Source organism: Plantibacter sp. ME-Dv--P-095 (assembly GCF_030209365.1).
Lineage (GTDB): Bacteria > Actinomycetota > Actinomycetes > Actinomycetales > Microbacteriaceae > Plantibacter.
This window is the reverse complement of the sequence record NZ_JARVSB010000011.1, coordinates 224,218-265,615: the sequence shown is the minus strand read 5'-3', so window position 1 is coordinate 265,615 and position 41,398 is coordinate 224,218. Positions and strand designations below refer to the sequence as shown.

The window sequence follows — 41,398 nt, the reverse complement described above, 5'->3', positions numbered from 1 at the left end:
ACGAGATCCAGGTCGGCATGATCGGCATCAACGTGCCCATCCCCGTCCCGGTCGCCACGTTCTCCTTCGGCGGCTGGAAGGACTCCCTGTTCGGCGACACCAAGGCTCACGGCGCCGAGGGTGTGCGGTTCTTCACCCAGCAGAAGGCCATCACCGCCCGCTGGCTCGACCCCTCCCACGGCGGCATCAACCTCGGCTTCCCCCAGAACTGAGGCACCCCGGCCCGCCCGCCCTTCGACAACGGTTCCTGAGCCTGTCGACGGGCAGGGACCGGTGGTCGGGCCGAGGTGCACCTCAGCCGTCGGCTGAGCTGACACCAGGAGATCCGCGGGACAGCAGGAGATCCTGAGGGAGGACATCCTGCTGCCGCGCGGATCTCCGGTGATCAGTTGCCGGTGACCCGCCCGATGAGGTCCTGGATGAAGGGGACGATGTCGGACGCCTGATCGACGCCGGCGATCGCGACCGCGAGCAGCGGCCACAGCGACACGAGCAGCGCCGAGATGACCGCGGCGACCGCCAGCACCCACGACAGTGCACCGTTGCGACTGCGGACAGAGCCGAGGAGCAGCAGCAGCGCGAGGAGGTAGCCGACGAGGAGCGCGGCGATGATGCTCCCGACAGGGACGTTGAGCGCCCCGACCGTCGCACCGTCGGCAGCGCCGATGAGGCCGAGGATCGGGATGAGCACCCCGACGACCACGAGCACGACGAGGACGACGCCGGTGATCGCGGCAGCCCAGACGGCACGCGGTCGCGGACGGCTGGCCCCGTAGGACCGGGTTCGACTGAAGAGGGGCATGACGGTTCTCCGTTCGCTGGTACCGGTCAGTGCTTGGGGGAACGGGAGGGCTGCTCCGGATCCGTCGTCGACGCGGCTCCAGGGACGGCGGCGGGAGCCGTCGCGCCCGCGTCGGTTCCTGAGTCGGCGTCCGCATCGGCGGGGCTCGGGTCGACGCCGCGCGTCACCTCCTCGGCCACCTCCGCGAGCGCGTCGGCGGCCTCCGCGAGCTTCTGGGCTGCCTCGGAGAGGTCCTCCGGCAGATCGCCGTCGGTCGCCGGTTCCACCTGGTCGGTGGCAGCCGGCGCTTCCGCGATGGTCGCGTCGTCGTCTGCTGCGGGTGCGTCCGCGACCGGAACGGCGACCACGGTGGTGTCGGTCGGTGCATCGGCGACTGGAACCTCGCCGTCCGACACGGAGACCGCGGCATCGTCAGCGGACTCCTGCCGCTGCTTCGACAGCCCTTCGAGCGCGTCGCCAGCTGCATCGGCCACGTTCGCGGCACCGGCGCGGGCGGCGTCGGCAGCATCGGAGGCCGTGGCCTTCGCCGAGTCGAGCGCCTTCCCGGCGGCGTCACCCGCGGCACCGATCGCCTCGCCCGTCTTCGCCTTCGCGTCGTCGATGGCGGCGGTCGCGCCGTCGATCAACTCGCCCGGGTCCGGGTCGGCCGGATCGAACGGGCCGTGCACGTCGGTGACGGTGATGTCGATGTCGACCGGCCCGGAGTGACGCGCTTCCAGCACCGAGGTGATGTCGGCGCGAACGGTATCCGCGACCTCCTCGACGCTCGCCGGGTACTCGGCGACCAACGAGACCTCGACGTTCAGCACGTCGTCGTCGGCGAGCACGTTGACCCCCGGGACGGAGGTGCGTCCGAGCAGCCGGGTCCTGGCGCTGTCGACGGCACGAGCCGACGGGGAGCCGAGAGCGTGGACACCGGGGACCGTCTCAGCGGTGGCGGCGATGACCTGCGCGAGCTCGTCCTGCTCCTGCTCACGTCGGCGACCGGAGTCGATCTCGACGACCGGTGCACTCGGCTCGGCCGGCTCGGCCACCTCGACCGGAGCGACCGGCTCGGCCGTGGGCTCCACCGCCGAGGTCGATGCGGGCTCCGCCGCCGCCGGATGCTCACCGTCGTGCGACTCGATGCGGCGCACCTCGTCGTCACCGTGGGCGGGCACGAGCACCGTCGGGTGCTCGGCACGGACCTCGGCCGGCGTGGGGATGTGCTGCTGATCCGGGTGCTTCGTGTCGTCGCTCATGCGATCCTCCTCGCGCCGCGTCGGCGGCGCATCGGTCCTGCGGTCATGCTGCTGTCGGTTCGGGCTGCCACGGCGGTGCCGCGGAGCGGTGGGTCAGACGACCCGGTTGGTGCTCGCGAGGCGGGTGCGGAGTCCGCTGACGATCTGGACGACCACCGGAGTGGACGTCCCGAGGGCACCGTCCCACTCGTGGATGGTGGCCTCGATGTCGCGGCGCAGCTCCATCGGCGAGGCACCACGGCGGGCGTGGGCGGTGAGCCGCAGGGCCGTCTGCTTGCGGATCCGGAAGCCGGTCACGTCCACCGCGACGACGTCGGGGTTGCGCCCGATGGCCTCCTCGAGGACCTGCTCGGCGAGCTTCACGTCGAGGATGACGCGACCGCCCGTCGGGGTGCCCTTCGTGGGCTGCTCGTCGACCTGCAGCAGCGTCCCGGTGTGGCCACGACCCTGACGGAGCACGAACCACAGCAGGATGACGATGAGGAGCACGGCGGCTGCAGCGGCGACCCAGAGGATCCACGGCTGGGCGTCCATCGTGTCGGTGGTCGGGCCGACGGCGCGCTCGGCGTTCTCGCTGATCGTGCGCTGCACGTCCGGCAGGAGCGCGCCCACGGAGAGCGCTGCACCGGCCGCCAGGACGACGAGTCCGACGACGAGGATGAAGAAGCGGTTGAGGAATCGGTTCGTCGAGTTCATCAGGCCACCGTTCCCTGTTCGTTGAGCTTGACCTTCACCCGGAGTGCGGGCCGGAAGTCGTAGGACACGACCTCCGCGTCCACCGCCTGCTGGATCTCGCGCTGATCGACACGGCGACCGCTCGTCGGGGTCACGTCGACACGGGCGCTGCGGGCACCGACGCTGACGTTGACCTGCGAGGGGTCGACGTCGCCGGCGTACGAGGCGACGCGGGCGAGCGACTGGGCGATCACCCGGTCGTCCACGACGGTCGCGGTGCGGTCGGCGATCGATCCACGGCGACCCTGGCGGGCGGGTGCCAGCGACAGGACGATCAGGATGAACCCGACGATCGCCCCGACGACACCGATGGCGACGAGCAGCGGGGCCGGAGCCGTCGCCGCCGTCAGCACCGCGGTGACGATGTCCTTCGGTGCGACGAGGAGCGGCGGCTGCCCGATCGCGGCCAGCACCGACTCGGTGCCGAGCCAGGCGAGGACGAGCGCGAGCACGATGGCGATCGTGATCGCGAGGGCGGACCGCGGCGAGTGCGTCTCACGACGCACCGCACGGCGGTACAGGGCTTGGGTGCTCACAACACCCTCCTTCGTTCTTCGAGCTTCGCGCCCGTGATGTGGAGATCGACGCGTCCGATGGTCGATCCGGTCAGACTCAGGCACCGCTCACGGATGCTGGTCTGTGCGCGTGCCAGGCGTTCGAGCACCGTTCCCGAGGTGCGGGCGTCGGTGCCGAGCGGCGACACGTGGATGGGCGTGCTCGCGGTGACCGTGAGGGCCCCGTGGGCGTCGGAGAGCTCGACCGAGACCTCCGACGCCCGCACACCGAGTTCCTCCGCGGTGACGGCAGACACGACGCGACGCACGGCGCGGGAGCTGATCGTGTTGCGACCATGCACGGCCTGTTCGGCCGCCACCGCCGCGGTCACGACGACCGCCGCCCGCGGAGCGCGTCGGCGACGCCGCGCAGGTCCAGCTTGCCCTCGAGCACGCGTCCGATGCCGAACCCGATCAGCATGAACAGGGCGACGAGGATCATCGCCCAGAAGCCGAAGGCGACGGCTGCGAGCGCGAGGACGGCACCGACGAGGATGCCACGGTCGGTCGTGCTCACTGGACGCGGCTCTCGTCAGCGTCGTTGTCGTCGTCGGACGGGATGTGGACGTCGGAGACGGTCACGTTGACCTCGGTGACGTCCATGCCCACGACGTTGGCGATCGCGTCGGTGACGCTGCGACGGACGTCGTCGGCGACACGCTGGAGGTCGACGGGGTACTCGGCGACGATCACGATGTCGGCAGCGACCTGCTTCTCGCCGACCTCGACGTTGACGCCCTGGCCGCGGTCCTGCGCGTTGATCGCGTTGCGGATCGCACCGATGGCACGGGCCGCTCCGCCACCGAGGTCGTGCACACCGGGGACCTCACGGGCGGCGATGCCGGCGACCTTCTGGACGACGCCGTCGGCGATGACGTTCTTGCCGGTGGAGGTGGTGGCGGCGTGGGTGGCGGTGTCGGTGGTGTTCGACATGGTGTTGCTCCTTCGAGGATGGTGGTGCGGTTTCGCGGTCCGGGGGTCCGGCCGCGGTGCCCGTGTGCCGGGCGACATCAATGAGACAGTCCGTCACGCCCGAACCTCACGGTCGCGGACGATTTCCGAGCGAAGCACTCATTTTCTGGATATTCGGGCGGCGAGGCCCTCGCTCAGCCGCGGAGGGTCTGGCTCGGGCTCTCGCCGAAGCGCGTCCGGTAGGCCGAAGAGAAGCGTCCGAGGTGGGAGAAACCCCACTTCCGGGCCACCTCGCCGACGGTCGTCTCCTGCGGGGCGCTCGCGGCCAGCTCGCTCCTCGTCCGGCCGAGCCGGATGTCCCGCAGGTAGGCGGTCGGCGACATCCCGAGTTCGCGACGGCAGTGCAGCTGCAGGGTGCGGGTGTGGAGGCCGGCGGCCGTCGCGGCGTCGGCAGGCGTGATCGGTTCCGCCGCGTGGTGGTGCAGGTACTCGACCGCGAGGCGGGTGCGGGCCATGGAGGGTTCACGGAGGGTCTCGGGCAGGTCGAACACCGCCCACGGGGCGAGCTGCAGGAGGGCCAGCGCGAGGGGTCGCTGCGCGTTCATCCGCAGTAGCGGCGGGGCGGCCTCGTCCGTGAGCACGGGCGTGGAGGCGTTCAGCGCCGTCCGCCAACGTTCGATCGCCGCGGACGTCGGCGTCGCCTCGAGGTCGAAGGACAGCTGCTGACTCGGTCCGGCGTGGATCTCGGTCGCGAGGTCCTCCAGGTAGTCGGCGGCGAACAACACGGAGTTCTGCCGGTGCGGGGTGAGATGCACCGTGTACGGCCGGTGGAACGGCAGGACGAACGGGGATCGTGGGATTTCCATCCGCTGCCCGTCACGTCGCACGATCCAGCCGCCGCCGGTCTGCACCCAGGAGACCACGTAGTCCGTCAACCCAGGGGTCTCCCCCGTGACGTGGCCCGTCATCGTCGCGGTGCGGAGCGAGACGCGGTCGTCGCCGATCGACACCCACTGGAACGAGAACGGCTCGGTGCCGCGGGTGACGGTGAAGCGGCTGCCGTCGTAGGCGCGCTCGTAGTTCTGACGTGCGGTCGTGGGGTCGTCGCCGCTGACCGTGACCTTGCGGATCGGAACCGTCGACACCGAGCTGCTCGTGCTGCCGAGCATGGTGCCGGTGATGTCGGGTTCGCGCTCCGGATCTGCTTCTGGTGCGAGGAAGGAGTGCTGCATGGTCGTCCTTGTGCGTGTTGGGGGTCTCTTCGCCGCGGGACGGGCCCCAAGGCCCCGCCGGTGTTCCGCGTCATTGGAGAGACGGACCGTGAGGAGGGAATCTCACGGTTCACACAGCTGTTCGTCAGACAACGCTGTTGCGGATGCCCTGCAGGACGTGTTCTGGCGAAAAATCAGTAGTCGAGACCTCCCGGTGACAACGCGAATCCGCCCTCCGGCGCGGTGGCCGGAGGGCGGATCGGGTGTGCAGGCGGCGGACCGCTCAGGAGCGGTCGGAGCCTGGGCGCCTACGCGGCGTCGAGGTAGCCGTTCGGGTTGAGCACGTACTTCTGGGCCGCTCCCGCATCGAACTCCGCGTACCCGCGCGGCGCGTCCTCGAGGGTGATCGCGGTGGCATTCACGTTCTTCGCGATGTGCACCTTGTCGTGGAGGATCGCCATCATCAGGCCGTGGTTGTACTTCATGACCGGGCACTGACCGGTGGTGAACGACAGCGACTTCGCCCAACCCGTGCCGAGGCTCAGGGAGAGCGCACCCTTCTTCGCGGCCTCGTCGATGCCGCCCGGGTCGCCCGTCACGTAGAGCCCGGGGATACCGAGGGCTCCACCGGCCGCCGTGATGTCCATGAGCGAGTTGAGCACGGTCGCCGGGGCTTCGTGGCCGGCGTCACCGCCGTGGCCGCGGGCCTCGAAGCCGACGGCGTCGACCGCGCAGTCGACCTCGGGGACACCGAGGATCTGTTCGATCTGCTCCGCGGGTTCGCCCTTGGTGAGGTCGACGGTCTCGCAGCCGAAGCTGCGGGCCTGGGCCAAGCGGTCGGCGTTCATGTCGCCGACGATGACGGCTGCGGCACCGAGCAGCATGGCCCCGGTCGCCGCTGCGAGACCGACGGGGCCGGCACCCGCGACGTAGACGGTCGATCCGACACCGACGCCCGCGGTGACGGCACCGTGGAAGCCGGTCGGGAAGATGTCGGACAGCATGGTGAGGTCCATGATCTTCTCGAGCGCCTGGTCGCGATCGGGGAACTTCAGGAGGTTCCAGTCGGCGTAGGGAACGAGGACGAACTCGGCCTGGCCGCCGACCCAACCACCCATGTCGACGTAGCCGTAGGCGCTGCCGGGGCGGTCGGGGTTCACGTTGAGGCAGATGCCGGTCTTGCGTTCCTTGCAGTTGCGACAACGGCCGCAGGCGATGTTGAACGGGACGGAGACGATGTCGCCGACCTTGATGAACTCGACGTCGGGTCCGACCTCGACCACCTCACCGGTGATCTCGTGTCCGAGGACGAGGTTCGGCGGTGCGGTGGTGCGACCGCGGACCATGTGTTGGTCGGAGCCGCAGATGTTCGTCGCGACCGTTCGCAGGATCGCACCGTGAGGGACCTTCCGACCGACGTTGGCCGGGTTCACCCCCGGTCCGTCCTTCAGTTCGAAGGTGGGGTAGTCGATGTCGATGACCTCGACGACTCCGGCTGCTTTGTAGGCGACGGCTCTGTTACCTGACACGTGATCCTCCTTGATCGTGGGCGCCCGGTGTGGGGCACCCTGTGTCTGCATGACCCTATCCCGCTCTCGTCCGCAGCGGCAGGCCCCGTGGCCCCCGAGCTTGTCGGGGCCCTGGTCCCTGAGCTTGTCGAAGGGCGCGACCCCGGTCCCTGAGCCTGTCGAAGGGCCTGGTCCCGAATCCCGACCCCCGGTCCCTGAGCTTGCCGAAGGGCGCCCACCATCTCCGTGTCAGCACCCACCTCTACGCTGAGAAGGCGCAACCCCGAGGAGAACACCCAGCATGAAGAAGACTCCTGTGGCGTTGCTCGTCGCCCTGCTGGCGGCAGTCGTGGTCCTCGTCGCCACGCAGCTCGGCGGCGGGACGGTGTTCGGCGGTGTCGCGTCCCCGTCGCCCTCGTCCGAGGCGCCCACCCCTGCGCCGGTCAGTCCCAGCGCCCGCGCCTCCCTCGAGGCGGCCGGGTTCGCGGTCGTCGACGCGTCCGGGCAGCTGGTGGTCTCGGGTTCGGCGGTCGAGGATGCGCTCGCCGACGTCGACCCAGCCTCCCGGGTGGCGACCGGTTACGACCGGGAGCTGTTCGGTCAGCGCTGGGCCGACGTCGACCGCAACGGCTGCGACACCCGAAACGACGTCCTCGCGCGCGACCTCGTCGGGGTCACGTTCAAGCCGGGCACGCGCGACTGCGTCGTCCTCACGGGTGTCCTGCACGACCTGTATACGGGGACGACGATCGACTTCCAGCGTGGTGAGCGGTCGAGCCAGCTGGTGCAGATCGATCACGTCGTGCCGTTGGCGTGGGGCTGGCGGCATGGCGGGAACGCGTGGACGCCGGAGCAGCGGGAACAGTTCGCGAACGATCCGATCAACCTGCAGGCCGTCGACGGTGCCACGAACTCGTCGAAGTCGGACTCCGGTCCCGGCGACTGGATGCCGCCGGCCGCCGCCTCGCACTGCGAATACGCGGCCAGGTTCGTGCTCGTGCTGACGGCCTACGACCTCACGCTCGACGACGCCGACCGCCAGGAGCTGACCAGCACGCTGGGCACCTGCGGCGCGTAGCCGCGCCCGCCGCGGCACGAGAACAGGACGAACGCACGAGAGCCGGACGTTTCGCGCGAGCCGTCCAGGAACCGAAATCTGGGTGTCATCTGAGCGACCACCGGGTGGACGGGTTCCGCTCTGTAAGAAAAGCACCACTCTCGGAAGCTCTGAAGATAGGGCGCACGGCGTCCAGTGCGCGCTTTTGATGGCTGCTTCGAGGCCGAGAGTCGGACGCATTTTTACCCGGTCGCGGAACTCTCAGTCAACGACAAGGTCGTCTCTAGCCTCCCGAGACTGAAGCAGTCGCGCAGCGGGAACCCGGCGGGTGAAGGTGAATCAACCTCGGCAACGATCAAGACAGGACGGTCGTGCGACTCGCCGATCCATCCCACCGCGCCTCGAAGTTGCCCTCTACCAACATCCCCCACCACCTTCTATCCTCTGGCCTCGCCAGGTAGAACATGACCCCGCGGAGTCGCCAAATCGCATGCTCAAGATCCGTACAGTGCTGCACGAGATCTGCCACACTCAAGATTTCCGGCTCGTCGTCGGGCGCGATACTGTGATCGCGTTCGAATCGGAACCGCTCGATAGGGGTGCCCGCGTAAGTGCCGAGCATGTCGTGTGCGTTGGTATTTCGACGGTTGTATCCATCCAGTGCCTCGGAGGCGATCTCCGCACAAGCCTTCCGCAGTTCCTTCGAGAATTGCGGACTCGTCGAGCTCTGGCGTCGAAATACCGTGATGAGCTCAGAGAATTTCCAACGCCGCGACGGGTCGAACTCCGAGTCAATCGTCATCAGCACCGAGCGCACTGCCGCTTCCAACTCCACTGCGTGGCGGACTGACACACCAACGAGCATCGTCACCTGGTCGTCCAGTGGCAGTCGGAGGAGTTCCTCGAGGTCCATCACAACAGGCTACGGGGAGTCCATGATTTGACGTCACTTGCGGCGCTACGCACCGTAAGCGTCTAATCGGTCACCACAGAAACTGAGCAGAAGAACAAATTCAGGGGCCCACGGGTGTGACCGCACAGCACTCTCGGTCGCGAGGAGGCGCTAAAGTCCGGCTATGACGCTTCCCGAAAGCCAAGTGGTGCAGGCCGACACACGCACGACAGCCCACAACCCCTTCGAGATAGCAACACTGCTTGCCCGAAAAATCTCCACACGAGAGCGCCACGTATGTTTCGTCCTCGGTGCCGGCGGCAGTCACAAACCCCTTCAGCACATTGCCCAGCCTCGCTCTCTTTCCTTTTGTCTTTAGATCCTTGCCTCTCTAAGATCTGGATCAGGATGAAAGCGGGCCCATAGGGGAAGAGTCTGGTCGGGACACATCCTCCCTGGGGGAGAGACTGAAGTTGAAAGAGGGAGAGGACTTCGGGGTGATTGGATTCCTCCCCGTTAGGCTTCCCGAATGAGCACCTCCCCTCCCCCTTCGCCAGGTTGGTATCCGGACCCTCAGGATGACCTCCAGCGGCGATGGTGGGATGGCGCGTCATGGGGGCCCAGCAAGTCGGTCTCACGCCTGGAAGCGATTCGGATTCAGGCCCGCATGGACGAGGAGATTCAGGCTGAGCTGGACGCCGAGGATGAGCGGGGCCGTGCTGACCTGAAGCACGCGAAGAAGCGGCTCGTCGGGCCGGCCGTCTTCGTGGTGGCTGCTGCTGTCGTCGCGGTGGTGGCGTTCACCATCAACGCCAAGCCTGCGGCGTCGATGGCTGACGCTTGCGTTTATGCGAGCGAAGTCGGAACCCGATATGGGGCCGATGTGGGAGCGCTTGATCCAGCGAATCTAGGCTCCCGAGCGGCGAACGCTGCCTTCTATGCCGAGCATGGCGCACAGCTCGTGGGGTGGGCGGGTGTGTTGAGTTCAGAGAAGGCTGGGGCTGGTCGAGTGTTCGAGGACGCGGGTCGTGACATGGGGAGTGCGGGTGAGTCCTTGACGGCCCTCGATACGACGAACGCCAGGAGCATGCAGGCGACGAGTGATGCTCTGGTCGATATGAACCTCAGCTTGAAGAAGCTCACGGAGGCTTGCGCGGAATAGGCTGCCTCAGCTCTCGGTCACGAACTCCCCCAAGGCGTCCGCGCGCACTCCTCGCTGCCGTATCGACTCCACGACCTGCCCGAAGCCCCACCCATCGACAAAGCTCTGTATGGCCGGGCTCATCGGGAGCAAGAGCTTCAGCAGGGCGAGCCTCACCAACACGAGCGTCAGCATCCCGGACACGTGAGAGTGAACGCCCTCAGGGAAGTCGCCGCGGTCGGCATGCTTCACTCGGTTGTACGTATTCGCCATCGCCCATGCGAGATGACTGCGGTGCCCAGCGATAGCTGAGACATCTACACCCAAGTAGTCCATCGCTCGGTAGAAGTCTGTCGCGGTTGTCTTCCGCTTCGAGTGTTTGCTGAAGGTGGCGGCCTCTCCCGGCGCGGGAGGAAGGAGCCGTCCGAGTGCTTCAACGCTCATGGCACCGTTGAGCACTTTGTCCTCGGCAAAGAGCCCGGAACGTCGCAACACACCACTGGTCGGGTAGATGACCCGTTTGAGTGCGTCGTACTTGTGCGCCCACAGCGTGAGGGTGTCAGCGGTGACGTCGTCTATGCGGACAATTGGAAAACTCAGGGCGTTTGACCCGAGCGGCTCCCGGAAGTGCTCCGGGACGGTAATGCTGCAGAAGACGTCCTGACTCTCGACCGCGACAACATCACCCACCGCGGAGAGCGTCGGGAAACGGCTGTCCCGCACCTGGTGACCGCGGAACGATGCCGGAATTCCGTAACTGAACTGGAGAAGGTCACGGAACTTTCGATGCTCGGCCAGATGGTCCGCGATGGGTCGAGGACTGGAGAACTTCGACCGGAGAACCACATCGTCCTCCATATGCACGCCGTTCCTTGGCGCGTTCTCCTTTGGTCGCCAGGTCGTGTTCAAGGACATGCGGGCCTCACCTTGCGCCCATGACAGCCCCTGAGCTTGTTCGATGACGTAAGTGACCCGCCGTCGTCGCGACCCTCGCTCGTCCGCGACTTGCTCCCCCGACCAGCTCACCGACGAGAGCCTCGTCCACTCAGTCAGACCATCAATTCGCGAACTGAAGGTCGAGACCGTCAGCGGGTCTTCAACCGGCCCGGTCCTTTCCGTCAGCACTGTCTCGCGAACCCGGAGACCGCCGACATCGATGTGCATCGGGGACGAAACCCGAGAGCGGGTACAGCCGAACATTCCGACTTGAAGGTGCTCGCTTCGGAAGTGAATGTTCTCGGGCGGCCCGTCCGCGAACCATCTGGCGGGAGTCGTGAATTGGGGCTGGATGTTCGGGAAGAAAGGAATTTCGGCCGTCACACCGCGGTCAGGGTCGAGCCACAGTGTCCCGACAGCGAACGGCTCGTTGTCATCTGAAGAATGCAGAAAGATGCCGACACGGCGGTCGTCGGGGCGCATGCTCTTGTCCATCAGCTACAGGCTCTCCCTCGGTCGTCGCGTCCATCGTAGGTACTGACGGAGGATCAGCAGTTCCGCGGCCCGTCGGAAGTACTAGCCGCTACTGGATCGGCAACACCGCGTCTGCGACGAGCCAGTACTACCTTCCCAAGGGCCAGCCTCGCACAGGTATCGGGCTCGCCGGTTGCACGGATGATGCGGTGCGAAAGGTGGCTCCCGACCGGTACGAATCAGCAGGGTAGAGCTCCGTGGAGTTGGCCACAAACGTGGGGTGAATCCGCGCTAGGCCCGAAACAGCAATCCCGCCTGACCAATGATTACCTGGTCAAGCGGGATTTTTACTGTGCGCCCGAAGGGATTCGAACCCCCAACCTTCTGATCCGTAGTCAGATGCTCTATCCGTTGAGCTACGGGCGCATTGCTTGCTGAGAGAAGAGAACTTCGGCTCGGCAGGCCGAAGTAGAGCCTACAACACGGAGGCCTCAGACGCCAATCGAGCCTGGACGGGGGCAGGGATCTGGGTGGGTCGCCCTTCGACAGGCTCAGGGACCGGAGTGGCCGGGTCCGCGGAACGGGTTGCGGACCAGAGCGGCGCGGCCCTTCGACAAGCTCAGGGACCGGGGACAAGCGCGGGGCCAGGGCGTCGCGCTCGACAGGAACGACACCGGCATGGAACAGTCGATGCGACCACCCGCTGGAGGAGACACGTGCACGCAGCATCAGGACCGACCGTCGACAGCCACACGATGATCGGCCGTCCTCCGGTCCGGTCGAACCTCGTCCTCATCCTGGTCCTGTCCGGCATCCTCGCCGCCGTCCTCGGCTGGATCACCGGGAGCGTCGTCGACAGCATCTTCGACATCGCGCCCACAGCACTCGTCACCATTCCGGTCTTCTTCCTCATCACCGCCGGCATCTGCCTGCTCCATCTCGCGACCGCCTTCCGCCCCGTCGGCGTCGACGCCGTCCGCGGCACCGCGCTCCTCGGCGGCCAGGCGGTCCCGCTCCGCTCCATCGTGAGCGGCGAACTCCTCACCCGCAATCCCGCCGCGACCACCCCGGTCCTCAGCCTCCGCATCACGACCGACACCGGCGCGCGGGCACGCATCATCATGAACGGCGGTTGGCTCCGCAGCCTCCCCACCTCCGACCTCGTGCCACTCGTCGCACTCATCGCCGGCAGCGGCATCCCCGACGCCACCGGCCAGGACCCGCTCGACGTCGGCCGAGAACGCATCTCCCGCTCGCTCGCCGGGAAGGGCTCGAACGTCACGATCGGTCGACGCGGGTTCATCGCCGACTGCATCACGGCAGCGGAGGCCTCGGGCGACGTGAAGCTGCTGGACGCCGTGGTGCAGGCCGCCGGGCCGCTCGGCCGGAGCATCCGGGAGGAAGCGACGCGGATCGCGCAGGGCACGGCGCCCGACCCAACGCACCGTGCCGCGGATGCACCGCCGGTGACGACCGACGCCCCGGACTCGGACCCGGCCCCGTTCGTCCCGCCCGCACCGCAATACGGGTCGGTCGTCGAAGACGAGTCCGACCCGCTGGAGGCTGAGGACGACACCAGCGACGACGACCGGTTCCGACGACCGGACGACCCCGCCCGACTGGCCGCGGAACAGGTCGTCGACCGGGTGCACCTCGACAAGCTCGGGGACCGGAACGGATCGCTCGGCAACCGGGACGCGGAACGGGTCGACCCGGACGACCAGCGCGAGCTCCCGTCGTGGGTCCCGCCGCAGGACCGAGGGCGAATGCGGTCGTGGCTCGCCGACGATGACGACGTCGTCCACCTCCAGCCCATCCCAGCGACGATCGGCGCGCGCACCCTCCGGAAGATCTGCGACCGGATCCTCTTCGGCCTCGCCGGTGTCGCCCTGCTCGCGATCTTCGGGGCGGCCATCGCCGAAGGCGTCCTCGACCGCCTGCCGAGCGACGCCAACGCCTTCGTCGCGGTCGCGGTGGTCGGGTCGGCGCTGCTCGCGTTCGTCGCGTGGATCGTCGGCGGTATCGCTCGCGCCCGCGAGATCAGCATCGCCCAGCGTTTCTCCCTCGACTGGCTCGACAGCCGCGGACCGGAACAACGCCGCAGAGGCCTCCCACCCGTCCTCCTGCAGCACTTCCTCGGACCGATCCCCGCGTCACGCCTGTTCGCGGCCGGAGCCTACGCCGGCACCTGCCTCGGCGGCGTCGGGATCCTCGCAGGCGCGCTGCTGTCCGTCGACCCGGAGGAGCTCGGGGCCACCGGGCCGATCATGCTCGGCGTCAGCCTCGCGCTCACGGCCGTCGGAACGGTCCTGTTCATCGTGCGATGGCGGCGCGTGAAGCGGCAGCGGGCGCTCGCGATCGAGCTCGGCGGCGAGCGCCTGGCGTACCTCGGGAACCTGTAGCGAGCCGGAACGAGCCCTTCGACAGGCTCAGGGACCGGAGGTGGCTGACCCTTCGACAGGCTCAGGGACCGGAGGTGGCTGACCCTTCGACAGGCTCGGGGACCGGGGTCAGGCTCAGCGACCGGAGGCTACCGCGCGACGACCTTCTCGAGCACCCAGTGCGCGCGGTCGAGGCTGTTCGCGGGCGCCGGCTGGTAGCGGAAGGCACGGGCACCACGCTGGACGGAGACGCCCTGCGCGGTCGCGGCGGCCTCCAGCTGAGCGGCGAACTTCTGCCAGCCGTCGAGGCCCTGCGGGAACCCGAAGTTCTCCTCGAGCGAGGTGACGAGCACCTCGGATCCGGAGCCCGCCGGCCACACCTCGATGACGGCGTCCTCCTTCGAGATCTGGTTCAGTCCCCACACCCCCGGACGCAGCGACTTCAACCGGCTCTTCGGCAGGCCCTCGACGAGTGCGACGGCCCTCGCAGCGTCGGTGCCGAGGATGACGGAGCGGCCGAACTCCTGCAGGGTCGCGGGGATTCTGGCCTGCTTGCTCTCGCCGGCCTCGCGGATCTTCCGACGCCCGAGCCCCTTCAACACCCCCAACCCGACGATGGCGAGCAGGACGAGGATGGCGATGATCGCGAGCGTGTTGCTGTCCACAGGAGCCCCCCAAGGCTGTCGGTTGCGGGCTGTTCCACCCACGACGAGGATGGCGCAGACCGGCCACCGACTCAATGGGGAGCGGTCCCCACCCCGCCCGACCGCGCTCAGGCAGGCCGCACGACGTCCCGCCACATCGCGGCCGGCGCCACGCCCGGGATGCCCGCGATCGACGCGATACTCCGGAACCCGCTCCGCCGATACAGGGCGCGGTTGCGCTCGTTCGACGACTCCAGGTACGCGGGGAGCGCATCGGCGTCGATGGCACGCAGCCGCGATTCGAGCAGCGCACCCCCGACACCGGCTCCGCGAGCGCCGTCGCCCACACCGATCTGTGCGAGGTACCAGTGCGGTTCGGCCGGGCGGTGCTGTGCGAGCGTCCGCTGCAGGCGCATGGCTCGGGGAAGTCCGCGCAGGCCGAGTGCACGGACGAACATCGGCAACTGCCGCGCCTGGTCGAGCAGGGAGTGACGTGCGTCCGGCGTCTCCCAGACGGCGACACCGAGGACGACGCCGTCCGTGTCACGTCGGGCCAGGTCGACGCGACTGCTCGACGCCGCACTCGAACGCAGCATCGCTTCGAACAGGAGGGCGAGCCGGCGGCCACGGTCGGCACCGGAGACGAGCGTCGAGGTGACCGTGTCCTCTCGGAAGGCGGTCGCGAGCACGGCCGCGGCGTCCTCCAGGTCGGCGGGCGAGGCGGGGGCGATGGTGAACATGGGACTCCGTTCGGGTGGGCGGGGTGTGGTGACGAGCGGTGCGGGTCAGTGCGCCTGCGAGCCGAGTTCGATCACGAGCACGCCGACGGCGATCAAGCCGATGCCGACGATCATGCGCGGGGTGAGCTTTTCCTTGAACAGCACGCGCGCACCGATCGCCGTGAGCGCGACACCGCAGGCGGCCCAGATGCCGTACGCGATGCCGACGGGCATCCCGTTCGCGAGGGCGATCGTGAGGAGCCCGAAGGCCGTGAGATAGGAGACGACGACGGGCGCGATCCAGCGCTTCTTCCGCAAGCCCTCGGAGGCGCGGAGGGAGAGCGTCGCGGTGACCTCGGTGACGATGGCACCGGCCAGGAGCAACCAGATCATGCGCCGACCTCCTCGGTCGATGCGGCGGGTTTCGCCGCGTCGGGCCCGTGACCGGTCTCGACGAGCACCACCCCGGCGATCACGATCGCGATGCCGATCCCGATCGGGAGGGTGAACTGCTCACCGAACACGACGGACGCGAGCACCGCGGTGAGCGCGACCCCGGCGGCCGCCCAGATGCCGTACACGACACCGATCGGCACGCCCATCCGGAGCAGCAGGGAGAGCGCGACGAAGGAACCCGAGTAGCCGACCACCGCGAGGATCACCCACCGTGGATCCTCGATCGCGCCACGGAGCGAGAGCGTCGCCGTGACCTCCAGCAGGATGGCCGCGGAGAGGATGAGCCACTTCCTCATCGGGAACCACCTCCGGCGAGTGCAAGCAGCCGTGCGACGAGCTCGGCACGCTGCTCGCGGCCGACGTCGATGATGCCGGTCGCCTCGGCGATCCAGAGGCCGTTCGCCGCCAGCCAGACGAGGAGCAGGGTGGTGGCGTCGGCGTCCTCGCCGAAGCCGAACCAGGTGCGCAGGTATTCGAGCCAGGGAGCCGCGAGCTCGGGGCGGCGGACCGCCTCCGCGAACACGACGAACTCGCCCTGGCTCGCGCCACCGTCACCGGCGAAGGTGACGAAGGCCCGCACCCGCTCCTCGAGGGTGGACTCCTCGAGCGGCCCACCCAGTTCCTCGACGAGCTCACGCTGCCAGCGGCCGACGACGTGCTCGATGACCGCGATCATCATCGCGTCGCGCGAGGGGAAGTGATACCGCAGCCCGGCCTTCGTCAGGCCGACCTCCTGCGCGACCGCCTCGTAGGTGATGTTCGCCTCGCCTGAGGCGTCGACGACGCGGACGGCCGCGTCGAGGATCTCGTTCCGTGCACTGGGTCTCATGCGAGTTACTTTAGCTTACGTAAGGTAAAGTAATGCTGGGAAGCAACCGAGCGCCGAGGCGGCTCCGTCGCACCATGTGACGCTCTGTTTCGGGGCCCTCGCGAGCTTCGGAGCCCGCGAGTACCGTCGTGCTGGACGGCGCCGTGACCGGCCGCCGGACCCAGCCTCGACGAGACGACCCGGTGGTATCCCTGTGAGCAAGCGCATCATCCTCAACGCGTTCGACATGAGCTGCGTCACCCATCAGGCTCCCGGCCTGTGGAAGCACCCGGCCAACGAGGCCCACCGGTACAACGACATCGACTACTGGATCGACCTCGCCAAGCTCCTCGAGCGCGGCACCTTCGACGCCCTGTTCATCGCCGACGTCGTGGGCATCTACGACGTCTACCGGCACTCCTCGGCACCCGCGCTCATCGACTCCGCCCAGCTCCCCGTCGGCGACCCGGTCATCCAGGTGTCCGCCATGGCGAAGGCGACCGAGCACCTCGGCTTCGGCGTCACCGTCGCGTCCACCTACGAACTGCCCTACGCGCTCGCCCGCCGGTTCTCGACGCTCGACCACTTCACGAAGGGGCGCATCGGCTGGAACGTCGTCACCTCCTACCTCGACTCGGCGGCCCGCAACCTCGGACTGACCCAGCAGATCGGGCACGACGACCGCTACGGCATCGGCGAGGAGTTCCTCGACGTCACCTACAAGCTGTGGGAGGGGTCGTGGGAGGACGGCGCCGTCGTCATCGACCGCGAGAACGGCGTCTACACCGACCCGACGAAGGTCCACCCGATCGATCACCACGGCGAGCACTTCCAGGTGCCCGGCATCCACCTCTCGGAGCCGTCGCCGCAGCGTACGCCCGTCATCTTCCAGGCCGGCGCCTCCGCCCGCGGCCGCCAGTTCGCCGCGACCCACGGCGAGGCCGTCTTCATCAACGGACTCGTCCCCGAGCTGACCCGCAAGACGACCGACGACATCCGCGACCGCGCCGAAGCCCTCGGGCGCCCTCGCGACAGCGTCAAGATCCTCACGCTCGCCACCGCGATCGTCGCCGAGACCGACGAGGAGGCGCAGGCGCAGTACGCGGAGTACCAGCAGTACGTCTCGCTCGACGGCGCCCTCACCCTCTACGGCGGCTGGTCAGGCCTCGACCTGTCCTCCTTCGACCCGGACAAGCCACTCAAGTACGTCGACACCGACGCCGCCCGGTCCGCGCTCGCGATCTTCACGCTCGCCGACCCGGACCGCGAGTGGACGCCGCGCGACATCGCCCACTACATCGGCATCGGCGGGATCGGCCCGGTGTTCGTCGGCAGCGCGGCGACGGTCGCCGACGAGATCGAACGCTGGATCGACGTGGCCGGCACCGACGGGTTCAACCTCGCCTACGTCATCACGCCGGGCACGTTCGAGGCCGTCGTCGACCTCCTCGTGCCGGAACTCCGCCGCCGCGGCCGGGTGTGGGACGAGTACCCGGCGGGCACCCTCCGTGGGCGCCTCAACGGCACGGGTTCGCCCGTGATCCCCGAGTGGCACCCCGCCCACCGGTACCGCGGCGCCTACCCCGGGCGGCCGAGTGCCGCCGACGACACCGCGCCGTCCCTGTTCGACACCGACACCGCCGACGACAACGCCTACGCCACCGAAGGAGCTTCAGCATGAGCATCGACACGATCAGCACTTCGACAGGCTCAGTGACCGGGCGGCAGGTCCCCGAAGGGCGCACGTACTGGTCGGGCAACGCCGACGAGGCCGAGCTCGCGCGCTGGGACGCCGTCGCCACCGAGGTCGCGACCCGGCTCGCCGTCGACGTCCTCGAGCGCGACCGCGCCAACCTCGACCCCACGAACGAACTCGACCTCCTCCGCGACGCCGGGCTCGTCAACCTGCTCGACCCGGCCGAGTTCGGCGGCGGAGGCGGGCACTGGGAGAGCGCCTTCCGGGTCATCCGCATCCTGTCGCGCGTTGACGCCTCCATCGGCCAGCTGCTCGCGTACCACTACATCAACGCGGGCAACATCGGCTTCACCGCGGAACCGGCCACCCAGGCCGAGTGGCACCGGAAGACGGTCGCCGGCCGGTGGATCTGGGGCGACTCCGTCAACCCGACCGACCCCGACCTCTCGCTCACGCAGGACGGCGACGCCTTCCGCCTCAACGGCCTGAAGCGCTTCTCCACGGGCGCCTCGGCGGGCGACGTCATCCTCGTCAACGCCGTGGTCCGCGGTGGCGACCACGACGGCACGATCTACCAGTTCGTCCTCGACCACGACCGCGACGGCATCGCCTACCTCGGCGACTGGGACGCGCTCGGGCAGCGACTGTCGGCGTCCGGATCGGTGCGCTTCGAGGACGTCCTCGTCGAGCAGGCCGACGTCCTCGGCACCGTCGGCGACGAACCGTTCTCCTCGCTCGTGACGCCCGGCATCCAGCTCGCCTTCGGCAACCTCTACCTGGGCATCGCGGAGGGGGCGCTGGCGCAGGGCACCGAGCTCGTCCGCGCCCGCAAGAACGCCTGGTTCCTGAGCCACGCCGAGACCTACCGCGACGACCCGTTCGTGCAGCGCGTCGTCGGCGAGTTCGTCTCCTCGATCGCCGCCGTCGAAGCCCTCGCGGACCGCACCAACGCCCGGTTCGACCGCGTCATCGCCCGCGGTGCCGAGGTGACGGCGGCGGACCGCGGTGCGATCGCCATCGAGATCGCGAAGCTGAAGGTCGTGTCGACCGAGCTCGGCATCGAGGTCTCGAACCGCATTTTCGAGGTCACCGGTTCGAGCTCGGCGAAGGCGTCCGTGGGCCTCGACCTGTTCTGGCGCAACGTGCGCACGCACTCCCTCCACGACCCGGTCGACTACAAGAAGCTCGAGGTCGGGGCCAACCACCTGAACGGCGAGCTGCAGCCCATCTCGCTGTACACCTAGGCCACCCGCCCCTGCCCCGCCCTTCGACAGGCTCAGGGACCGGACGACCGCCGGTCCCTGAGCACCCCATCACCGGTCCCTGAGCACCCATCACCGGTCCCTGAGCTTGTCGAAGGGCCCCAGCCGCCAACGGAACGGAACCAGATGTCCTCCGCACCCACCTCCACCGCCCGTCCGGTCGGCTTCGCGGCCGCCCGCGAGCACCTCCTCCCGCTGTTCGCGGAGATCCAGGCGGGTGCCGTCGAGCGCGAGCTCGAGCACCGGCTCCCGCGCGAGGAGGTGCGGCAGCTCGCCGCCGCCGGCTTCGGCGCCCTCCGCGTCCCCACCGAGTTCGGTGGCTCCGGCCTCACCTTCCCCGAGTTCACCGAGCTGCTCATCGAACTCGCCGCCGCGGACTCGAACCTGCCGCAGATCTTCCGCGGCCACATCGCCCTCGTCGAGGACCAGCTCGTCGCGGCGCCGAGCGACCGCCGCACGGCGTGGCTCGAACGCTTCGTCGCCGGTGAGATCGTCGGGAACGCCTGGAGCGAGGTCGGTTCCGGCGCGCTGGGCGTGTCCGGCACGGTCGTCACCGAGCGCGACGGCCGTTACGTCGTGAACGGCCGCAAGTTCTACACGACGGGCAGCATCTACGCCGACTGGACCGACGCGACCGCGCGCCTCGTCGTCGAGGGGCAGCCCGACACCGAGGTCACCGTCCTGGTGCGCACCGACCAGCCGGGCGTCTCGATCGCCGACGACTGGGACGGCTTCGGCCAGCAGCTCACCGGCACCGGCACGATCGTGTTCGAGGACGCCGTCGTCGACGCCGACCAGGTGCACGCGTTCAGCGACCGCTTCCGGTACCAGACGGCGCTCTACCAGCACGTGCTCATCGCGGTGCACGCGGGCATCGCTGCCGCGGTGGAGCGCGAGGCCGGCGAGCAGATCCGCGCCCGCACCCGCGTCTACAGCCACGGGCTCGCGCCGCTCGTGAAGGACGACGGCCAGATCCAGGCGGTCGTCGGCGAGATCTCCTCGATCGCGTTCGTCGCGAAGCAGACGGTCCTCGGCGTCGCCGTGGCCATCGAGCGGGCATCGATCACCGCCGCCGACCGTGACTCCGCGGACGACCTGCACGCGAACATCGAGGCCGAGATCCGTTCGGCTCAGGCGCAGGTGGTGCTGTCGGAGCTCGTTCCGCGCTCGGCGACGCTGCTCTTCAACACCCTGGGCGCTTCTGCGGTCAGTCGGACGAACGCGCTCGACCGGCACTGGCGGAACGCGCGCACGGTCGCTTCCCACAACCCGGTGATCTACAAGACGCGGATCGTCGGCGACTGGTCGATCAACGGCACCCCGCCGCCCTTCGTCTGGGCCGTCGGTACGGCGAAGCCGGAGTAGCCCACCCCGGCCTCAGCGACCGGCGAACGCCCCGCGGTACGCGCGCAGCGGGTGCGTCTCCGGCAGCGTCGGCTCGGCGCCGAACAGCTTCTCCCGGAGCGTCCCCGGGGCGTACTCGCGCTGCGCGAGCCCACGCTCCTGCAGCACCGGCATGACCTCGTCGACGAAGACCTCGTAGCTCGACGGGATCATCCAGTTGGCGACGTTGATGCCGTCGATCCCCGCGGCCCGCCACTCGGCGAGGTGGTCGGCGATCTGCTCGGGCGTCCCCACGACGCGGCCGCGGAGCTTCGCCGTGAGCTTCGCGAGGTCGCGCACCGTCGGTTCGCGATCCGGCGACAGGGCCTTGAGCGCCTCGAGCATGCTGTGGCCGCCCTGCGTCTCGACGTCCTTCAGCGGCGTCTCGGGGTCGATCGGCTTCCCCGTCGCCTGGTCCGTCCCGAGGTTGGAGTGTGCGAGGAACGCGTCGGCGGAGAGGTACTCGTCGTACTCGGCCTCGATGCGCTTCGCCTCCTCCTCGGTGCTGCCGACGATGAACGACATCGCCTGCCAGAACTTCACGTCGCGTGGGTCGCGACCGGTCGATGCGACGAGGGCGCGTGTGGACTCCGCCGACGCCCGGGCGGCCTCGATGCTCGGCGCCATCATGAACTGCACCTCGGCCACCTTCGCGGCGAACGCCTTGCCGGCACCCGATGAACCCGCCTGGAACAGCAACGGCGAGCGCTGCGGCGACGGCGACGACAGGTGCGGACCCTCGACGCGGTACCGCTCGCCGACGTGGTCGATGCGGTGCACCTTCGTCGGGTCGGCGAAGACGCCGCTGGGCTTGTCGGCGAGGAGTGCGCCGTCGTCCCAGGAGCCCTCCCACAGCTTGCCGACGACCTCGACGTACTCCTCCGCCCACGCGTACCGCTCGTCGTGGTCGACGAGACGGTCGAGGCCGTAGTTGCGTGCCGCGTTCTCGAGGAAGCTCGTGACGATGTTCCAGCCGACCCGGCCGCCGGACGCGTGGTCGATCGTCGAGATCTTCCGCGCGAAGGTGAACGGGTGCTCCTGCAGGATCGACGAGGTGAAGGCGAGTCCGAGGTGCTCGGTGCTGATGGCGAGCGCCGACAGCAGCATCGAGGGATCGTTGCTCGGCAGCTGCATGCCCTCGCGGGCGTTGACGTCGAACGACGCACCGGCGCCGCCGTAGACCCCGACGACGTCGGCGAAGAAGATCGTGTCGAAGCGTCCGCGCTCGAGCGTCTTCGCGAGGTCGACCCAGAGCTGCACGTCGTCGAAGGTGTGCTGCCGGGCGTCCGGGTGCCGCCAGAGTCCGTGCTGCATGTGCGAACCCGTGTCCATCACGAAGGCGCCGAACTGGAGACGGGAGGGCTGCTCGGAGGTCATCCCCACACGTTACCGGCAGGGCGTCAGCCGAAGGTGCCCTCGAGGTACACGTCGCCGTCGGGGCCGATCGTGTGGATCTGGTACTCGGCGGGATACCCGGAGGGGCTCGTCCCGGCGAGCGCCGGGTCCCGGAGGATCGCGTCGATCGCGGCGGCGGCCTCAGGGGTCACGTGGTTCACGTAGAGCTTCGGCTGAGCGGTGAGCTCGAACTCCGCGTTCGGGTTCGCGACGACGACACCGACGATCGCGTCGACCATCGCCGGGCTCAGGTCGAGCGGGTCGAAGACCATCGAGAACCGTTCGGGGACCGAGACGTAGGCTCCGTCGGGGGCGATCTCGGCCAAGGCCGCGACGACGCCCGGCAACGCGGCGATCGAGGGGACGGTGATCGCCGGCCGATCGCCCGTGATGACCATCTGGATGCCGAGCGCCTCCGCCCGCAGCAACCGATCCACCTGGGTGGGCAGGGTGTCCGCCGGGAACTCGGAGGGGACGAGCTGCAGCCGCCAGGGCGCCGATTGCGGGTCGTCGGCGGCCTGATCGGTGCCGCTCGACTCGCGGGCCAGGACGACCATGACGATGGCGGGTTGGACCCTGGCGTCCTGAGCTGCGGCGGCCTGCTCCTCCGAGACCTGACGCGCGGCCAGGGCGGCGGCGAGCACCTCGTCGGCGCCGGCGTCGGCGTCCATGAGGACCGTGGCCCCCGCACCGAGGACGTCGACGGACGCCACGCCGTCGAGCGGTTCCAGGGCCTGCGTGAACGCCGCGGCCTCCCCACCGAGGGGCGGACCGGCCACCGGCTCGAGCGGTGGCGGGCGGAAGAGCCCGAGCGATCCGGCGAGGACCGCGACCGCGAGGACGGCACCGAGGACGAGCAGGAAGCGGCGCCGTCTCCCGCGGTCGGCGAGCCTCGCGAGGCCGACGATCGCCGCGACGGCGAGCAGGATCGGCAGCCCGTAGACCACCACCAACCACACGACGGTCCCGAAGGAGGTCCAACCCACGAGCCAACCGGGCGAATTGCTCCCGTCGATCCTGACCGCTGCGATGACGCAGATCGCGAGGCCGACGACGGCCACCGGGACGAGTCCGAAGAACGCACCGAATCCGCGGGACCTGGCCCATCGTCCGCCGAGCTCGGTCGCCGGTTGCACGAGCAGGAGCACGACCGCGAGGGCGAACCAGAGGTACGTTCCGATGGTGCCGAGGACGCTGTACCACTCGCCCGCGGGTGAGAAGGAGACGGCGTCGGACCAGGTCGCCGGGTTGCCACCTCCGGTGATCCGGTACCCGTCGCCGTCGCGGTACTCCATCTGCCGGTCGAGGATCCCCCACGCGGCGATGACACCGACGACCACGGAGACCACGACGATCGTCGCTGCGGCGAGCACGGCGCTGCGTCGCAGGTAGGCGCTCATGCGCGAGAGCCCCACGGCGAGGCTTCCGGCACCTGCTCGACCGGCCGGCGTCGGACTGCCGGACGGCACCGCGTCGGGCTCGGGATCGGCGATCCGCGTCCCGGATCCGTCGTCGCTCACAGCTCCCCGTCCTCGAACCGCAGCGCACGGCTCCCCCGGTCGTCAGTCTGGCATGGTGCCGTCCGTGGGGCGAGGTCTCCGCCGTCAGCGGGCGTCGAGCGCGCGCAGCTGCCGCATGAGGGCGACCTGGCGATACGAGGTGTCGATGAGTTCGGCGATGAGCTCCCAGTCGACGCCGTCGAGCGTGCGCCCGTCGTCACCGTCGAGTCCAGCGTCGAACGCGAGCTTCCCCGATGGCCCGTCGTACTTCGGCGACCAGAACCGCTCGTCCTCGAGCCAAGCTCCGCGCTCCTCCTCGGCCGGGGTGAACGTGATGCTGTGCGGGACGCGCATCTCCGACCCGACGGTCACGAAGACCCGCTTCCCCGCCTTGAAGCGCGGGCGGCCGTGGCCGAACGTCTCGACCGCCTCCGGGTAGGCGAGGCACACCTGCCGGACCCGTTCGACGAAGGGATCGTCGGCGTCGTGCACGATCGGATGCTCCATGCGCCGACGCTACTCCTCACGGACGTCAAGCGGCAGCGGTCATCGGATGCCGTGGCCGGGGTGCGCCGCGTCGTACGCCGCGCGGGACGCCGTGATCGCCGGCCGCTGCTCGAGGGACCAGTCGGCGAGCGTCTTGACGAGGTGGGAGAGGGCTGCGCCGGAGGAGGTGAGCGCGTAGGACACCTGCGCCGGCACGGTCGGGAACACGGTCCGCTCGACGAGGCCGTCGCGTTCGAGTCGACGAAGGGTCAGCGTCAGCATCCGCTGGGAGATCCCGTCGATCGCGCGCTGCAGCTCACGGAACCGTCGCTCACCCGACGCGAGTTCCACGACGACGAGCACCGACCACGTGTCGCCGATGCGGTCGAGGACGTCGCGGATGCCGCAATCCGGGTGCCCCTCCTTGCCGCAGGGTTCGAGGTCGGCGGTTACCGCGGTGTGCGTGAGTGACATGCAAGTGCCTTCTTGTGGGTGTTCAGCGGGGGTCGCAGACTCGTCCGAGTCATCATCCTGAACACCGAAAGGCCCTGAAATGATCCTCGTCACCGGAACCACCGGCCAACTCGGCAGCGCCATCCTCGACGCACTCACCGCTCGGGGCGCCGCACCCCTGGCGAGCAACCGCAGCGGGCGGGATGGCGCCCGACGGATCGACTTCGACGACGCGGACAGCGTCTCCTTCCTCGGCGTCGACACGCTGGTCCTCGTCTCGGCCGGCGAAGCCGAGGACGACGTCGTGATCGCCCGCCACGAGACGGCGATCGCCGCGGCCGAACGCGACGGGGTCCGGCACGTCGTCTACACGAGCCTCGCGACGGCCGGCGACCACCTCGCGTTCGCGCTCGCACACCGGTGGACGGAGCGGCGGCTGGAGCGCAGCCCGCTCTCCTGGACCATCCTCCGGAACGGCCTGTACGCGGAGCTCTTCGGTTCGTTGCTGGAGCGGTCCGGTGGATCACTCCACTCGGCCTTCGGCGACGGGGCGCTCGCCGCCGTCACCCGAGCCGACCTCGCCGAGGCCGCCGCCGTCGTCGCAATGACGCCGGGCACCCACGTCGGACGCCGGTACGATCTCGTCGGTGCCCCCATCACCGCCGGTCAGGTGGTCGATCATCTGGGCGTCGGGCTCCAGTCGACGTCGCTCGCCGAACGCCGGGAGGCGCTCGCGCACGCCCCGCTCAAGCCGTTCCAGCCACCGATGCTGCTGTCGATCTTCAGTGCGGTCCGCCACGGGTTCCTCGCGGGAACGGGCGACGATCTCCGTCACCTCCTCGGTCGCGAACCCGCCGACGCCGTGGCCGTGGCGGCGTCTGCCGTCGCGGTGCCCTCACCGTGATCGTCGGTCACCTGCGCGCCCGAGCCGGGCTGGGCCTCAGCCGAGCGCGGGCTTCCGGAACGGGACCACGCGACGCCAGGTCGCCATCCGCCAGAGCCATTCGATCGGTCCGTACTGGAATCGGCGCAGCCAGAGGCGGCTGAGCACCGACTGGATCGCGATGAGGACGAGCGCGCCGAGGCTGACGAGCGCGAGGTCGTCGAACTCGCGGAAGGGCACGACCAGTGCGACGAGGGCGAGGACGACGGAGGCACCGAGGTAGTTGCTGAGTGCCATCCGCCCGAGCGGTTCGAAGACGAGGGCGAGTGCCCGACGGACCGGCGTCTGCCAGAGCAGCGCGAAGCCCGTGACGTACACGATGGCGAGGACGCCGCCCGCGATGCCACCGGCGGTCGTGAAACGGGGGTCTCCGGGCTCCGTCGTCTGCCACCACAGCGCGGGGACGGCGAGCACCACCGCGCCGGCGAAGGCGATCCACACCGGGCGTCCGCCGGCGTCGAGCACCTTGGGCAGCCCGTAGGCGGCCGCTCCGGCTCCGGCGAGGAGGAGACCGGGGAGCGTGGCGAGCCCACCCCCGGTGAGGGCGTAGGCGGCGACCGTTAGGGTGACGCCGAGGCCGAGCGTCACCCAGCGCGGCGCCCACAGCACGATCGGCAGCATGAGGAGGCCGCAGATCGCGTACTCGCGGAGGATCTCGCCCGGGTAGAGGAAGGCGTGGGCGAAGCCGATCACGAACAGTGCGAGGTAGCGCAGCAGCATCGGCAGGAGCGGGTGCACACCGCGTCGGCGCGCACCCTCGATGACGAACATGGCGCTCATGCCGAAGAGGAAGGCGAAGATCGGGACGAACCGAGTTTGCACGGCGAACTCGAGGACGAGGTCCATCGTGGTCGCGTGCCGCTCGTCGAAGGGGATGTCCTGGCCGAGTCGGGTGATGTCGGGGACGTTGACGAAGAGGATGCCGGCGAGCGCGAAGCCGCGGAGGGCGTCGATGAGCTGCCACCGACGAGCAGGCGAGGCCGTCGGGGTCGCGGAGGGACTGGGCATGGCGGGGCTACTGGGCGAAGCATAAGACATATCAGTAGTACAGCAGCTCACCGCGGGAGACGCATGCACCCAGAGGATGATCTCGATCCACCTGCGGGCGCCGGGCGTCGGGCGTCAGGCGGCGGGCGCCTTCGGGCAGTGCAGTTGCGTGCGCGGGCCGGTCGTGCGGTCGACGATGTGTTCCGACATGGCTTGGCCACAGATCGGGCACCCCGACTGGGCCGACGGCGGCAGGGGCTCCTCGTTGTACGGACCGAGCGGCGGTGGCCCGAGCACCTTCCACATCCGTCCGTTCACCCAGCCGTACAGGCCGCCCGCCTCTCGGACGGACTCCCGGAAGGATCGCTTCTCACTCATATTGATGAGTGTACTAATCATTTGGGTACGATGGGACCGTGACCGCCAACGAATCCCCCACCGTCGCCACGGCCGACGACCTCCTCCAGCTGGAGAACCAGGTCTGCTTCGCCCTCGCCGTCGCGTCACGAAGCGTCATCTCGCTCTACCGCCCGATCCTCGAACCCCTCGGGCTCACCCATCCGCAGTACCTCGTGATGCTCGCGCTGTGGCAGCACAGCCCGCGGTCGGTCAAAGACCTCGGCGGTGCGCTGCAGCTCGAGCCGGCCACGCTGTCGCCGCTCCTCAAGCGGCTCGAGGCGGCCGGGCTCGTCCGGCGCGACCGCAGCCGGTTGGACGAGCGCGTCCTGGACGTCTCCCTCACGACCGCCGGCCGCGAGCTCCGCACACAGGCGGAGGCCATCCCTCACCGGGTCATGCAGGAACTGCGCATGGACGCCGACCATCTGACACAGCTCCGCGAGATGCTCCACGCGGTCATCGGTGCGGCGACCACGGCCCCGGCCGTCACGGGCACCACCGTCGAACCGAGCTGACCGACGCGACGAGCGGTCGGAGCGGGTCAGGCAGCGGGCGCCGGCGCCGGTTCCGCCGCGGCCTTGGGGTTCCGGATCCCGACGAACGAGACCAGGCCGCCCACGAACATGAACACCGCCGTGGCCAGCACCACCCGCGAGAATCCCCCGACGCCGAGCGCACCACCGGCGATGATGCCGACGAGCGCGATCGTCACGAGTCCGGCCACCCGCGACACCGCGTTGTTCACGGCCGAGCCGATGCCCGCATGGGCCGGGTCGATCGACCCGAGGATGCCGGCGGTGAGCGGCGCGACCGTGATCGCGAGCCCCAGACCGACGAGGAGGATGCCCGGGAACAACTGGAGCCAGTAGTCGAGATCCTGCTGGGCACCCATCATCAGGAGGAAGCCGACACCCGCGACGATGGGTCCGAGGGTCATGAACAACCGCGGCCCGTGCGTGCCGGCGAGCTTCCCGAACCAGGACGACAACGCGAGCATGACGAGCGTCGGCGGGAGCGTCGCGATCCCCGCGAGGGTCGCGCTGAAGCCGGCCGTCTGCTGGATGAACACGGCGATCGCGAAGAACCCGAGCGACAACGCACCGTAGATGAAGACCGTCGCGATGTTGCCGAAGCCGAAGTTGCGCACGCGGAACAACGACAGCGGCAGCATCGGATCGGGGTGCCGGCGTTCCCACCACAGGAAGGCGATGAAGGAGAGGACACCGACGATGAGCGGCACGAGGAGCATGGGGCTGTCCCAGCTGTAGCGCTCCTGCTCGATGAGGGCGAACACCGGACCTCCGAGCCCGACCGCCCCGAGCACGGCGCCGACGAAGTCGATGCGCGGACGGTGCTCGGGCTCCGGCACCCGGTCGGCACGCATCATGAGGAACAGCGTGACGAGGATCGGGATGATGTTGATCGCGAAGATGAGCCGCCACGACAGGGTGTCGACGAGCACCCCGCCGAGCAGCGGACCGGTGATGCCGGCGGCCCCCGTCCACGCCGTCCAGGTGCCGATCGCCTTGCCCTGCGCGACGCCGCTGAAGGTGGAGATGATGATGGCGAGCGAACTCGGCACGAGCAGGGCCGCCGCACCGCCCTGGAGGAGGCGGGCGATGATGAGCACCTCGGCGGTCGGCGCGACCGCACAGAGGATCGACGTCACGCCGAAGCCGATGAGCCCGATGCGGAGGATGCGGATGCGCCCGAACGCGTCGGACAGGGACCCCGCGAGGAGGATCAGCGAACCGAGCGTGATGAGGTAGGCGTCGACGACCCACTGCTGCACGATGAGGCCACCGCCGAGCTCCTTCGTCATCGCCGGCAGCGCGACGTTCACGACCGAGCCGTCGAGGAACGCGACGAACGACGAGAGGATCGCGATCGTGAGCACGAGGCGCTGCTGGCGGGTCATGGCCTCAGCGTAGACCCGGGTTCCGACGCTCCAGTCGCCAGCGCGAGGAAGCTCGACAGGCGTCGGAACGACCCACACGGAGCGCTGTCCGCAGCTCCACCTCCCAGCCCATCCTCCGCCCCGCGTTCGTAGACTGGAGATCATGGTCGACCTGTGGTGGCTCCCCTCGCTGATCGTCTTCGGCGGCGTCGGCATCATCGTCTGGCTCCTCCTCGCGTTCCTGCGCCGACGCACCCCGAAGACCCCGATCGCGTCGATCGACGACCTCCACCGACGCGCCGGCATCGCGCTCGTCCGCACCGACGACGCGGTCCGTGAGGCCGAGGACGAGGTCGGGTTCGCCGAGGCCGAGTTCGGACGCGAGGCCGCACGCGGATACGCCGCCGACGTCGCCGCGGCGCGAGCCGCACTCGGCGAGGCCTTCCGACTGCGCCAGGCCCTCGAGGACGAGGTCGCCGACACCGAGCGGCAGCGGCGCGAGTGGAACGAACGCATCGTCCACCTCTGCGAGGACGTCGAGCGCACCCTCACCGCCCGGTTGCGCGGCTTCGCCGAACGGCGTGGTGCCGAGCGCTCCGCCCCCGACCTCCTCGGAGACCTCCAGCGACGCATCGACCGGGCGCGCGAACGACTGACCACGACCGGGCTCGCGATCGCGTCGGCCGCCGAACGGTACGCGGCGAGCGCCGTCGAGGACGCCCGGGTGCTCCGTCGTACCGCGCAGACGACGGTCGACCAGGCGGTGGAGGACGCGCGGCACGCGGCCGAGCGGATCGCCGACGGACGCCCGACCGCTGCGGCACTCCACGGCCTCGGTCGGGAGCTGCAGCAGGCGGAGGACCGGCTCGACGCCGTCGAACGTTCGCTTGCGGGCATCGGCGCCGCGGAGACCGAGCTCGCTGCGGCGGCTCGGGAACTCCGGACGGTCGTCGTCGAAGCGGCTGAGCTCCGCGAGTCGGCGGAGCGACCGGAGACGGCCGACGTCATCGCCGGAGCGATCGACCGCGCGAACCGCGCCCTCCTGCTGGCCGAGTCCGCGACCTCGCCGGACGGCGAGCGCATCCTGCCGGATCCCGCTCGACGCCTCGAGTCGGTGCGCGCCGCCGACATCGAGCTGGACGCCGCCCTCGCGACGGCTCGGAGTGAACGGCGGCGCCTCGACAACGCCCGTGAGGCGATGCGGGGGGCGATGTTCACGGCCGACAGCAACCTGCGCATCGCGGCTGACGTCATCTCCGCGCACCGAGACCGGGTGGGTGCCGACGCCAGGACCCGGCTGGCCGAGGCGAAGCGCCAACTCGCGCTGGCCGAGGCGGCTGCTGCGGCCGATCCGGTCGAGGCGCTCGACGCCGCTCGCCGGGCTTCGCGGATCGCCCAGGACGCGGACGCCCTCGCACGGTACGACCTCGGCTGAGTGAGGCCTCGGCTGCGTGAGGCCTCGGCCGACGGGACTGGGTCGCCGGAGGCCGCCGTCGGGCTCGTCGACGTGCCGCAGTGTAGGTCGTTCCGCCGCCGAGCGCCCGGCGTTTACGTTTCATCTCGAACTGTGACCCGCCCTCGGTAACGTGACGAGCGTCGTCTCGAACTCCTGTGGAGACTGTCCCCGTGCACGCACCAGTGCACCCACAGACAGATTCGAGGACCACTCATGACCGAGCAGACCGGACCAGGACCGAGCGAGTTGCGGGAGTCGATCGCCGCCGGCAAACGGAAGCGTCGAACCATACTGATCGGCGGGATCGCGGCCGTCGCCGTCGCCGCCATCGCGATCGCCGTGTCGGTCGTCGTCGGCGGCCAGAACGGCGCCGCCGACGCCGCGACCGGATCCGGCGCACCCGCCGAACGGCTCAGCGTCAAGATCGCCGTGTCCGAGGACACGCAGTTCCAGGACGCCGTGAAGGAGGTCGCCGCCGAGAAGGGCCTCGACGTCGAGTGGGTCAACGTGAAGGACTGGGTGCTCCCGAACACCGAGCTCGTCGCCGGCACCGTCGACGCGAACGCGTTCCAGCACATCCTCTACCTCTCCGCCTTCAACGCGGAGAACGACGCCGACCTCACGCCGGTGTTCTCGACCGTGATCACGCAGTGGGGCATCTTCTCGAAGACGCTCGGTGACGTGCAGGACCTCGCCGACGGCGCCCGTGTCGCGATCCCCGACGACCCGTCGAACGGTGGTCGCGCGCTGAACATCCTCGCCGCGGCCGGCCTCATCGAGATCGCCGCGGACGCCGGCAACTTCCCGACCGTCGAGGACGTCACCGCGAACGAGCGGAACCTCCAGTTCGTGCCGCTGCCGGCGACGAGCATCCCGCAGCAGTTCGACGACCCGTCGCTCGCCGCCGTCGTCGTCGGCACCTCGTACTTCGACCCGAGTCAGAACATCACCAAGGACGACGCCCTCTTCCTCGACGACTCGCTCTCCGAGAAGAACCTGCCCTACGTCAACGTCGTCGCCACCCGTGAGGACGACAAGGACAACCCGGCCTGGAAGATCCTCGAGGAGACCTACGCCGACCCGCGCGTCGCCGAGGCCCTCGACGACGAGTTCGCCGGGAACTCGATCCTCGTCCAGGTGCCGGTGAAGGAGCTCCGCGACAAGCTCGCCGAGCTCCAGACCGAAGCCGGATAGGACGACCACGCAGTGGCCGCCCGGGAGCTCCCGGGCGGCCGTCCCGCGAGAGGAGCAGCTATGAGTACCGCGATCACCTTCGAGGACGTCAGCAAGACGTTCGAGGTGCAGGGCCGCGCCTTCGAGGCGCTTCGGAACGTCGACCTGACGGTCGAGCGAGGTGAGATCTTCGGCATCGTCGGCTACTCCGGCGCCGGCAAGTCGACGCTCCTGCGCACCGTCAACGCGCTCGAGCGCCCGACGACCGGACGGGTGATCGTCGAAGGACTCGAGATCTCGGCGCTCTCGGGATCAGCGCTGTACACGGCACGCCAACGGATCGGCATGATCTTCCAGCAGTTCAACCTCCTGGAGTCACGCACCGTCTACAAGAACATCGCCTACCCGCTGAAGCTCGCGAAGGTGCCGGACGCCGAGATCCTCGACCGCGTGGAGGAACTCCTCGCGTTCGTCGGATTGAGCGACAAAGCGCTCGCCTACCCCTCGCAGCTCTCGGGTGGACAGAAGCAGCGCGTCGGCATCGCACGAGCCCTCGCCACGCGCCCGGAGATCCTCATCTCCGACGAGGCGACCAGCGCCCTCGACCCGCAGACGACCGGCGAGGTCCTCGAACTCCTCCGTCGGGTGAACGCCGAGTACGGGGTGACGATCCTGCTGGTGACGCACGAGATCGACGTCATCCGCGAGCTCGCCGACCGGGTCGCCGTCATGGAGGACGGCGAGGTGGTGGAGCAGGGCAGCGTCTACGAGGTGTTCTCCGCGCCTCGCACGGCGACCGCGCGCCGCTTCGTCTCCTCCGTCCTGCACCACATCCCCTCCGAGGAGGTGCTCACGAAGATCCGGGCCGTGCACCACGGGCGGCTCGTGCAGCTGCACGTCGAGGATCGCGACACCAACCACCCGTTCCTCTCGCGGGTCGCCCGCGACAACGACATCGACTTCAACGTCGTGTTCGGTGGGGTCGACGAGCTCCAGGGCCGCCTGTTCGGCAGTCTCACGGTCGAACTCCTCGGCCCGGACGACCGCGTCGACGCCGCCATCGACGGGCTCCGTGCCACGGCGACCGTCACCGCCATCGACCCGGGGCCGGCGCCGCACTCCACGGTCCCTGACGCCCACGCCTCGGTCCCTGAGCCTGTCGAAGGGCGACCACGCGCCGAGGACCCCACCATCCTGAAGGAGCACACCCATGCGTGACTTCGACCCGGAGGCGTTCTTCCCCCGTCTCCTCAAGGCCATCGGCGAGACGGGGTTGATGGTCTCCGTCGCCTTCGCCGTCGCGACCGTCATCGGGATCCTGCTGGGCCTGCTCCTCTACGCGAGCCGTCCCGGCAACCTCCTGCAGAACCGCCTCGTGTTCGGTGTCCTCAACTTCATCATCAACGTGATCCGGCCGGTGCCGTTCCTCATCGTCGCGATCGCGCTCATCCCACTCACGCGGCTCGTGTTCGGTACCGGGCTCGGACCGCTGCCCGCGACGATCCCGCTCATCCTCGTCGCGAGCGTCGCGATCGGGCGCGTCTCCGAGTCGAACCTCGTCGCCGTCTCGCCGGGCGCGATCGAGGCCGGCGCCGCCATGGGGGCGAGCCCCGCGCGGGTGCTCTTCACGATCGTCGTCCCCGAGGCGCTCGGGCCGCTCATCCTCGGGCTGACGTACATCCTCGTCGCCCTCGTCGACGCCACCGCCGTGGCCGGCGTGCTCGGTGGCGGTGGGCTCGGCGACCTCGCCATGACCTACGGCTACCAGCGGTTCGATTGGATCGTCGTCGGCCTCGTCGTCATCACCCTCGTCGTCCTCGTGCAGCTCGCGCAACTGCTCGGCAACGTCCTCGCGAAGCGGGTGCTGCACCGATGAACGACACCGACTTCGACGCGTTCCTCGCCCGACTCCGCGGCGGCGCCGTGGCGCGCGAGACCGACCGGCGCCTCCTGTTCGACGAGGTCGCCGAGCTCCGGCGGCTCGGCTTCGCCGCCGCCCGGGTCCCACGGGAGTCCGGTGGCGCGGGGCTCACCCTGGAGCAGCTCTTCACCCGGCTCATCGCCCTGTCCGCCGCGGATTCGAGCCTCGGGCATGTTTGGCGCGGGCACATCCTGTTCGTCGAGTCCCTGCTCGCCTCACCCGACGCCGCCTACCGCGAGCTCTGGTTCGCCCGGCTGCGCGACGGTGACCTCGTCGGGAACGCGCAGTCCGAGCGCCACGCGACGGCCCACCTCGAGACCGTCCTCGACCGCGACGGCGAGACGCTGACGATCACGGGCACCAAGTACTACACGACCGGCAGCATCTACGCCGACTGGATCCACCTGTCGGCCCTCGACGGCACGGATCGGGTCGCCGCGACGGTCTCGGCGCACGACCCAGGAACCCGCTCGGTGGACGACTGGGACGGCTTCGGCCAACCGCTGACCGGGAGCGGCACGACGACGTTCGACCGGGTGCCGGTGGACCCTCGCGACCTCGTCGTCCACCGCGGCGACGCGGCGGCATGGCACCGCACCGGCGCCCTGCAGCAGCTCATCCTGCTCGGCGTGGTCGCCGGGATCGCGCAGCGCGCGCTCGAGGACACCGTCGACTACGTGCGGGCGCGACGTCGCACGGTCGGCCACGCGGGCGAGCATCTGCCCAGCCAGGATCCGCTCGTGCAGGCGATCGTCGGACAGCTGAGCAGCGTCGTCCACACCGCCCGAGCGCTCGTCCTCGCCGCCGCCCGGACCCTGGGCGAGTCGGGCAACGGTCCCGACACCGCCCGCGAGACGCTGTTGGAGGTCTTCCGCGTCCAGCAGGTCGTCCTCCCGCTCGTCCTCGACGCGCTCAGCCGGCTCTTCGAAGTCGGTGGGGCCTCCGCCGTCGGTCGGGCGTCGGCGCTCGACCGGCACTGGCGAAACGTCCGCACGATCGCCTCGCACAACCCGGCCGTCCAACGAGCGGCGGCCCTTGGGCAGTTCGAACTGCTCGGCACCCTGCCCGAGTGGGAGGCGCCTGGCGCGCGGCCGGACGCGGAACCGGCGACGACGGCCCCGGTGCCGGCTTCGGCGACCGCTTCGGCGGCGGTCACGGTGGATGGCGAGGCGTCATGAGCGCGACGACCGTCGACAGGGATCTGGTCGCGCGCTTCGCTCCGCTCTTCGACGAACTCGGGCGGGGCGCCGTTGAGCGGGAGCGCGAGCGCCGCCTGCCGTATGCCGAGGTCGAAGCGCTTCGCGAGGCCGGCTTCACCCGGGTGACCCTGCCTCGCGAACACGGCGGCGATGCGGCCACGCACGGCGAGTTCTTCGAGTTGCTCGCGGAACTCGCCAGACGCGACCCCAACCTCGCGCAGCTGTTCCGCTCCCACTTCTCCTACCTCGACCGCACCCTGCACGCGCCGGCGTCCGCTGACCGGGAGGCACGCCTCGCCCGGCTCGCCGACGGCGCCGTCGTCGGGAACGCGAGCCACGAACGCTCGACCGCCAAGGTGGGCTCGCTCGCCACCCGCCTCACCGAGACGCCCGAGGGGCTGCGGTTGAACGGGACGAAGTTCTACAGCACGGGCACGCTGTTCGCCGACCTCGTCGGGGTCGCGGCCGAGCAGGACGGCGAGTTCGTCTCGGTGCTCGTGGACACGGGCGCCCCCGGCGTCGATCGGATCGACGACTGGACCGGGTTCGGGCAGCGCTTGACCGGCAGCGGCACGACGGTGTTCACCGATGTCGCGGTCGATCCGTCGACGGTGGTCCGACGCGAACCGGACCGGCCGTCACATGGTGGCGCGTTCGTACAGCTGGTCCTGCTCGCCGCGGTCACCGGCATCGGGCGGGCGATCGTCGACGACGCCGCCGGGTTCGTCCGCGCGCGGACGAGGACGTACAGCCATGGCGCGGCCTCCACCGCTCAGGGTGACCCGATCGTGCAGGAGGTCGTCGGCGAGCTGTCGGCGAAGTCCTTCGCGGCCGACGCGGCGCTGGCTGCGGCGACGACCGCGCTCGAGCGTTCGAGCAGCGCGATCCTCGATGGCGATCCCGAACGTATCCGAGCGCAGCTCGCCGCCGTCGAGCTCGCCACGGCCCGGGCACAGCTCGTGATCCTGCCCGCGGTGCTGGACGCGGCGACCGCCCTGTTCGACGTGGGCGGCGCCAGCGCCGTCGAGACGCATCTCGCGCTCGATCGGCACTGGCGGAACGCCCGCACGATCGCCTCGCACAACCCGGCCCGCTTCAAGGCGAGGGCCATCGGCGACCACCTCGTCAACGGCACGCCGATCGTCTCCTGGTGGAGCACCGGCGAGGCCTGACGCCCTACTTCAGCCCGGAGAACGCGAGCCCGTCGATCACCCGGCGTTGCAGCACGATGAACAGGATCAGCACCGGCGCCATGGCGAGGATCGACGCCGCCATCATCACCGGATAGTCCGTGGTCTTGTCGCTCGAGAGCGTCGCGAGCCCGGCGGCGAGCGGCATGGAGTTCGCGTAGGTCGAGACCACGAGCGGCCAGAGGAGTTCGTTCCACGACCACAGCACCGTCGTGATGGCGAGCACACTGATGCTCGGCTTCGCGAGCGGGAGCATGATCTTCCAGAAGATCTGGAACGGTCCGGCCCCGTCGATCCGGGCGGCCTCCTCGAGTTCCGTCGGGAGGTTCAGGAACGCCGTCCGCATGAGGAACGTGCCGAACGCGCTGAACAGGCCCGGTGCCACGATGCCGAGCGTGGTGTTCAACCAGCCGAAGCCCTGCACGATCTGGTACTGCGAGATGAGGTACGCCTGCGACGGCACCATGAGGATCGAGAGCGTCACCGCGAGCAGGATCGTGCGTCCCCGGAACCGCATGCGGGCGAACGCGTACCCCGCCATGGTGCAGAGGACGATCTGCGCGACGGTCCGGATGACCGTGATGAGGATCGAGGTGCGGAGCTGGTCGAGGAACGGGAGCCGTTCGAACACGGCGGCGTAGTTCTGCCACTGCAGTTCCGCCGGCCAGAACGTGGGGACCACGCTCTGCACCTCCGCGTTCGTCGACAGCGACATGATGATCTGCCAGATGAACGGGAACGCCATGATGAGGCCGCCGACACCGAGCACGATGTGGGCGACGACGTGGGACCCGCGTCGTTGGCCGGGGCGACCGGCGTCGCGGCGGCGGGCTGAGGCGGCGGTCGGGCGGCCGGATCCCGGGACGGTGACGGCGCGGGTGGTGAGCGGCGCCGTCGCGGTGAGTTGCTCAGTCATGGTTCACCCATCGTTTCTGGAGCCGGAACTGCAGGAGCGTGACCAGTCCGATGATCAGGAAGATCACGATCGCGATGGCCGACGCGTAGCCCTTGTCGTTCTGGACGAAGCCCTGGTCGTAGAAGAAGTAGACGAGCGACATGCTCTTGGGGAGCACGGGGTTCGTGCTGCCGAGGATCGCGTACAGCAGGTCGAAGAGCTGGAAGCTCGAGATGACCGTGATGATCGTGACGAAGAAGATGCTTGGGGTGAGCAGCGGCACCGTGATGGAGCGGAACTGACGCCAGCGGGTCGCCCCGTCGAGCTCGGCGGCCTCGTACAGCTCGGGCGCGATGTTCTTGAGCCCGGAGGCCAGGATGATCATCGAGAAACCGAGCGAGGACCAGAGGCCGACGATCGCCACGGCGAACATCGCGGTCCCCGGCGTGCTGATCCAGTACGGACCGTCGATGCCCACGAGCGACAGCGTGTAGTTGAGGATGCCGAAGTCGCCGTTGAAGATGATGCGCCACACGATCGCGACGGCGGTCGGCATCGCCACGTACGGCAGGAAGAAGAGCACCCGGTAGAAGCTCGCGAAGCGGAGGCCCGGGAGGTTCAGCAGGCTGGCGAGGTAGACGGCGATCGGGATGCCGAGGAGCACCACCGCCGTGTAGATGAGGGTGTTGCCGAGCGAGGCGTAGAGCCGCGGGTCGGCGAACAGCCGCACGTAGTTCTCGACACCCGTGAAGGTGGTTCCGCCGAAGACGCCCCACTCGGTGAACGAGTAGTAGGCGGTCTGGATCATCGGCCAGATGAAGAAGACGCCGATGCCGGTGAGGAGCGGGAGGACGAACGCCCACGGCCAGGCACCGTCGCCGCGGGCGGCACCCCGCCGTGCCGCTCTCGATGAGGAGAGCGGCGCCGACGGGGTGCGCGTCACGGTCTGACCCGTCACTTCTTGGCCAGGGCGGCGTTCATCTGCTCGGCGATCTCCTTCGCCACGTCGGAGACGGGCTTGTCGCCGCTGAACGCGTCGGGCAGGAGTTCGACCTCGAGCGCGTTCCATGCCGCGGTGTTCTCCGAGACCGGCAGCGGCTTGGCGTAGTCGAGGGCGTCGAGGAAGACCTGCAGGTTCATCGTCGGGTAGGAGTCGACGAAGGACTGCTGGGTGCCGGTGAACGCGGGGATGACGGCACCGAGGTCGCCCTGCTGCTGCTGCGCTTCCTCGCTCGCGAGGAAGACCTGCAACGCTTGGGCTGCCTGCTTGTTCTTGCTCGCGGACGCGACGACGTTGGAGACGCCGTGGATGACCGTCGCCTGCTCCTTGCCGATCGGCAGCGGGAAGGCCTGCGTGGTGGCGGCGACGTCGGACTCACCGACGAGGGGTCGCAGCCAGCTGCCGCCCCAGTACATGGCGACCTTGCCCGAGGTGAACCACTGGTCGGCCGGGGTGTCCGTCAGCTGCTGCATGTTGGGCGAGGAACCGTTCGCGATGAGGTCCGTCCAGAACTGGAGCCCTTCCTGTGCCTCGGGGCTGTCGTACTCGGACTCGGTCTGGTCGGCGTTGATGACCTCGCCGCCCGCCTGCAGGATCGTGTTGTAGTACGTGGTCTGGCCGTCCATACCGCCTGCGGCCCCGTAGACGCCCTGGTCCTTCAGGTTCGTCGAGATCGTCTGCGCTGCGGTGTCGAAGTCGTCCCAGGTCCAGTCGTCGGCGGGCAGGGCCACACCGGCCTGCTCGAACAGGGCCGTGTTGACCCAGACACCCACGGTGTCGAAGTCCTTCGGAACGCCGTACTGCGTGTCCTCGAGCGAGTACAGCTCGTTCAGGGCCTCGGGGTAGTTCTTCGGGTCGATGTCGCCCGCCTTCACGGCGCCGGTGATCGGTTCGATCTTGCCGTTGGCCGCGTAGACCTGGAAGTTCGGGCCGTTCAACCAGAAGAGGTCGGGGAGGGTGTCGCTCGACGCCTGCGTCTGGAGCTTCGACCAGTAGGACGCCCACGGCGTGACGTTCACGTTGACGGTGATGTCGGGGTAGACCTCGTTGAACGCCTCGATGTTGGCGTCGATCGCCGCGACCTGGGCCTGGTCCCACACGCCGTAGGTGATCTCGGCCTTGAGGTCCTTCGGGGCTGCGGCGTACTCGCCGCCGGTCGCGCCGCCGCCACCGGTGCTGCACCCGGCGGTGAGGGCTGCGGCGGCCAGCAGGCCGATGCCGCTGAGGACGGCACGGCGACGGGCGCGGCCACCTGGTGATGAGGTGTGGTTCGTGAAGAACGAAGGCATGACGGGAGTCCTTTCGAGGTGCGCTACCGGGCGGTGGCGTCGAGGGAGTGCGGTGCAGTGCTGGAAGGCGTCGCGGTGCTGGTGGTGAGGGAGGAGAAGTACTCGACGAGCGTCGGGTCGAGAGGAGGCACGTCGAGCGGGATCGAGCCGTTCCGGAGCGAGTGCGCGGCGAGCGCACCGGCGGCGACCGCCTGCCGTGCGGCGACCGGGGACAGCGTGGTCGGGGTCCCGTCGGCCACGAAGGCGAGGAACTCGTTCATGGTGTCGACGTCGGCATCGGCGTGCCCTTCCTCGACGCCCACGATCGGGTACTCGGCGTCGCCCTCGGTGCTCCAGGTGCGTCGGCGGTTCCAGACCTTGACCGTCCCGCCGGCGGTGTCGCCGATGTTCTCGAGTCGGCCGTGGGTGCCGATGACCGTGTAGTTCCGCCAGTAGTCGGGCGTGAAGTGGCACTGCTCGTAACTCGCGGTGATCCCGCCGTCGAGGGTCATGAGCATCATCGAGACGTCCTCGACGTCGACCACCGGGTTGAGTCCGCGCTGTTCCTCGGGCGGCCAATTGTCGTAGGAGAACCAGTCGGCCATCGTCTGGCCGCTGCGGTCCTCGCGGTCCTCGACCTCGCCGTACACCGCGAGGTCGCCCATCGCGACGACGCGCCGGGTGTAGGCACCCGCGAGGAAGTGGACCACGTCGATGTCGTGGCTCGCCTTCTGCAGGAGGAGGGTGTTCACGCGCGAACGGTCGGCGTGCCAGTCCTTGAAGTAGTAGTCGCCGCCGTTGCCGACGAAGTGACGCACCCAGACGGACTTGACCGCGCCGATCTCGCCCCGCTCGATGACCTCGTGCATGAGTCGGACGACGGCGGCGTGGCGGAAGTTGTGTCCGACGTAGAGCGGCGTCCGCGACTCGTAGGCGGCCTGGAGCACGGCATCGGCGTCGTCCAGCGTGATCGCGAGCGGCTTCTCGAGGTACACGGCGATGCCGGCACGCAGCAGGTCGACCGCGATCTCCTTGTGGGTCCAGTCCGGCGTCGTGACGATCGCGGCGTCGATACCGCCCTGGGCGATGAGCGCCTGGTGGGAGTCGAAGACGTCGAGGTCGTCGCCGAACATCTGCCGCGCTCGGCTGCGACCGATCTCGGTGGTGTCGACCGCTGCGACGATCGCCGCCGGCGTCGGGCTCGCGGCCACGTGCTCCGCGATGTACGCGCGCTGACCGGTGCCGATGACGGCGACCCGGAGCCCGGTGGGGGTGGTGGCTGGTGCGTTGCTCACTCGATCACATCCGCTTCCTTGCGTGAAGTTGATTCATATGATGCCAAAACGATCATGAAATGACAATAGGCGATCACAGCGATCACGCAAGGGGCTCGGCAGATGCGGTGCAGAGGTTTTACCGCGCCGAAACATGTGGAGCGGGGTCGCACTTCGACAGGCTCAGTGACCGGGGGATGGCTCAGTGACCCGGAAGGAGGCCCAGCGACCGGCGGGACCCGGGACGTCGCAGGGCGCCGGAACGGGCGGACCGGCCGCGGTCAGTCGGCGATGATGAGTTCGACGCCAGCCGTGGCGAGGGCCTCGGCCAGGGCGGGATCCACCGCCGCATCGGTGACGAGCACGTCGATGCGGTCGAGCGGGCAGATGCGGGCGAAGGTCGCCTTGGTCATCTTCGTGCTGTCGGCGACCACGATGACCCGCTTCGCCACCTTGACGAACTCCTGGCTCACAGCGGCCTCACCCTCGTGCAGGGTGGTGGCGCCGAACTGCGCGCTCAGCCCGTCGACGCCGAGGATCGCCACGTCCAGGGCGATCTCAGCGAGCGCGCCGGCGACGAGCGAGCCCACGAGTTCGTAGGACTGCCGGCGGGCGACGCCGCCGGTCACGACGATCTTCACGTGCGACCGCACCGACAGCTCGTAGGCGATGTTCAGCGCGTTCGTGACGATCGTGACGGACGCGTCCCCGTCGGAGCGGACGAGGTGCTCGCTCCGACCGATCACCCGCGCGACCTCGCTCGTGGTGGTGCCACCGTTCAGTCCCACGGCGTCGCCCACGTTGATGAGCGTGGCCGCCGCCTTCGCGATGGCCCGCTTGGCGTCGGCCTGGCGCGCGATCTTGTACTGCAGCGGCAGCTCGTAGCCGGTGCCGAGCGCCGCGGCACCGCCGTGGGTCCGGGTGACGAGACGCTGTTCGGCGAGTGCCGTGAGGTCGCGTCTCGCGGTCGCGGCGGAGATGCCGAGTGCTTCGCCGATCTCGGCGATCGTCACGTTGCCGCGTTCGCTCACGAGCTCGAGCAGGGCGTTGAGTCGCTGTTGTTGCGTCATCTGTCCTGCATTTCGGATCGAGTCGGGCGTACTGTGACCATCATATGGGCGCTCGGCGAGCGTCAGTATGATCGATTCTGA

Annotated in this window: 43 protein-coding genes, 1 tRNA gene and 1 pseudogene; 16 read left to right on the top strand and 29 right to left on the bottom strand. The window is 69.2% G+C overall.

What is annotated here, in order from left to right; translation table 11 throughout:
• Positions 1–212: aldehyde dehydrogenase family protein (locus tag QRN26_RS17160; RefSeq protein ID WP_285037681.1), on the top strand; the 212-nt coding region annotated here is incomplete at its 5' end.
• Between the two features lie 173 nt (positions 213–385).
• On the opposite strand, the gene QRN26_RS17155 is transcribed toward QRN26_RS17160, so the two are convergent.
• From QRN26_RS17155 to fdhA, 9 genes are all read right to left on the bottom strand, one after another.
• Positions 386–802: a hypothetical protein gene (locus tag QRN26_RS17155; protein ID WP_285037680.1), complete on the bottom strand. Its 417-nt coding sequence runs from the start codon at positions 800–802 to the stop codon at positions 386–388.
• A gap of 26 nt (positions 803–828) precedes the next feature.
• Positions 829–2,043 (bottom strand): Asp23/Gls24 family envelope stress response protein, encoded by a 1,215-nt coding sequence (locus QRN26_RS17150; RefSeq protein ID WP_285037679.1) that lies wholly within the window; start codon positions 2,041–2,043, stop codon positions 829–831.
• 93 nt (positions 2,044–2,136) lie between these two features.
• The gene (locus QRN26_RS17145; RefSeq protein ID WP_056011071.1) at positions 2,137–2,739 is read right to left on the bottom strand and encodes a hypothetical protein; all 603 of its coding nucleotides are present in this window, start codon (positions 2,737–2,739) and stop codon (positions 2,137–2,139) included.
• Positions 2,739–3,314, bottom strand: coding sequence for a hypothetical protein (locus tag QRN26_RS17140; protein WP_285037678.1), 576 nt, complete (start codon positions 3,312–3,314; stop codon positions 2,739–2,741). Before QRN26_RS17140 ends, QRN26_RS17145 begins: the two co-directional genes overlap by 1 nt.
• Positions 3,311–3,664 carry a hypothetical protein gene (locus QRN26_RS17135; protein WP_056011066.1) on the bottom strand — a complete coding sequence of 118 codons (354 nt, stop codon included), beginning with the start codon at positions 3,662–3,664 and terminating at the stop codon, positions 3,311–3,313. The genes QRN26_RS17140 and QRN26_RS17135 overlap by 4 nt, the downstream gene beginning before the upstream one ends.
• Positions 3,661–3,849, bottom strand: a complete 189-nt coding sequence (locus QRN26_RS17130) for a DUF2273 domain-containing protein (protein ID WP_056011063.1) — start codon at positions 3,847–3,849, stop codon at positions 3,661–3,663. Before QRN26_RS17130 ends, QRN26_RS17135 begins: the two co-directional genes overlap by 4 nt.
• A complete protein-coding gene (locus QRN26_RS17125) occupies positions 3,846–4,265 on the bottom strand; it encodes an Asp23/Gls24 family envelope stress response protein (protein ID WP_056011060.1) in 420 nt (139 codons plus the stop codon). Before QRN26_RS17125 ends, QRN26_RS17130 begins: the two co-directional genes overlap by 4 nt.
• Before the next feature lie 173 nt (positions 4,266–4,438).
• Entirely contained in the window at positions 4,439–5,476 is a 1,038-nt protein-coding gene (locus tag QRN26_RS17120) for a helix-turn-helix transcriptional regulator (protein WP_285037677.1), read from the bottom strand.
• A 287-nt stretch (positions 5,477–5,763) separates the two neighbouring features.
• Positions 5,764–6,984, bottom strand: a complete 1,221-nt coding sequence (gene fdhA / locus QRN26_RS17115; RefSeq protein WP_285037676.1) for a formaldehyde dehydrogenase, glutathione-independent — start codon at positions 6,982–6,984, stop codon at positions 5,764–5,766.
• 280 nt (positions 6,985–7,264) lie between these two features.
• Here fdhA and QRN26_RS17110 point away from each other — a divergent pair, with 280 nt between their 5' ends.
• Positions 7,265–8,041 (top strand): HNH endonuclease family protein, encoded by a 777-nt coding sequence (locus tag QRN26_RS17110; RefSeq protein ID WP_285037675.1) that lies wholly within the window; start codon positions 7,265–7,267, stop codon positions 8,039–8,041.
• Positions 8,042–8,375: 334 nt separating this feature from the next.
• Here QRN26_RS17110 and QRN26_RS17105 read toward each other — a convergent pair whose 3' ends face one another.
• Positions 8,376–8,933, bottom strand: a complete 558-nt coding sequence (locus QRN26_RS17105) for a hypothetical protein (protein ID WP_285037674.1) — start codon at positions 8,931–8,933, stop codon at positions 8,376–8,378.
• A gap of 508 nt (positions 8,934–9,441) precedes the next feature.
• Here QRN26_RS17105 and QRN26_RS18940 point away from each other — a divergent pair.
• Positions 9,442–9,525, top strand: a pseudogene (locus QRN26_RS18940) (DUF2510 domain-containing protein); the annotation flags it as partial.
• Between the two features lie 54 nt (positions 9,526–9,579).
• Positions 9,580–10,074, top strand: a complete 495-nt coding sequence (locus QRN26_RS17100; protein ID WP_285037673.1) for a hypothetical protein — start codon at positions 9,580–9,582, stop codon at positions 10,072–10,074.
• A 6-nt stretch (positions 10,075–10,080) separates the two neighbouring features.
• Here the strand turns inward: QRN26_RS17100 and QRN26_RS17095 are convergent, their stop codons facing one another.
• Positions 10,081–11,484: an ApeA N-terminal domain 1-containing protein gene (locus tag QRN26_RS17095; protein WP_285037672.1), complete on the bottom strand. Its 1,404-nt coding sequence runs from the start codon at positions 11,482–11,484 to the stop codon at positions 10,081–10,083.
• A 332-nt stretch (positions 11,485–11,816) separates the two neighbouring features.
• A tRNA-Arg gene (locus tag QRN26_RS17090) sits at positions 11,817–11,889 on the bottom strand.
• A 290-nt stretch (positions 11,890–12,179) separates the two neighbouring features.
• Here QRN26_RS17090 and QRN26_RS17085 point away from each other — a divergent pair.
• Complete coding sequence (locus QRN26_RS17085) at positions 12,180–13,865, top strand: hypothetical protein (RefSeq protein ID WP_285037671.1); 1,686 nt, start codon at positions 12,180–12,182, stop codon at positions 13,863–13,865.
• 128 nt (positions 13,866–13,993) lie between these two features.
• On the opposite strand, the gene QRN26_RS17080 is transcribed toward QRN26_RS17085, so the two are convergent.
• The 5 genes from QRN26_RS17080 to QRN26_RS17060 all read right to left on the bottom strand — a co-directional run bounded on the left by QRN26_RS17080 (position 13,994) and on the right by QRN26_RS17060 (position 16,492).
• Positions 13,994–14,509, bottom strand: coding sequence for a hypothetical protein (locus QRN26_RS17080; protein WP_285037670.1), 516 nt, complete (start codon positions 14,507–14,509; stop codon positions 13,994–13,996).
• A 107-nt stretch (positions 14,510–14,616) separates the two neighbouring features.
• Positions 14,617–15,228 (bottom strand): GNAT family N-acetyltransferase, encoded by a 612-nt coding sequence (locus QRN26_RS17075; protein ID WP_285037669.1) that lies wholly within the window; start codon positions 15,226–15,228, stop codon positions 14,617–14,619.
• A 45-nt stretch (positions 15,229–15,273) separates the two neighbouring features.
• Positions 15,274–15,600, bottom strand: coding sequence for a DMT family transporter (locus QRN26_RS17070; RefSeq protein WP_200921155.1), 327 nt, complete (start codon positions 15,598–15,600; stop codon positions 15,274–15,276).
• Positions 15,597–15,959, bottom strand: coding sequence for a DMT family transporter (locus tag QRN26_RS17065; RefSeq protein WP_285037668.1), 363 nt, complete (start codon positions 15,957–15,959; stop codon positions 15,597–15,599). The genes QRN26_RS17070 and QRN26_RS17065 overlap by 4 nt, the downstream gene beginning before the upstream one ends.
• A complete protein-coding gene (locus QRN26_RS17060) occupies positions 15,956–16,492 on the bottom strand; it encodes a TetR/AcrR family transcriptional regulator (RefSeq protein ID WP_056011040.1) in 537 nt (178 codons plus the stop codon). Before QRN26_RS17060 ends, QRN26_RS17065 begins: the two co-directional genes overlap by 4 nt.
• A 193-nt stretch (positions 16,493–16,685) precedes the next feature.
• Between QRN26_RS17060 and QRN26_RS17055 the strand changes: the two genes are divergently transcribed.
• The 3 genes from QRN26_RS17055 (at position 16,686) to QRN26_RS17045 (ending at position 20,794) form a co-directional block, all read left to right on the top strand.
• A complete protein-coding gene (locus tag QRN26_RS17055) occupies positions 16,686–18,152 on the top strand; it encodes an LLM class flavin-dependent oxidoreductase (protein ID WP_285037667.1) in 1,467 nt (488 codons plus the stop codon).
• Positions 18,149–19,411: an acyl-CoA dehydrogenase family protein gene (locus QRN26_RS17050; RefSeq protein WP_285037666.1), complete on the top strand. Its 1,263-nt coding sequence runs from the start codon at positions 18,149–18,151 to the stop codon at positions 19,409–19,411. Before QRN26_RS17055 ends, QRN26_RS17050 begins: the two co-directional genes overlap by 4 nt.
• 144 nt (positions 19,412–19,555) lie before the next feature.
• Positions 19,556–20,794 (top strand): acyl-CoA dehydrogenase family protein, encoded by a 1,239-nt coding sequence (locus QRN26_RS17045; protein ID WP_285037665.1) that lies wholly within the window; start codon positions 19,556–19,558, stop codon positions 20,792–20,794.
• A gap of 12 nt (positions 20,795–20,806) precedes the next feature.
• Here the strand turns inward: QRN26_RS17045 and QRN26_RS17040 are convergent, their stop codons facing one another.
• From QRN26_RS17040 to QRN26_RS17025, 4 genes are all read right to left on the bottom strand, one after another.
• Positions 20,807–22,189: an LLM class flavin-dependent oxidoreductase gene (locus tag QRN26_RS17040; protein WP_285037664.1), complete on the bottom strand. Its 1,383-nt coding sequence runs from the start codon at positions 22,187–22,189 to the stop codon at positions 20,807–20,809.
• A gap of 23 nt (positions 22,190–22,212) precedes the next feature.
• Positions 22,213–23,727 carry a hypothetical protein gene (locus QRN26_RS17035; protein WP_285037663.1) on the bottom strand — a complete coding sequence of 505 codons (1,515 nt, stop codon included), beginning with the start codon at positions 23,725–23,727 and terminating at the stop codon, positions 22,213–22,215.
• 84 nt (positions 23,728–23,811) lie between these two features.
• Positions 23,812–24,213, bottom strand: a complete 402-nt coding sequence (locus QRN26_RS17030) for an MmcQ/YjbR family DNA-binding protein (protein ID WP_285037661.1) — start codon at positions 24,211–24,213, stop codon at positions 23,812–23,814.
• 39 nt (positions 24,214–24,252) lie between these two features.
• Complete coding sequence (locus QRN26_RS17025) at positions 24,253–24,666, bottom strand: winged helix-turn-helix transcriptional regulator (RefSeq protein ID WP_056011023.1); 414 nt, start codon at positions 24,664–24,666, stop codon at positions 24,253–24,255.
• Positions 24,667–24,745: 79 nt separating this feature from the next.
• Here QRN26_RS17025 and QRN26_RS17020 point away from each other — a divergent pair, with 79 nt between their 5' ends.
• Positions 24,746–25,549: an NAD(P)H-binding protein gene (locus QRN26_RS17020; RefSeq protein ID WP_285037659.1), complete on the top strand. Its 804-nt coding sequence runs from the start codon at positions 24,746–24,748 to the stop codon at positions 25,547–25,549.
• A gap of 36 nt (positions 25,550–25,585) precedes the next feature.
• On the opposite strand, the gene QRN26_RS17015 is transcribed toward QRN26_RS17020, so the two are convergent.
• Together QRN26_RS17015 and QRN26_RS17010 are read right to left on the bottom strand one after the other, a co-directional pair.
• Positions 25,586–26,596, bottom strand: coding sequence for a DUF418 domain-containing protein (locus QRN26_RS17015; protein WP_285037658.1), 1,011 nt, complete (start codon positions 26,594–26,596; stop codon positions 25,586–25,588).
• A 114-nt stretch (positions 26,597–26,710) separates the two neighbouring features.
• The gene (locus QRN26_RS17010; RefSeq protein WP_285037657.1) at positions 26,711–26,953 is read right to left on the bottom strand and encodes a hypothetical protein; all 243 of its coding nucleotides are present in this window, start codon (positions 26,951–26,953) and stop codon (positions 26,711–26,713) included.
• Between the two features lie 38 nt (positions 26,954–26,991).
• Here QRN26_RS17010 and QRN26_RS17005 point away from each other — a divergent pair, with 38 nt between their 5' ends.
• On the top strand, positions 26,992–27,489 hold the full coding sequence (locus QRN26_RS17005; RefSeq protein ID WP_285037656.1) for a MarR family winged helix-turn-helix transcriptional regulator: 498 nt from the start codon (positions 26,992–26,994) through the stop codon (positions 27,487–27,489).
• A gap of 26 nt (positions 27,490–27,515) precedes the next feature.
• Here the strand turns inward: QRN26_RS17005 and QRN26_RS17000 are convergent, their stop codons facing one another.
• Positions 27,516–28,892: an MFS transporter gene (locus QRN26_RS17000; RefSeq protein ID WP_285037655.1), complete on the bottom strand. Its 1,377-nt coding sequence runs from the start codon at positions 28,890–28,892 to the stop codon at positions 27,516–27,518.
• A 142-nt stretch (positions 28,893–29,034) separates the two neighbouring features.
• On the opposite strand from QRN26_RS17000, the gene QRN26_RS16995 reads away from it, so the two are divergent.
• The 6 genes from QRN26_RS16995 to QRN26_RS16970 all read left to right on the top strand — a co-directional run bounded on the left by QRN26_RS16995 (position 29,035) and on the right by QRN26_RS16970 (position 35,792).
• Entirely contained in the window at positions 29,035–30,306 is a 1,272-nt protein-coding gene (locus QRN26_RS16995; RefSeq protein ID WP_285037654.1) for a coiled-coil domain-containing protein, read from the top strand.
• Positions 30,307–30,540: 234 nt separating this feature from the next.
• Positions 30,541–31,521 carry a MetQ/NlpA family ABC transporter substrate-binding protein gene (locus QRN26_RS16990; RefSeq protein WP_056011003.1) on the top strand — a complete coding sequence of 327 codons (981 nt, stop codon included), beginning with the start codon at positions 30,541–30,543 and terminating at the stop codon, positions 31,519–31,521.
• Positions 31,522–31,581: 60 nt separating this feature from the next.
• Positions 31,582–32,718: a methionine ABC transporter ATP-binding protein gene (locus QRN26_RS16985; RefSeq protein WP_285037653.1), complete on the top strand. Its 1,137-nt coding sequence runs from the start codon at positions 31,582–31,584 to the stop codon at positions 32,716–32,718.
• Positions 32,711–33,376, top strand: coding sequence for a methionine ABC transporter permease (locus QRN26_RS16980; RefSeq protein WP_056011000.1), 666 nt, complete (start codon positions 32,711–32,713; stop codon positions 33,374–33,376). Before QRN26_RS16985 ends, QRN26_RS16980 begins: the two co-directional genes overlap by 8 nt.
• The gene (locus QRN26_RS16975) at positions 33,373–34,599 is read left to right on the top strand and encodes an acyl-CoA dehydrogenase family protein (protein ID WP_082498613.1); all 1,227 of its coding nucleotides are present in this window, start codon (positions 33,373–33,375) and stop codon (positions 34,597–34,599) included. Before QRN26_RS16980 ends, QRN26_RS16975 begins: the two co-directional genes overlap by 4 nt.
• Positions 34,596–35,792, top strand: coding sequence for an acyl-CoA dehydrogenase family protein (locus tag QRN26_RS16970; protein ID WP_285037652.1), 1,197 nt, complete (start codon positions 34,596–34,598; stop codon positions 35,790–35,792). The genes QRN26_RS16975 and QRN26_RS16970 overlap by 4 nt, the downstream gene beginning before the upstream one ends.
• Before the next feature lie 4 nt (positions 35,793–35,796).
• Here QRN26_RS16970 and QRN26_RS16965 read toward each other — a convergent pair whose 3' ends face one another.
• From QRN26_RS16965 to QRN26_RS16945, 5 genes are all read right to left on the bottom strand, one after another.
• Positions 35,797–36,726 carry a carbohydrate ABC transporter permease gene (locus QRN26_RS16965; protein ID WP_082456197.1) on the bottom strand — a complete coding sequence of 310 codons (930 nt, stop codon included), beginning with the start codon at positions 36,724–36,726 and terminating at the stop codon, positions 35,797–35,799.
• The gene (locus QRN26_RS16960; RefSeq protein WP_056011982.1) at positions 36,719–37,648 is read right to left on the bottom strand and encodes a carbohydrate ABC transporter permease; all 930 of its coding nucleotides are present in this window, start codon (positions 37,646–37,648) and stop codon (positions 36,719–36,721) included. The genes QRN26_RS16965 and QRN26_RS16960 overlap by 8 nt, the downstream gene beginning before the upstream one ends.
• An 11-nt stretch (positions 37,649–37,659) precedes the next feature.
• Positions 37,660–38,994, bottom strand: coding sequence for an ABC transporter substrate-binding protein (locus QRN26_RS16955; protein WP_285037651.1), 1,335 nt, complete (start codon positions 38,992–38,994; stop codon positions 37,660–37,662).
• A 23-nt stretch (positions 38,995–39,017) separates the two neighbouring features.
• On the bottom strand, positions 39,018–40,268 hold the full coding sequence (locus QRN26_RS16950) for a Gfo/Idh/MocA family protein (protein ID WP_285037650.1): 1,251 nt from the start codon (positions 40,266–40,268) through the stop codon (positions 39,018–39,020).
• Between the two features lie 260 nt (positions 40,269–40,528).
• Positions 40,529–41,317 (bottom strand): DeoR/GlpR family DNA-binding transcription regulator, encoded by a 789-nt coding sequence (locus tag QRN26_RS16945; RefSeq protein WP_056010991.1) that lies wholly within the window; start codon positions 41,315–41,317, stop codon positions 40,529–40,531.
• Between the last annotated feature and the right edge of the window lie 81 nt (positions 41,318–41,398).

Excerpts from the sequence above, each read along its gene's own strand:
- QRN26_RS17155 (WP_285037680.1), bottom strand. The coding sequence starts at position 802 with ATGCCCCTCTTCAGTCGAACCCGGTCCTACGGGGCCAGCCGTCCGCGA.
- QRN26_RS17150 (WP_285037679.1), bottom strand. The coding sequence starts at position 2,043 with ATGAGCGACGACACGAAGCACCCGGATCAGCAGCACATCCCCACGCCG.
- QRN26_RS17145 (WP_056011071.1), bottom strand. The coding sequence starts at position 2,739 with ATGAACTCGACGAACCGATTCCTCAACCGCTTCTTCATCCTCGTCGTC.
- QRN26_RS17125 (WP_056011060.1), bottom strand. The coding sequence starts at position 4,265 with ATGTCGAACACCACCGACACCGCCACCCACGCCGCCACCACCTCCACC.
- QRN26_RS17120 (WP_285037677.1), bottom strand. The coding sequence starts at position 5,476 with ATGCAGCACTCCTTCCTCGCACCAGAAGCAGATCCGGAGCGCGAACCC.
- QRN26_RS17110 (WP_285037675.1), top strand. The coding sequence starts at position 7,265 with ATGAAGAAGACTCCTGTGGCGTTGCTCGTCGCCCTGCTGGCGGCAGTC.
- QRN26_RS17105 (WP_285037674.1), bottom strand. The coding sequence starts at position 8,933 with ATGGACCTCGAGGAACTCCTCCGACTGCCACTGGACGACCAGGTGACG.
- QRN26_RS17100 (WP_285037673.1), top strand. The coding sequence starts at position 9,580 with ATGGACGAGGAGATTCAGGCTGAGCTGGACGCCGAGGATGAGCGGGGC.
- QRN26_RS17095 (WP_285037672.1), bottom strand. The coding sequence starts at position 11,484 with ATGGACAAGAGCATGCGCCCCGACGACCGCCGTGTCGGCATCTTTCTG.
- QRN26_RS17075 (WP_285037669.1), bottom strand. The coding sequence starts at position 15,228 with ATGTTCACCATCGCCCCCGCCTCGCCCGCCGACCTGGAGGACGCCGCG.
- QRN26_RS17070 (WP_200921155.1), bottom strand. The coding sequence starts at position 15,600 with ATGATCTGGTTGCTCCTGGCCGGTGCCATCGTCACCGAGGTCACCGCG.
- QRN26_RS17065 (WP_285037668.1), bottom strand. The coding sequence starts at position 15,959 with ATGAGGAAGTGGCTCATCCTCTCCGCGGCCATCCTGCTGGAGGTCACG.
- QRN26_RS17060 (WP_056011040.1), bottom strand. The coding sequence starts at position 16,492 with ATGAGACCCAGTGCACGGAACGAGATCCTCGACGCGGCCGTCCGCGTC.
- QRN26_RS17050 (WP_285037666.1), top strand. The coding sequence starts at position 18,149 with ATGAGCATCGACACGATCAGCACTTCGACAGGCTCAGTGACCGGGCGG.
- QRN26_RS17045 (WP_285037665.1), top strand. The coding sequence starts at position 19,556 with ATGTCCTCCGCACCCACCTCCACCGCCCGTCCGGTCGGCTTCGCGGCC.
- QRN26_RS17040 (WP_285037664.1), bottom strand. The coding sequence starts at position 22,189 with ATGACCTCCGAGCAGCCCTCCCGTCTCCAGTTCGGCGCCTTCGTGATG.
- QRN26_RS17030 (WP_285037661.1), bottom strand. The coding sequence starts at position 24,213 with ATGGAGCATCCGATCGTGCACGACGCCGACGATCCCTTCGTCGAACGG.
- QRN26_RS17025 (WP_056011023.1), bottom strand. The coding sequence starts at position 24,666 with ATGTCACTCACGCACACCGCGGTAACCGCCGACCTCGAACCCTGCGGC.
- QRN26_RS17020 (WP_285037659.1), top strand. The coding sequence starts at position 24,746 with ATGATCCTCGTCACCGGAACCACCGGCCAACTCGGCAGCGCCATCCTC.
- QRN26_RS17015 (WP_285037658.1), bottom strand. The coding sequence starts at position 26,596 with ATGCCCAGTCCCTCCGCGACCCCGACGGCCTCGCCTGCTCGTCGGTGG.
- QRN26_RS17010 (WP_285037657.1), bottom strand. The coding sequence starts at position 26,953 with ATGAGTGAGAAGCGATCCTTCCGGGAGTCCGTCCGAGAGGCGGGCGGC.
- QRN26_RS17000 (WP_285037655.1), bottom strand. The coding sequence starts at position 28,892 with ATGACCCGCCAGCAGCGCCTCGTGCTCACGATCGCGATCCTCTCGTCG.
- QRN26_RS16995 (WP_285037654.1), top strand. The coding sequence starts at position 29,035 with ATGGTCGACCTGTGGTGGCTCCCCTCGCTGATCGTCTTCGGCGGCGTC.
- QRN26_RS16990 (WP_056011003.1), top strand. The coding sequence starts at position 30,541 with ATGACCGAGCAGACCGGACCAGGACCGAGCGAGTTGCGGGAGTCGATC.
- QRN26_RS16985 (WP_285037653.1), top strand. The coding sequence starts at position 31,582 with ATGAGTACCGCGATCACCTTCGAGGACGTCAGCAAGACGTTCGAGGTG.
- QRN26_RS16980 (WP_056011000.1), top strand. The coding sequence starts at position 32,711 with ATGCGTGACTTCGACCCGGAGGCGTTCTTCCCCCGTCTCCTCAAGGCC.
- QRN26_RS16975 (WP_082498613.1), top strand. The coding sequence starts at position 33,373 with ATGAACGACACCGACTTCGACGCGTTCCTCGCCCGACTCCGCGGCGGC.
- QRN26_RS16970 (WP_285037652.1), top strand. The coding sequence starts at position 34,596 with ATGAGCGCGACGACCGTCGACAGGGATCTGGTCGCGCGCTTCGCTCCG.
- QRN26_RS16965 (WP_082456197.1), bottom strand. The coding sequence starts at position 36,726 with ATGACTGAGCAACTCACCGCGACGGCGCCGCTCACCACCCGCGCCGTC.
- QRN26_RS16955 (WP_285037651.1), bottom strand. The coding sequence starts at position 38,994 with ATGCCTTCGTTCTTCACGAACCACACCTCATCACCAGGTGGCCGCGCC.
- QRN26_RS16945 (WP_056010991.1), bottom strand. The coding sequence starts at position 41,317 with ATGACGCAACAACAGCGACTCAACGCCCTGCTCGAGCTCGTGAGCGAA.